This is a genomic window from Sinomonas cellulolyticus (assembly GCF_014656475.1).
GTDB lineage: Bacteria > Actinomycetota > Actinomycetes > Actinomycetales > Micrococcaceae > Sinomonas > Sinomonas cellulolyticus.
Genome location: NZ_BNCM01000016.1, coordinates 1 through 55,925 on the forward strand (window position 1 = coordinate 1; position 55,925 = coordinate 55,925).

53 protein-coding genes and 2 tRNA genes (1 of these 55 running past the window's edge) are annotated in these 55,925 nt (G+C 71.6%); 33 read left to right on the forward strand and 22 right to left on the reverse strand.

Going from position 1 to position 55,925, the window contains the following annotated elements; all coding sequences use genetic code 11:
* Positions 1-97 precede the first annotated feature (97 nt).
* The 4 genes from IE231_RS15990 to IE231_RS16005 all read right to left on the reverse strand — a co-directional run bounded on the left by IE231_RS15990 (position 98) and on the right by IE231_RS16005 (position 3,572).
* Positions 98-772, reverse strand: a complete 675-nt coding sequence (locus tag IE231_RS15990) for a hypothetical protein (protein WP_189694996.1) — start codon at positions 770-772, stop codon at positions 98-100.
* Between the two features lie 31 nt (positions 773-803).
* Complete coding sequence (locus IE231_RS15995) at positions 804-1,982, reverse strand: SLC13 family permease (protein ID WP_189694997.1); 1,179 nt, start codon at positions 1,980-1,982, stop codon at positions 804-806.
* 29 nt (positions 1,983-2,011) lie between these two features.
* Entirely contained in the window at positions 2,012-2,455 is a 444-nt protein-coding gene (locus tag IE231_RS16000; RefSeq protein ID WP_189694998.1) for an SRPBCC family protein, read from the reverse strand.
* A 91-nt stretch (positions 2,456-2,546) separates the two neighbouring features.
* Entirely contained in the window at positions 2,547-3,572 is a 1,026-nt protein-coding gene (locus tag IE231_RS16005; RefSeq protein WP_374189468.1) for a DNA-3-methyladenine glycosylase family protein, read from the reverse strand.
* A 167-nt stretch (positions 3,573-3,739) separates the two neighbouring features.
* Here IE231_RS16005 and IE231_RS16010 point away from each other — a divergent pair, with 167 nt between their 5' ends.
* Positions 3,740-4,138, forward strand: a complete 399-nt coding sequence (locus tag IE231_RS16010; protein WP_189694999.1) for a VOC family protein — start codon at positions 3,740-3,742, stop codon at positions 4,136-4,138.
* Positions 4,139-4,162: 24 nt separating this feature from the next.
* Here the strand turns inward: IE231_RS16010 and IE231_RS16015 are convergent, their stop codons facing one another.
* The 3 genes from IE231_RS16015 to imuA' are packed head-to-tail and all read right to left on the reverse strand — an operon-like array spanning position 4,163 to position 10,022.
* Positions 4,163-7,717 (reverse strand): error-prone DNA polymerase, encoded by a 3,555-nt coding sequence (locus tag IE231_RS16015; RefSeq protein ID WP_189695000.1) that lies wholly within the window; start codon positions 7,715-7,717, stop codon positions 4,163-4,165.
* An 11-nt stretch (positions 7,718-7,728) separates the two neighbouring features.
* Positions 7,729-9,321, reverse strand: coding sequence for a DNA polymerase Y family protein (locus tag IE231_RS16020; RefSeq protein ID WP_189695001.1), 1,593 nt, complete (start codon positions 9,319-9,321; stop codon positions 7,729-7,731).
* Complete coding sequence (imuA', locus tag IE231_RS16025) at positions 9,318-10,022, reverse strand: DnaE2-dependent mutagenesis accessory factor ImuA' (protein WP_189695002.1); 705 nt, start codon at positions 10,020-10,022, stop codon at positions 9,318-9,320. Before imuA' ends, IE231_RS16020 begins: the two co-directional genes overlap by 4 nt.
* 86 nt (positions 10,023-10,108) lie before the next feature.
* Here imuA' and IE231_RS16030 point away from each other — a divergent pair, with 86 nt between their 5' ends.
* Genes IE231_RS16030 through IE231_RS16040 form a run of 3 tightly spaced genes read left to right on the forward strand, consistent with a single transcriptional unit; the run spans position 10,109 to position 13,655 of the window.
* A complete protein-coding gene (locus IE231_RS16030) occupies positions 10,109-11,494 on the forward strand; it encodes a cystathionine beta-synthase (RefSeq protein ID WP_189695003.1) in 1,386 nt (461 codons plus the stop codon).
* Positions 11,495-11,503: 9 nt separating this feature from the next.
* Positions 11,504-12,688 (forward strand): cystathionine gamma-synthase, encoded by a 1,185-nt coding sequence (locus IE231_RS16035; RefSeq protein WP_189695004.1) that lies wholly within the window; start codon positions 11,504-11,506, stop codon positions 12,686-12,688.
* A gap of 25 nt (positions 12,689-12,713) precedes the next feature.
* The gene (locus IE231_RS16040) at positions 12,714-13,655 is read left to right on the forward strand and encodes a cytochrome b/b6 domain-containing protein (protein WP_189695005.1); all 942 of its coding nucleotides are present in this window, start codon (positions 12,714-12,716) and stop codon (positions 13,653-13,655) included.
* Here the strand turns inward: IE231_RS16040 and IE231_RS16045 are convergent.
* On the reverse strand, positions 13,642-14,088 hold the full coding sequence (locus tag IE231_RS16045; protein ID WP_189695006.1) for a Cif family virulence factor: 447 nt from the start codon (positions 14,086-14,088) through the stop codon (positions 13,642-13,644). The genes IE231_RS16040 and IE231_RS16045 overlap by 14 nt on opposite strands.
* Positions 14,089-14,226: 138 nt before the next feature.
* Between IE231_RS16045 and IE231_RS16050 the strand changes: the two genes are divergently transcribed.
* The 8 genes from IE231_RS16050 (at position 14,227) to IE231_RS16085 (ending at position 21,763) form a co-directional block, all read left to right on the forward strand.
* The gene (locus IE231_RS16050; RefSeq protein ID WP_189695007.1) at positions 14,227-15,807 is read left to right on the forward strand and encodes a sensor histidine kinase; all 1,581 of its coding nucleotides are present in this window, start codon (positions 14,227-14,229) and stop codon (positions 15,805-15,807) included.
* Entirely contained in the window at positions 15,804-16,502 is a 699-nt protein-coding gene (locus IE231_RS16055) for a response regulator (protein ID WP_189695008.1), read from the forward strand. The genes IE231_RS16050 and IE231_RS16055 overlap by 4 nt, the downstream gene beginning before the upstream one ends.
* A 50-nt stretch (positions 16,503-16,552) precedes the next feature.
* Positions 16,553-17,212 carry an MOSC domain-containing protein gene (locus tag IE231_RS16060; protein ID WP_189695009.1) on the forward strand — a complete coding sequence of 220 codons (660 nt, stop codon included), beginning with the start codon at positions 16,553-16,555 and terminating at the stop codon, positions 17,210-17,212.
* A gap of 321 nt (positions 17,213-17,533) precedes the next feature.
* Positions 17,534-19,633: a DEAD/DEAH box helicase gene (locus tag IE231_RS16065; RefSeq protein ID WP_229867256.1), complete on the forward strand. Its 2,100-nt coding sequence runs from the start codon at positions 17,534-17,536 to the stop codon at positions 19,631-19,633.
* A 191-nt stretch (positions 19,634-19,824) separates the two neighbouring features.
* Entirely contained in the window at positions 19,825-20,256 is a 432-nt protein-coding gene (locus IE231_RS16070; protein ID WP_189695010.1) for a LysM peptidoglycan-binding domain-containing protein, read from the forward strand.
* Between the two features lie 154 nt (positions 20,257-20,410).
* A tRNA-Thr gene (locus tag IE231_RS16075) sits at positions 20,411-20,482 on the forward strand.
* Positions 20,483-20,486: 4 nt separating this feature from the next.
* Positions 20,487-20,560: transfer RNA gene (locus IE231_RS16080), tRNA-Met, on the forward strand.
* A gap of 120 nt (positions 20,561-20,680) precedes the next feature.
* A complete protein-coding gene (locus IE231_RS16085) occupies positions 20,681-21,763 on the forward strand; it encodes an acyltransferase family protein (protein ID WP_189695011.1) in 1,083 nt (360 codons plus the stop codon).
* Between the two features lie 19 nt (positions 21,764-21,782).
* Here IE231_RS16085 and IE231_RS16090 read toward each other — a convergent pair whose 3' ends face one another.
* Together IE231_RS16090 and IE231_RS16095 are read right to left on the reverse strand one after the other, a co-directional pair.
* On the reverse strand, positions 21,783-22,307 hold the full coding sequence (locus tag IE231_RS16090) for a hypothetical protein (RefSeq protein WP_189695012.1): 525 nt from the start codon (positions 22,305-22,307) through the stop codon (positions 21,783-21,785).
* A 108-nt stretch (positions 22,308-22,415) separates the two neighbouring features.
* Complete coding sequence (locus IE231_RS16095; protein WP_189695013.1) at positions 22,416-23,675, reverse strand: ROK family protein; 1,260 nt, start codon at positions 23,673-23,675, stop codon at positions 22,416-22,418.
* A gap of 95 nt (positions 23,676-23,770) precedes the next feature.
* Here IE231_RS16095 and IE231_RS16100 point away from each other — a divergent pair, with 95 nt between their 5' ends.
* The 5 genes from IE231_RS16100 (at position 23,771) to IE231_RS16120 (ending at position 27,536) form a co-directional block, all read left to right on the forward strand.
* Positions 23,771-25,513 carry a glycoside hydrolase family 13 protein gene (locus IE231_RS16100; RefSeq protein WP_189695014.1) on the forward strand — a complete coding sequence of 581 codons (1,743 nt, stop codon included), beginning with the start codon at positions 23,771-23,773 and terminating at the stop codon, positions 25,511-25,513.
* A gap of 93 nt (positions 25,514-25,606) precedes the next feature.
* The gene (locus IE231_RS16105; RefSeq protein WP_189695015.1) at positions 25,607-26,050 is read left to right on the forward strand and encodes a pyridoxamine 5'-phosphate oxidase family protein; all 444 of its coding nucleotides are present in this window, start codon (positions 25,607-25,609) and stop codon (positions 26,048-26,050) included.
* A gap of 128 nt (positions 26,051-26,178) precedes the next feature.
* Positions 26,179-26,349 (forward strand): hypothetical protein, encoded by a 171-nt coding sequence (locus tag IE231_RS16110; protein ID WP_189695016.1) that lies wholly within the window; start codon positions 26,179-26,181, stop codon positions 26,347-26,349.
* 68 nt (positions 26,350-26,417) lie between these two features.
* Positions 26,418-27,305 (forward strand): HpcH/HpaI aldolase/citrate lyase family protein, encoded by an 888-nt coding sequence (locus tag IE231_RS16115; protein ID WP_189695017.1) that lies wholly within the window; start codon positions 26,418-26,420, stop codon positions 27,303-27,305.
* A gap of 54 nt (positions 27,306-27,359) precedes the next feature.
* Positions 27,360-27,536, forward strand: coding sequence for a hypothetical protein (locus IE231_RS16120; protein ID WP_189695018.1), 177 nt, complete (start codon positions 27,360-27,362; stop codon positions 27,534-27,536).
* A 27-nt stretch (positions 27,537-27,563) separates the two neighbouring features.
* On the opposite strand, the gene IE231_RS16125 is transcribed toward IE231_RS16120, so the two are convergent.
* The 3 genes from IE231_RS16125 to IE231_RS16135 all read right to left on the reverse strand — a co-directional run bounded on the left by IE231_RS16125 (position 27,564) and on the right by IE231_RS16135 (position 30,266).
* Positions 27,564-29,279 (reverse strand): SulP family inorganic anion transporter, encoded by a 1,716-nt coding sequence (locus tag IE231_RS16125; RefSeq protein ID WP_189695019.1) that lies wholly within the window; start codon positions 29,277-29,279, stop codon positions 27,564-27,566.
* Positions 29,280-29,666 (reverse strand): ArsR/SmtB family transcription factor, encoded by a 387-nt coding sequence (locus IE231_RS16130; protein ID WP_189695020.1) that lies wholly within the window; start codon positions 29,664-29,666, stop codon positions 29,280-29,282.
* 90 nt (positions 29,667-29,756) lie between these two features.
* Positions 29,757-30,266 (reverse strand): hypothetical protein, encoded by a 510-nt coding sequence (locus IE231_RS16135; protein WP_189695021.1) that lies wholly within the window; start codon positions 30,264-30,266, stop codon positions 29,757-29,759.
* A gap of 114 nt (positions 30,267-30,380) precedes the next feature.
* On the opposite strand from IE231_RS16135, the gene IE231_RS16140 reads away from it, so the two are divergent.
* The 11 genes from IE231_RS16140 (at position 30,381) to IE231_RS16190 (ending at position 42,211) form a co-directional block, all read left to right on the forward strand.
* On the forward strand, positions 30,381-30,842 hold the full coding sequence (locus tag IE231_RS16140) for an FAS1-like dehydratase domain-containing protein (protein WP_189695022.1): 462 nt from the start codon (positions 30,381-30,383) through the stop codon (positions 30,840-30,842).
* Positions 30,839-31,282 carry a MaoC family dehydratase gene (locus tag IE231_RS16145; protein WP_189695023.1) on the forward strand — a complete coding sequence of 148 codons (444 nt, stop codon included), beginning with the start codon at positions 30,839-30,841 and terminating at the stop codon, positions 31,280-31,282. The genes IE231_RS16140 and IE231_RS16145 overlap by 4 nt, the downstream gene beginning before the upstream one ends.
* Positions 31,283-31,291: 9 nt before the next feature.
* On the forward strand, positions 31,292-32,641 hold the full coding sequence (locus tag IE231_RS16150) for an MFS transporter (RefSeq protein WP_189695024.1): 1,350 nt from the start codon (positions 31,292-31,294) through the stop codon (positions 32,639-32,641).
* Between the two features lie 9 nt (positions 32,642-32,650).
* Positions 32,651-33,715, forward strand: a complete 1,065-nt coding sequence (locus IE231_RS16155; RefSeq protein ID WP_189695025.1) for a UDP-N-acetylmuramate dehydrogenase — start codon at positions 32,651-32,653, stop codon at positions 33,713-33,715.
* Positions 33,712-34,404 carry a TetR/AcrR family transcriptional regulator gene (locus IE231_RS16160; RefSeq protein WP_189695026.1) on the forward strand — a complete coding sequence of 231 codons (693 nt, stop codon included), beginning with the start codon at positions 33,712-33,714 and terminating at the stop codon, positions 34,402-34,404. The genes IE231_RS16155 and IE231_RS16160 overlap by 4 nt, the downstream gene beginning before the upstream one ends.
* A 78-nt stretch (positions 34,405-34,482) precedes the next feature.
* Positions 34,483-35,625 carry a 3-hydroxyacyl-CoA dehydrogenase gene (locus tag IE231_RS16165; protein ID WP_189695027.1) on the forward strand — a complete coding sequence of 381 codons (1,143 nt, stop codon included), beginning with the start codon at positions 34,483-34,485 and terminating at the stop codon, positions 35,623-35,625.
* Between the two features lie 41 nt (positions 35,626-35,666).
* Complete coding sequence (locus IE231_RS16170; protein WP_189695028.1) at positions 35,667-36,848, forward strand: acyl-CoA dehydrogenase family protein; 1,182 nt, start codon at positions 35,667-35,669, stop codon at positions 36,846-36,848.
* Between the two features lie 20 nt (positions 36,849-36,868).
* Positions 36,869-38,542, forward strand: a complete 1,674-nt coding sequence (locus IE231_RS16175; RefSeq protein ID WP_189695029.1) for an AMP-binding protein — start codon at positions 36,869-36,871, stop codon at positions 38,540-38,542.
* A gap of 104 nt (positions 38,543-38,646) precedes the next feature.
* Positions 38,647-39,855, forward strand: coding sequence for an acetyl-CoA C-acetyltransferase (locus IE231_RS16180; protein WP_189695030.1), 1,209 nt, complete (start codon positions 38,647-38,649; stop codon positions 39,853-39,855).
* 64 nt (positions 39,856-39,919) lie between these two features.
* Positions 39,920-41,035: a winged helix DNA-binding domain-containing protein gene (locus tag IE231_RS16185; protein ID WP_189695031.1), complete on the forward strand. Its 1,116-nt coding sequence runs from the start codon at positions 39,920-39,922 to the stop codon at positions 41,033-41,035.
* A 216-nt stretch (positions 41,036-41,251) separates the two neighbouring features.
* Entirely contained in the window at positions 41,252-42,211 is a 960-nt protein-coding gene (locus tag IE231_RS16190) for a hypothetical protein (RefSeq protein WP_189695032.1), read from the forward strand.
* A gap of 44 nt (positions 42,212-42,255) precedes the next feature.
* Here the strand turns inward: IE231_RS16190 and asd are convergent, their stop codons facing one another.
* The 8 genes from asd to IE231_RS16230 form a co-directional block, all read right to left on the reverse strand.
* Positions 42,256-43,383, reverse strand: coding sequence for an aspartate-semialdehyde dehydrogenase (gene asd / locus IE231_RS16195; protein ID WP_189695033.1), 1,128 nt, complete (start codon positions 43,381-43,383; stop codon positions 42,256-42,258).
* A 49-nt stretch (positions 43,384-43,432) separates the two neighbouring features.
* Positions 43,433-44,104 (reverse strand): hypothetical protein, encoded by a 672-nt coding sequence (locus IE231_RS16200; protein WP_189695034.1) that lies wholly within the window; start codon positions 44,102-44,104, stop codon positions 43,433-43,435.
* An 82-nt stretch (positions 44,105-44,186) separates the two neighbouring features.
* Positions 44,187-44,738, reverse strand: a complete 552-nt coding sequence (locus IE231_RS16205; protein ID WP_189695035.1) for a dihydrofolate reductase — start codon at positions 44,736-44,738, stop codon at positions 44,187-44,189.
* Positions 44,735-45,550: a thymidylate synthase gene (locus IE231_RS16210; protein ID WP_189695036.1), complete on the reverse strand. Its 816-nt coding sequence runs from the start codon at positions 45,548-45,550 to the stop codon at positions 44,735-44,737. The genes IE231_RS16205 and IE231_RS16210 overlap by 4 nt, the downstream gene beginning before the upstream one ends.
* Positions 45,551-45,577: 27 nt before the next feature.
* Complete coding sequence (locus IE231_RS16215; protein WP_189695064.1) at positions 45,578-46,555, reverse strand: NUDIX hydrolase; 978 nt, start codon at positions 46,553-46,555, stop codon at positions 45,578-45,580.
* A complete protein-coding gene (locus tag IE231_RS16220) occupies positions 46,552-48,852 on the reverse strand; it encodes an RNA degradosome polyphosphate kinase (protein WP_189695037.1) in 2,301 nt (766 codons plus the stop codon). The genes IE231_RS16215 and IE231_RS16220 overlap by 4 nt, the downstream gene beginning before the upstream one ends.
* A gap of 12 nt (positions 48,853-48,864) precedes the next feature.
* Positions 48,865-49,833 (reverse strand): mycothiol synthase, encoded by a 969-nt coding sequence (gene mshD / locus IE231_RS16225; protein WP_189695038.1) that lies wholly within the window; start codon positions 49,831-49,833, stop codon positions 48,865-48,867.
* 230 nt (positions 49,834-50,063) lie between these two features.
* Positions 50,064-50,759 (reverse strand): winged helix-turn-helix transcriptional regulator, encoded by a 696-nt coding sequence (locus IE231_RS16230; protein WP_189695039.1) that lies wholly within the window; start codon positions 50,757-50,759, stop codon positions 50,064-50,066.
* A gap of 183 nt (positions 50,760-50,942) precedes the next feature.
* Here IE231_RS16230 and IE231_RS16235 point away from each other — a divergent pair, with 183 nt between their 5' ends.
* The 5 genes from IE231_RS16235 to IE231_RS16255 all read left to right on the forward strand — a co-directional run bounded on the left by IE231_RS16235 (position 50,943) and on the right by IE231_RS16255 (position 55,715).
* The gene (locus IE231_RS16235; protein ID WP_189695040.1) at positions 50,943-51,689 is read left to right on the forward strand and encodes a permease; all 747 of its coding nucleotides are present in this window, start codon (positions 50,943-50,945) and stop codon (positions 51,687-51,689) included.
* Positions 51,690-51,906: 217 nt separating this feature from the next.
* Positions 51,907-52,536, forward strand: a complete 630-nt coding sequence (locus IE231_RS16240) for a nitrobindin family protein (RefSeq protein ID WP_189695041.1) — start codon at positions 51,907-51,909, stop codon at positions 52,534-52,536.
* 77 nt (positions 52,537-52,613) lie between these two features.
* Positions 52,614-53,747, forward strand: a complete 1,134-nt coding sequence (gene ygfZ, locus IE231_RS16245; protein WP_189695042.1) for a CAF17-like 4Fe-4S cluster assembly/insertion protein YgfZ — start codon at positions 52,614-52,616, stop codon at positions 53,745-53,747.
* Complete coding sequence (locus tag IE231_RS16250; RefSeq protein WP_189695043.1) at positions 53,747-54,145, forward strand: ankyrin repeat domain-containing protein; 399 nt, start codon at positions 53,747-53,749, stop codon at positions 54,143-54,145. The genes ygfZ and IE231_RS16250 overlap by 1 nt, the downstream gene beginning before the upstream one ends.
* A gap of 127 nt (positions 54,146-54,272) precedes the next feature.
* Entirely contained in the window at positions 54,273-55,715 is a 1,443-nt protein-coding gene (locus tag IE231_RS16255) for an MDR family MFS transporter (protein ID WP_189695065.1), read from the forward strand.
* Positions 55,716-55,731: 16 nt separating this feature from the next.
* Here IE231_RS16255 and IE231_RS16260 read toward each other — a convergent pair whose 3' ends face one another.
* A protein-coding gene (locus tag IE231_RS16260; protein ID WP_189695044.1) for a GNAT family N-acetyltransferase crosses the window boundary here: on the reverse strand, positions 55,732-55,925 show its 3' portion. It continues 517 nt past the right edge of the window; only the last 194 of its 711 coding nucleotides appear in the window; its start codon lies off the right edge, out of view; its stop codon occupies positions 55,732-55,734.

The window sequence follows — 55,925 nt, forward strand, 5'->3', positions numbered from 1 at the left end:
TTCCAGCACCCGACCCCGACCTGACCTGCGGAAACACTCCAGAACCCGATTCACCTGTGCAAGTCGGGAGTTTCCACGCTCCGCTACCGTGGTCCACTCACGGGGCCGGGGGAGGCGGCGGCGGTCCTGGGTGGGCGCCCGGGTGCGGCGGTGGAGGCGGCGGCCCAGGGTGCGGTGGGCCAGGGTGCGGTGGGCCAGGGTGCGGTGGGCCAGGGTGCGGTGGGCCAGGGTGCGGCGGCCCGGGATGCCGCAGGGGTGGGGGCCGATGCGGCTCCGGGTCGATATCCGAGGACTGGCCTTGAGCGTGGGTCGAGACGGGGCGGTCATCGCCGGACCTGACGGCCTCTTGGGCGCCGGTCGATTCCGGCGCAGCCCCGCCAGAAGCTCCTGCTGCCTCGTCGCGCGTGCTCTCCGCCTCGGCTGAGCTGCCCTCGGCCCGCTCGGACCCGCTCTCGCCGGGGAGGCCGAAGTGCTCCCGCACGGCGGTGGCATCGTTCTCGCCGAGGCCCCCTCGGTCCGCGGTGACGGTCGGCGCGGAGCGCACCAGCTCGCCGTCGAACGCCACGCGGACGGCACTGCCGTCGAGGCTCGCGCCGTCGAGCGGAACGAACCGCTGCGCGATCCCGAAGAAGCCAGCCCGGACGGAGACGAACGCCGGGGCGCCGGAGGAGTCGAGCACGAGCTGGTCGATCGAGCCGAGGTCCGTGCCGTCGGCGGCGAGGAGCCGGCCGCCGGACTCGAGGACGTGGTCGAGGTCGTCACGCGAGATCATGGGCTGATCCTGCCATCGTCGGGCCCTCCGGTCACGGGACTGCCGCGAGCAGCGCGGCGGGAACCACGAGCAGCGGCACGAGAACGGCGCCGGCCGCCGCGTAGCCCCACCAGGAGATCCGCACGCCGAGGCGGCGCAGCTGCTCGTGCCAGATCAGCGTGGCCAGGGACGCCCACGGTGTCACGAGCGGTCCTGCATTCACTCCGACGAGCAGCGCTGCGAGCCGGGCCGGAGAGCCGGCAGCCTGCTCGAACGCCAGATACGCGGGCAGGTTGTTCACCGCGTTGGCCCCCGCCGCTCCGGCCGCGGCGACGCGCAGCAGATCCCCCGGCCCCTCGCCCGTGCCCAGCAGCGCTCCGGCGACTTCGCGGGCGCCCAAGTGCTGGAGGGCCTCCATCACAACGAACAGCCCCGACGCGAAGAGGAGCAGCTGCCACGGGACCAGCGCCCACACGAGCACCGCGCGCCGTCGTGCGCTGAAGACGGCCACCAGCACGAGAGCGGCTGCGGCGGCCGGGATCCAGACCGGGACCCCGGAGACCAGGGCCGGCAGCAGCAGGGCGAGCACGGCGGCGCCGGTGCCGAGGAGCACCGGATCGGCCGACGCCGGCGTCCGGCCGTCCGCATGGACGCGCACCACCCGCACGCTGTAGTAGCGCGCGGCGAGCTGCCGCCGGAACAGGACGGCGACCGCCGCGGCCGGTACGAGGGCGCACCAGAGCGCCGGCAGCGCCATGCGGGCCGCGAACGCGGCGGGGGAGATGTCGCCGAGGGCATGGAGCGCGAGGAGGTTGGTGAGGTTCGAGACCGGCAGCAGGAGGGAACCGGTGTTGGCTAGCCACACCGTGGTGAGCGCGAAAGGCAGGGGCGGAAGGGAGCACCGCCGCGCGAGGACCACCACGATGGGCGTCAGGAGGACAGCGGTGGTGTCCAGCGAGAGGAACGCCGTCGCGGCAAGCGAGAGTGCCACGACGAGGAGCCACAGCACCGCTACCCGTCCGCGGCCCCACCGCCGGAACTGGGAGGCGATCCATTCGAAGAGCCCCGCCGCGTTGAGCAGTTCCGTCACCACAGTGATGGCGGCAACGAACGCGAGGATCGGTCCGACGCGGGCCGCGAGCTCTGCGAGCGCAGGCCACGGCAGGAGCCCCGCGGCCACGGCGGCGGCGCCCAGGACAAGCAGCACGGCTCCCGTGACGGCCAGAGGCATGGGGACAGTCTAGGGAACGGCCTCTTGTCTCAGAGTGCGGGGAGGAGTTCCGCGAGCGTGGCGAGATCGGTGCGCACCTGATGGGTGTAGGTCTTCGTCACGATTGCATCGCCCAGTGTGCCGAACGCACCGCCCAGGCCCTCGACCGCGTCGAGGGTGTAGCCGACACGGGTTCCGTCCCCCTCAGGGGCGAGCGCGTAGGTGCTCGTGAAGGGGATCTGGCTCTCGGTGGACCGGATGGTGAGCCTCGTGGGCCGGTCGTATTCGATGACCTCGACTGCCCAGTCGAAGGTGACACCGAGAATCTTGTTCCTGCCGCTGAAGAGGCTCCCGACCCCGATGGGAAGGTCGCCGTCGAGCTCCGCATACGTCACGGCCGCCTGGTACAGGGGCGAGTTGGCCGGGTCGCTGATGAAGTCGAAGACCTTCTCCGGCGGTACGGGAACGAAGACGCTCTCGTGGATCGTAGGCATGGGGCCTCCTCGATGCTTCCGCCGGCGCACGGCCGGCATCGGCAGGATACGCCGCCCCGGGCGCGGCGGAACAGCCTCGGCAGCGTGCGCCTCAGTGGTACCGGTGGTCCTGGATCGTCATCTTGGCGCCGTACCGCGGGGCGCGCACACCGGAGAGCCCGAGGAGCCGGACCACGCGCTGGCGCTGGCCCCGCCAGGGCTCGAGCAGGCGCAGCATCCCGGCGTCGTCCGTCCGCTCGCCCGTGAGCGCGTAGCCCACGAACTTTGCCAGGTGGAAGTCGCCCACCGAGACCGAGTCCGGGTCCGCGTGAGTCCGCTGGGTGACCTCGGCGGCCGTCCACACGCCAATGCCGGGGATGCCCTGGAGCGCCGCTGCCGCCTCCTGCGCGGTCCGGGATGCGAGCCGCTCGATGCCCGACGCCGCGCGCAGGGCACGCATCACCGTCGCCGACCGCTGGGGCCCCACCCCGGCACGGTGCCACTCCCACGAGGGGATCCGCAGCCAGGCCTGAGCGGTCGGGGCGACCATGAGCCCGGCCGGGGCGAGCGTTCCCGACCTCGGCGCAGGTGTCCCGTAGCGGCGCACGAGGTACCGATAGGCGCGGCGCGCCTCAAGCGTGGTGACCTTCTGCTCGAGGATCGTGGGCACGAGCGCCTCCACCATGCGGCCCGTCGCGGGGAGCCGCAGCCCCGGGTGGCGCCGCCGGGTCTCGCGCACCAGGGCAGGGAGCGTGGCGAGGAACCCTTCCTCGTCGAATCCGGACCACGAGTCGGTCAGTCCCAGCATCGAGGGCGCGGACGTCACGGCCGACGCCGCTCCCTCACCCCAGGCCCGCACCCTCACCTCGCCTGGCTGGCCCGCCACAGCCCGGTGCGTGATCAGGAGCGTTGCGGGGCCCTCAGGTGTGGTGAAGGCCGCCCACAGACCCCCCGGGTGGGGCGCGAAGCACGGGTCCCCGTCCCCACGCTGCAGGGGGAAGCAGGTCACGGCCAGTGAATAGTGCGCGGGCGCGTCCCAGGTCCCCTCGGCGTCCGGGCGTGCTATCGCCGGCGTCTCTCCCGCCGGCGTCTCTCCCGCTGGCGGGGCTGCGGTGGGAGGCGGCGGAGCGATGGTCACCGGAACATCGTGCCACGCGGCGCTGACAGTCCAGGGCGAGCGCGCCGACGTATCCGGACTGCGGCACCTGCGCGGGGCAGAGAAGTCCTTCGGCCCTAGGACGCAGGCGTGCGGCTTCCGACAATCGGACTACCGCAGTGATCCACGGCCGGAAGAGGCGAGCGCGCATGGCAGGAAAAGTCGTCCACTTCGAGATTCCCCTCGACGACGTCGAACGGGGGCGCCGGTTCTTCGCCGAAGCCTTCGGATGGGAGATCAACCCGCTGCCGGAGATGGAGTACACGCTCGTGGGCACGACGCCGCTGGACGAGGAGGGCATGCCCATCGAGGCCGGCTCCATCAACGGCGGGATGTTCGCGCGCGGCCCCCAGTCGCCCTCGTCGGCGCCGTTGATCACCATCGACGTCGAGGACATCGACGCCGCGCTGCAGAAGATCGAGTCCCTTGGCGGAGCAACCGTGCTCCCGCGCATGCCCGTGGGCGAGATGGGCTTCACCGCCTACTTCAAGGACACCGAGGGCAACGTCCTGGGGCTCTGGGAAACCCGCAGTCCAGGGGCCGAATGAGCGGCGCAGCTCCCCGGCTGCGCTTCACCGGAAGTCCCGGCTCGAGGTCTTCGCCGTGAGCGGGAGGGCCTCGAGCCGGTCCGCGACCAGGTTCGTCACGCCCTCCGCGGACCGCTCGAGGATGCCCCGGATCACCATGGCCGGGGCGGTCTGGGCCGTACGGCGGTAGCGCTTCCACACCCCGACGCTGCACACCACATTGAGGAGCCCCGTCTCGTCCTCGATGTTCATGAAGGTGATGCCCTGGGCGGTGCCCGGGCGCTGCCGGTGGGTCACGACCCCCGCCACCTCGACGCGGCCTCCCGGCTCGGCCGAGCGCAGCCGGTCGATGCGCAGGACTCCCCGCGCCTCGAGGCGGTCCCGGGCATGGCGCAGCGGGTGGTCATCCGTGGCGATCCCTGTGGCCCACAGGTCGTAGGCCACAGCCTCCTCCTCGGCAAGGGCGGGCAGGAGCGGGGGCTGGACGTACGGCTGGGAGCCGGGCAGCTGGCCCGGCCGCTCGAGGGCGGCAGCGCCGGACTGCCACAGGGCCTCGCGCCGTGTGAGGCCGAGGCAGTCCAGAGCCCCGGCGGAGGCGAGCGCCTCGAGCTGCTCCGCCGTGAGGCCCGTGCGCCGGGACAGCTCGGCGATCTCCCGGAACGCGCCGCCGGCTTCGCGGTCGGCCACGATCCTCTCCGCCAGCTCGTGCCCGATGCCCCGAACGCTCGCCAGGCCGAGCCGCACCGCCCGCGCGGCGTCGCGCCGGTGCGCCGCCGTCTCGTCCGGCGCCTCGGGGTCGAACTGCCCGGCGGGAGGCTGCACTCGTTCCAGGCAGGTGTCGAGTCCGGTCTCCGGCGCCCTCCCCTGAGGTGCGCCCCGCAGCGGCGACCCGTCCGCGTCCGTGGGGGCGCCGCCGTCGTGCGCCTCCTCGAGCCCTTCGAGCGACGCATCCGCCCGGGAGCGGAGGATGTCGGGACGCAGAACGGTGACGCCGTGGCGGCGGGCATCGGCCACGAGGGTCTGGGGCGAGTAGAAGCCCATGGGCTGGGCGCGCAGGAGCGCGGCGAGGAACGCCCCCGGATAATGCAGCTTGAGCCACGAGCTCGCGTACACGAGGACGGCGAAGCTGATCGAGTGGGACTCGGCGAAGCCGAAGTCCGCGAAGGCCGCGATCTGGGTGTAGATCGCCTTCGACTCCTCGGGGGTGAGCCCCTTCGCGGCCATGCCGGCGAACAGCTTCTCCTTGAGGCTGCCGATCTTCTCCACCCCCCGCTTGGAGCCCATGGCCCTCCGGAGCAGGTCGGCGTCCTCGGCCGTGCAGCCTCCGATCGCCATGGCCATCTGCATGAGCTGCTCCTGGAAGAGCGGCACCCCGAGGGTCCGTTCGAGCACCGGCTCGAGGAGGGGGTGGGGGTAGGTGACGGCCTCCTCGCCAGCCCGGCGGCGGATGTACGGGTGCACGGCACCGCCCTGGATCGGGCCCGGCCGGATGAGCGCGATCTCCACCACGAGGTCGTAGAACCGCCGCGGCCGCAGCCGGGGGAGGGTGCTCATCTGCGCGCGGGACTCGACCTGGAACACCCCCACCGAGTCGGCGCGGCACAGCATGTCGTACACCGCAGGCTCCTCCTTGGGGATGTCCTCGATCCGCCACCGCACCCCGAAGTGCTCCTCGACGAGGTCGAAGCAGTACTGGAGGGCAGCGAGCATGCCGAGCCCGAGCAGGTCGAACTTGACCAGGCCCATCCACTCGCAGTCGTCCTTGTCCCACTGGAGCACCGTCCGGTCCTCCATGCGCGCGTGCTCGATCGGCACGACCTCCCCGACGGGGCGCTCCGTGAGCACCATGCCGCCCGAGTGGATGCCGAGGTGCCGCGGATAGCCGAGGAACTGCTCGGCGAGGGCGACGACGCGGGCCGGGATCCCGTCGTCGTCCGCCGCGGCGGAGAGCGCGTCCCAGCGTTCGATCCTCTTGGACCACGCGTCCTGCTGCCCCTGCCCGTAGCCGAGGGCCTTCGCCGCGTCCCGCACCGCGTTCTTGGGCCGGTAGCTGACCACATTGGCCACCTGTGCGGCATTGGTGCGCCCGTACTTGGCGTAGACGTGCTGGATGACCTCCTCGCGGCGGTCCGAGTCGAAGTCGACGTCGATGTCCGGCTCCTCCTCGCGCAGGCTCGAGAGGAACCGCTCGAACGGCAGGCGGTAGGCGATGCTGTCCACAGCCGTGATGCCGAGCAGGTAGCAGACGGCCGAGTTGGCGGCCGAGCCGCGCCCCTGGCACAGGATGCCGCGGCTGCGGGCGAACTGCACGATCTCGTGCACAATGAGGAAGTAGCCCGGGAAGTCCTTCTTCTCGATCACGGCGAGCTCCTTCTCGACGCGCTCGTGGACCTCGTGCAGGGGGACCGGCCCCCGCCAGCCGGGGCCCGGCGTGCCGTAGCGGTCCACGAGGCCGCGCTCCACGAGCCCCCGCAGGTGGGACATGGGCGTGTGCCCCTCGGGGACGTCCTGCTTGGGGAGCCTGGGGCGCGCGGAGCGCAGGGGGAACGCGAGCCGGTCCGCGAGGCGGACGGTGTTCTCGACCGCCTCCGGGTAGCGGGCGAACCTCTCGGCCATCTCCGCGCCGCTGCGCAGATGGGCGCCGTCGCTGGCCGGCAGCCAGCCGTCGAGGTCGTCGAGGCTGCGCCGCGCCCGTACCGCTGCGAGGGCGGTGGCGAGCGGGTGCCGGGACGGCTCGGCGAAGTGGACGGCGTTCGTTGCCACGCACGGCAGCCCGAGGTGCCGGGCGATCTGGGCGAGCGCGTCGTTGTGGCTGCTGTCGAGGGGGTTGCCCTGGTCGAACAGCTCCACGGCAACCCCGTCCGCCCCGAACAGCTCCACGAGCCGTGCCGCCGCGGACTCGGCGGCTCCCGGCCCACCGTCCGCGAGGGCCCGCCGCACCGGCGACTTCCGGCAGCCGGTGAGCACCATGCAGTGGCCTCGGAGCCGCTCCGCGAGGTCCTCGAGGACGTATACGGGGCGTCCCTTCTCCGCACCCGCGGCGAGCTGGGCCGCCGTGATCGCCCCGGCGAGGCGGTGGTAGCCCTCTTCGCCCCGGGCCAGGACGAGGAGGTGCTCGCCCTCCGGATCGGGCACCCCGTTCTGGGGGGAGCCCAGGCCGAGGGAGAGCTCGGCCCCGAACACGGTGGCCAGGCCGTACGCCTCAGCGGCCTCCGCGAGCCGGACCACCCCGTAGAAGCCGTCGTGGTCCGTGATGGCCAGCGCGTGCAGCCCCAGGCGCACGGCCTCTTCCACGAGCTCCTCGGGCGAGGACGCGCCGTCGAGGAAGCTGTAGTGGGAGTGGGCGTGCAGCTCTGCGTACGGCACTGCCGCCGGCTGGGAGACGCCGGGCAGGGGGATGTACGGGCCGCGCTTGCGGGACCAGGCCGGGCTGTCCCCGCCGTCATGCTCGATCGGCGTCCTGCCGGTGTCGGTGCGGCCGGCGCCGCGGGGACCCGGCCTCCGGGGGCCGGAGGACCGCAGCGCCTCTGCCGTGACCTCTTTGCCTTCGAGGATGTCATGCAGCTGCTGCCAGGGGATCGGCGGGTTGTTCCAGCCCAAGGCAACCTCCTTCAGTCATAGCGCGCCTCGGCCCACCAGCCGCCGCCCTCGCCGAGGAGGAGCCATGCCTGGCCCTCACCGTCGAGGATCTGGAAGCGCTCGGCGCGCCGTGACTCTGCCGCGTCCCACCACCTCTCCCGCAGGGGCCACGGACCGGCCCAGCTCCGGACAGCGCGCCGGGCCTGCCGCGGGCCGGCCGTGAACCAGGCGGGGGCCGCTGTCAGCCCCCCACGGGGGTCGATCCCGAGGGGGCGGCCGTCGTCCCCCAGGAGCGTCACCGGCACCGGTTCGGGGAACACGGTGGCCGGCAGCGGCGGCGGCACGGCGCCGGGCCAGGGGCGGGAGGCACGATCGGCCGTCCCTGCAGGAGCCTCCTCGCCCCACGGGACGAGGAGGCAGCGCTCGGCGAGCAGCCTGCCGCCAGCGGCCGTCGCGTGCAGCACGGACCCGTGGCCGAGCATCGTTTGGAGGCGGTGCAGGCCGTGGTCCAGCCTCTCGTCGACGCCGCCGAACAGCGCCTGCGAGCGGCGGCCGATCAGGTCGACCCTCTCGGGGACCAGCCGCACCCGGACCACGGGCGCCGACATCGGCTCGCCTGTGGTCCGCCACTGAGGGCTGCGCCCGTGCCCGCGCTGTGGCTCGCCCCCGGACTGCAGCTGCCACCGGACCCGCTCCACGGCATCGGCCGCGGAGAACTGGTGGGGGTGGCCCCACGAGCGCTCGGACCGGGCGCCGGAATCGTCCGTGATCTGGACCCGCAGCTGCGTGCAGGCCAGGCCCGCGCGCGCCAGGGCGCCGATGAAGTCCTCCGCGACGGGACGCAGCCCGAAGGCGATCTGGTCCACCCGTGCCAGCCCGGGCTCGAACTCGGCCACCCTGTCCAAGGGGGACGGGGGCACCCGTGGTACGACCGCGCGGTGGTCCCGGCCCTGTGCCCTGGCATGGGCCGTGAGGCCGTCCGGGCCGAAGCGGGACCGGACCTCGGCGGCCGGGAGGGACGCGAAATCGCCGAGAGTGCGCAGCCCGAGCCGAGTCAGGAGGGAGGCCAGCCGGGGATCGCCGAGGGCCGCCACGGGAAGCGGGGCGAGGAAGTGCGCGGATCTCCCGGGCTCCACCACCCGCACCGCCGCGAGCTCGCCCGTGCACCGGGCGGCCTCCTCGGCGGCGAACACCGAATCGGCGATCCCGGCACGCGCCTCGAGGCCCAGCCCCGACGCGGCCTCGAGCGCCGCCCCCGCCGCGGCCTCCTCACCCCCGTAGTACGCGGAGGCGCCCCGGGCCCGTATGGCGCACAGGCCGGGACGGAGCACGTCGACGCCCGGGACCGTGGCTTCCAGCGCCCGCACCACCGGCTCGAACTCACGCCCGTCCCGGGCAGGATCCGAGGGGGCCGTGACGAGCTCGGCGCACCGCGCCTGCGCCTCGCGCACCCGCAGCCCGCGGGCCACACCGGCGGACCGGGCCTCGGCAGAGCACACCGCCACGAGGCCCTTGTCGATCACCGCGGCCGGGCTTCCCTCCGGCGCCTCTCCCGCAAGGCGCGCGGCCACGAGGGGCCAGTCCGGGAACCACACCACCAGCGCCCTGGGCACTGCGGGCGTCACGGCGCACTCCCGAGGGCTGCGCGCCGGGCGTCCCGGCGGGAATAGGGCGGCATGGCGCCCGACTCGCCCAAGTCCACCGTGGCGGAGCGGGGGCGGCCGCGCTGGTCCAGCTCGAGGCGGACCACGCGCCGGGTCAGGTGCCCATGGCCGTCGCCCAGCCCCTCCCAGTGCTCCCCGGTGGCACGCACGGTCCCCTCGCTCTGGGGCCACGGGCCCAGGACCAGCAGCACGCCGTCCCGCTCGCGCAGCCGGGCTGCAAGCCGCGACGCCTCACTGGGCCGGGGGGCCTGGGGCGGCCTGACGAGCACGAGGGGAAGGACATCCACCAGGCCGCCGACGGCGGCGGCCCAGTCCTGCCCGGGATCGGGGACCAGGACGAGCCGGGCGAGGTCCACACCGAACCCGGCGGCCGCTTCCGCGCCGAAGCCCGGGACTCCTGCGACCCCGCACCACTGGCCCTCCGAGGAGGGGCCTGCCAGGAGTGCCATCGCCACCGAGAGGGGCGTGAGCAGCGAGTAGGCGGCGCCGCCCTTCAGCCCGGCGGGGAAGAGCGGGGAGAAGCACGGCAGGACCGGATGGGCCGCCTCCCGGTTGCGCCGTCCCTGGAGGGCATGGATCTGCTCCTGCAGCTCCCGCACACGCAGAGGCGTTCCCCGGCCGGGGACCCCCTCCGGTATCTCGGAGCTGAATGCGAGGGACATGCATCTATTATCGAAAATGTGTTCGAATGAGTCAACCGAGGAAACCCCCGGCTCGGGGGTAGCGGCCAGCCGCTACAGTGGTGGGCGTGAAGTACGCCAATTCCGTCGTCGAACTCATCGGGCACACGCCCCTCGTCAAGCTCCAGAAGGTCACTGAGGGCATCAAGGCGACGGTTCTGGCCAAACTCGAATACCTCAACCCCGGAGGGTCCATCAAGGACCGCATTGCCCTGAAGATGATCGAGCAGGCCGAGGCAGACGGCAAGCTCGCGCCCGGCGGGACCATCATCGAGCCCACGAGCGGCAACACCGGGGTCGGCCTGGCACTCGTGGGGCAGCAGAAGGGCTACAAGTGCATCTTCGTGGTCCCGGACAAGGTCGGCGAGGAGAAGCGGGCGGTCCTGCAGGCATACGGCGCCGAAGTCGTCGTGACCCCCACTGCTGTCGCCCCGGACTCGCCCCAGTCCTACTACGGCGTCTCCGACCGCCTCGTGACCGAGATCCCCGGCGCCTACAAGCCTGACCAGTTCTCTAACCCCGGCGCTCCCCTCAGCCACTACGAGACCACCGGCCCCGAGATCTGGGCGGACACCGAGGGCAGGATCACCCACGTGGTGATCGGCGCCGGCACCGGCGGGACCATCACGGGCACCGGCCGGTACCTCAAGGAGGTCAGCCGCGACCGTCCGGAGTCCGAGGGCGGCCAGGTCAAGGTCATCGGCGCTGACCCCGAAGGCTCCATCTACTCCGGCGGAACGGGCCGCCCCTACTTCGTCGAGGGCGTCGGCGAGGACATGTGGCCCGCCAACTACGACACGTCCGTCCCCGACGAGGTGCTCGCCGTCAGCGACGCCGAGTCGTTCGCCATGACGCGGCGGCTCGCGCGCGAGGAGGGCCTCCTCGTCGGCGGGTCCTCCGGCATGGCTGTGGCCGCCGCCCTGCGTGCGGCCAAGGACCTGCCCGAGGAGGCAGTCGTCGTCGTGATCCTGCCCGACTCGGGCCGCGGCTACCTCGCGAAGATCTTCAACGACGAGTGGATGCGCTCCTACGGATTCCTGCCCGGTCAGGGCGAGAAGACGGTGGGGGAGCTGCTCGAGGGCAAGGGCGGCCGGATGCCGGACCTCGTGCACACGCACCCGACCGAGACGGTCCGTGACGTCATCGACATCATGACCGAGTACGGCGTGAGCCACCTGCCCGTCCTCTCTGCTGAGCCGCCCGTCGTCATGGGCGAGGTCCTCGGCGCGGTCGACGAACGCTCGCTGTCCGCGAAGCTCTTCCGGGGCGAGGCCAAGCTCACCGACAAGATCTCCGAGCACATGGGCGCCCGGCTGGCCGTGATCGGCTCGCTCGAGGGCCAAACGGCTCTGCGGGACATCCTCAGCCGCGACGACGCTGTCATGGTCACGTTCGTCGGCGCGCCGGTCGGCATCCTGACCCGCCACGACCTCCTGGCCAACCTCAACAAGTAAGGGAGCACCATGTCCGAGCAGAACGCTGGGTCGCAGAACTCCGGCTTCAACACGCGCGCCGTCCACGCCGGCCAGGAGTTCGAGCCGCGCACCGGCGCCGTCGTGCCCCCGCTGCACTTCTCCTCGACCTACGCCCAGGACGGGATCGGCGGCCTGCGCTCGGGCTACGAGTACGGACGGGGCGGCAACCCGACCCGGGACGCGCTGCAGGAGCAGCTCGCAGCCCTCGAGGGCGGCGCCCACGCCTACTCGTTCGGCTCGGGCCTCGCCGCCGAGGACGCGCTCATCCGCGCGCTGTGCCGACCGGGGGACCGGATCGTGCTCGGCAACGACGCCTACGGCGGCACCTACCGCCTCATCTCGCGGGTGCTCGGTCCCTGGGGCATCGCGAACCAGCCCGTGGACATGGCGGACCTCGACGGCGTCCGGGCCGCGGTCGGGACCGCGGGCACGGACGGCGCAGCGCGGCTCGTCTGGGTCGAGACCCCCTCGAATCCGCTGATGAAGATCACCGACATCGCCGCGCTCGCCGAGGTGGCGCACGACGCCGGGGCCCTCCTCGTCGTCGACAACACCTTCGCGTCGCCCTACCTGCAGAACCCGCTCGCGCTCGGTGCGGACGTGGTGGTGCACTCGACGACCAAGTACATCGGCGGGCATTCCGACGTGGTGGGCGGCGCCGTCGTTCTCAACGACGAGGAGCTGGCCGAGAAGGTCGGGTTCGTGCAGTTCGCGGTGGGCGCCGTGTCGGGCCCCATGGACGCGTTCCTCACCACGCGCGGCCTCAAGACCCTCGGCGTGCGCATGGAGCGCCACTCCGACAACGCGCAGAAGATCGCCGAGTGGCTCGTGGGCCGCCCCGGCGTCGAGAAGGTCCTCTATCCCGGCCTCCCCGACCACCCCGGCCACGAGCTCGCGGCGAAGCAGATGCGCAGGTTCGGCGGGATGATCTCGGTGCAGTTCGCCGGCGGCGAGGCCGCAGCCCGCACGGTGGCCGAGTCCACGCGCCTGTTCACGCTCGCGGAGAGCCTCGGCGGGATCGAATCCCTCATGAACTACCCCTCGGAGATGACCCACGCCTCCGTGAAGGGGACCGAGCTCGCCGTCCCGGTGAACCTCCTGCGCCTATCCGTGGGCATCGAGGACGCCGCCGACCTCATCGCGGACCTCGACGCGGCCATCGCACGGCTCTAGCCCCCCAACATCCCCGGAGGACTCCATGCCCCAGACCTCATCCCCACGGCCGCTCACCAAGGCGCCGTGGTTCCGCCCGGCCGCGGCGGGCGTCGGCGCCGTCGTCCTTCTCGCAGTCATCGTGCTGCTCGCCAAGTGGATGCGCAGCACCGAGGCTGTCTCGAGCTTCATCGCGGCCTATCCCGGGCACGCACCGCTGCCCGACTGGGCCCCCCAGGGCCTGCCGGCGTGGCTGAACGTGCTGCACTTCCTGAACTTCATGTTCCTGACGCTGATCGTCCGCACGGGCCTGCAGGTCCGGTTCGGCACCCGCCCCGAGGGCTTCTGGAAGCGGAACAACAAGGGGCTCATCAAGACCAAGGGCGCGCCCAAGAAGATCACCCTGAACCTGTGGCTGCACCTGACGCTCGACGCGCTGTGGGTCCTCAACGGACTGGTGTTCCTCGTACTGACCTTCGCCACGGGACACTGGACCCGGCTGGTGCCGACCAGCTGGAGCATCTTCCCGAACGCACTCTCGACCGCGATCCAGTACGCGTCCCTCGACTGGCCCCTCGAGAACGGCTGGGTCAACTACAACGCGCTGCAGCAGCTGGCGTACTTCGCGGTCGTGTTCATCGCGGCGCCGCTGGCCATCGTCACGGGCCTGCGCATGTCCGCCGCGTGGCCCACCAATCAGAAGGCGCCGAGGCTCAATAAGGCCTACCCGATGGAGTGGGCACGCGCGCTGCACTTCCCGACGATGGCGTTCTTCGTCCTGTTCGTGCTCGTGCACGTGTTCCTGGTCTTCACCACGGGCGCGCTGCGGAACCTGAACCACATGTACGCCGCGCACGACGGCGAGGACTGGCTCGGATTCATCCTGTTCGCCATCGGTGTCCTCGTGACCGTGGGCCTGTGGTTCCTCGCCAGGCCGCTGTTCCTGAGGCCCATCGCCTCGCTCATGGGCACCGTCACGAGGAACTAGTCGGCAGCTGCTCCCCATGCCGCGTCCACTCGGAGGCGATGAACCAGCGCCCGTTGCGCCTTTCGCAGTCCAGCGACGTGGAGCCGGCCATCGCCAGGGCCGTCCCGTCCGGCGTCGTGCCTTCCACCGTCCACGTGAGCCGCACATGGGCGCGCGCACCGTCCTCGAACGCCTGCCGGACCGTGAAGTCCAGCGGGAGGCCGAGACGGAGTCGGTCCTCGATGCCCGCCTCGGGGGAGAGCGGGAGGGCGTCCTCGCCGAGCCAGACCCGGGCGGAGGGCAGGTAGAGGGCGGCGAGCTGGGCGGAGTCTGTCCGCCGGTAGCCCTCGGTGAAGCGCGCGGAGAGCTCCCCGAGCGTGTCCGCGCCGCGCAGGCCGGAATGGCCTGGTCTGGTCTTCTCGGTGTCCTCGGGGTGGACGGGGATGCCGTTCATGCTGCTGCCTCCTGCAGGACCGCTTCATGATCCCGCCTCTATGAGAGCACGTTCTCGGGTGATGTGAAATGCGTGCGGATGCTCCCGCGGCGGCCAACAGTGGCCGCGCCTGCGGGGCGGGTTTGCCACAATGGCCGCATGAGCCAGCGGACTCCACTCCTTCCGGCGCCGCAGGACCGTCTCCGCCTCACGCAGCTGTGGGTCCTCGACCGCAGGCGCACAGCCGCGGGGCTCGTCCTCGCCGTCCTGCTGCCGGTGCTCGTCCAGCTGCTCCTCGCACCCGTCGTGGTCCCCGACAGGGAGGGGGCGGGCAGCGGGATCGTCATCGCGATCCTCCTGCAGCTCCTGACGGCGGTCCTCGTGGCGCTCGTTGGCGGCCTGTGGCCGGCGGTGATCGCCGCGGTCGCGGCGAGCCTGGCGCTGAACTGGTTTGCCACGGAACCCGTGGGGAGCTTCACGGTGGCGAGCCCGCAGGCCGTCCTCGAGCTCGGCGTCTTCCTCGTCGTGGCCTGCACCGTGGGCCTGGCCACCGGTGCGGCCGCGCGGCGCTACGAGCAGGCGTCCCGCGCCCAGGCCGAGGCCGGCGCCATGGGCGAGCTGGCGCTCGGGATCCTCGGCTCCTCCGGCGGAACCGAGGAGTTCCTGGAGCGCGTGCGCCGGACCCTCGGGCTGCGGGCGGTGACGCTCCTCGCACGCCGGCCCGCGTCGGCCGGTACGCACGACGCCGCTCTGGCCGCCTCGGCGGGGCAGGTGCGCCGCAGCCCTCCGGTCACCGAGGGGGCGCCGGCCGAGTGGGACGTGGTTGCCACCGCCGGCGAGTCGCCGCCGGTCTCGCCCGCCGCCGCGGAGGACTCGGTGGCCCCGGACGGCTACTACATGCTGCTCGCGGCCGGCCACCCGCTGGACCCCGCCCAGCGGCGCACGCTCGCCGCGTTCGGGGTGTACCTCGTGGCCATGCGGGAGCGGACGCAGCTGGCCCGGAGCCGGGAGGCCAACCGCCGGCTCGAGGAGGGGAACTCGATCCGCACGGCGATCCTCCAGGCTGTCTCGCACGATCTCAGGACACCGCTCGCGGGGATCAAGCTGAGCGTGAGCAGCCTGCGGCAGCCCGCCGTCGCGTTCAGCCACGACGAGGAGGCCGAGCTGCTGGCGACCATCGAGGACTACACCGACAGGCTCTCCCACGTGGTGGGCAACCTCCTGGACATGTCCCGCATCTCGGCGGACAACGTGCGCCCGCTCCTGCGTGCGGTCGACTGGCGTGACGTGCTGCCGCGCGGCCTGCCAGACCAGGACCGCGTCGTCGACCGCATCCCCGACGACGCCCCCGCCGTCGCGGCAGACCCCGTGCTCCTCGAACGGGTGATCGCCAATCTCGTGGAGAACGCCCTGCGCTACGCGCCCGCCGGCCCGGTGGAGCTGACGGCGGGCGCCGCCGAGGACGGGGAGGGCCTGCGCCGCGGAGTGCTGCGCGTGGTCGACCACGGAGCAGGCATCCCGCCGGAGGATCTCCTCGCCGTGTTCCGCCCCTTCCAGCGCCTCGGTGACGGCGCGGTGCAGGGCGGCGTGGGGCTCGGCCTCGCCGTGGCCAAGGGCTTCACCGAGGCAATGGGCGGCCGGATCGAGGCGGAGCGGACCCCGGGCGGCGGCCTGACCATGTCGGTGTCCCTGCCACTCGCCGCCTCGGCGCCCAGCAGCAGGGAGGCCGCGGCGCCATGACCCACCAGACCGGATCCACCGCGCCGGCAGTCCTCGTTGTCGAGGACGAGGCCCGGTTCGCACGGGCGCTCCAGATCAATCTGAAGGTGCACGGGTACGAGGCCGTCACGGCACCCTCCGGGGAGGCGGCCCTCGAGGCGGTCGCCGGCCGGCCGGTCGACATCGTGGTCCTCGACCTCGGGCTTCCGGGCATCGACGGCATCGAGGTGATCCGCCGGCTGCGCGCCTGGACCGACGTGCCCATCATCGTCCTCTCAGCCCGGCACGGGTCAGAGGACAAGGTCGAGGCGCTCGACGCCGGCGCAGACGACTACGTGACCAAGCCGTTCGGCCTCGAGGAGCTGCTCGCCCGGCTCCGGGTGGCCACGCGGCGCGGACACCGCGAGGGCGAGGCACCGCGGGTACAGACCGGAGACCTGAGCGTCGACCTGGCCGCCCGCCGCGTGCTCGTCAAGGGAGACGAGGTGCGGCTGACGCCGACCGAGTGGAACATCCTCGCGCTCCTCGTGCGGCGGCCGGGACAGCTCGTGGGCCAGCGCGAGATCCTCACACAGGTCTGGGGGCCCGCCTACGAGAAGGAGACGCAGTACCTGCGGGTCTACCTCGCCCAGCTCAGGCGCAAGCTCGAGGAAGATCCCGCCCATCCCCGGCACCTCCATACCGAGGCGGGCATGGGGTACCGCTTCGATCCCTAGTATTCGGGGGACCAGATGCCTCCGAGGCCGGCAGGTCCTACTCTGGGGGCATGAAGACAGCCCGCGTCGTCGCCGTGTGCCGAGTCCACCAGCTCCTGCCGGACGCCGGAACCGTCGGGGTGACCGGCATCGACAAGCGCCCCGTCGAAGGTCCGCTGCGCGTGCGCCGCCTGGGCGTCCACGGTGACGTGCAGGCGGACCGCGCCAACCACGGCGGCGAGGACAAGGCGGTCTACGCCTACTCCGAGGACGACGCCGCGCTGTGGGCCAGCGAGCTCGGCCGGGACATCCCTGCCGGGTACTTCGGCGAGAACCTGCGGGTCGCCGGGATCACGGCGAGCAATGCGGTGATCGGGGAACGGTGGCGGTTCTCGACGGGCATGGTCCTCGAGGTCACGATGCCGCGGATCCCCTGCGCCACGTTCGCGCGCCGGATGGGGGAGGAAGGCTGGGTGTCCTGGTTCACCCGGGCGGGCCTCTCCGGGGCCTACCTCCGCGTGGTGACGCCCGGCGATGTCGAGGCAGGGACCCACTTCAATGTGGAGCACGTCCCGGACCACGGGGTCCGGGTGGGAGACTGGCTTGCGGACCCGACGCCCCAGAAGGCGGACGCCCTCCTCGATGCCGAGGCGGAGGGGGCCGTGCGGCTCGCCCCCGCCCTGCGTGCCTATGTGGTCAACGCCGCGGCCCGCGCGGTCGACGAGGCCTAGGCTCTGAAAGGGGATGTGCCGAACTTCACCGGCGCCCGAACGCCCGAGGCGACGGGCCGGCGTCGTGCGTCCTGTATGATGGATGCATCCCCCACTTTCCGGATTTTCCCTTTTCCTGCCCAATTCTTGAGGCAGGACTGGTAGCGTGTTGGGGCCCGCGGGGCGGGCAATTGCATAGGGGACTCCGGCTGAAGCAAACGCTGTACGGGTGCGTGTGGTGCCGGACGCAGCGAAGGAAGCCCTGCCTGGGATTGCGATGAGCGCTGGGCTTATTGTCAGTGACCGCGAGCCCTGAAGGCTCTCCAATGCGAGGAATTCCCCTTGTCTGAAATTTCTGAGATCACCCCCGAGACCGTCGAGGCGCCCCAGTTCGTCGAGCCCGAGGCTGCCGCAGCGCAGGCCGCCGAGGACCAGGAAACCCCTGAAACGCACGACGCCGCTCTGGAGGCTTCCGCTGCCGATCCCCAGGACGGGGCCGACGCCGCCCCGGCCGCCGAGGAGGAGGGCGTGAAGTTCGCCGACCTCGGCATCGACGGCCGCGTCCTCGCCGCCCTGGCCGACGTCGGCTACGAGAAGCCGTCCCCCATCCAGGCGGCGACGATCCCGCTCCTGCTCGAGGGCCGCGACGTCGTGGGCCTGGCCCAGACCGGCACGGGCAAGACGGCAGCCTTCGCCGTCCCTGCCCTCTCGCGCCTCGCCGAGCTGCACGACCTCAACGGGCCGTCCCGGGCCACGCAGGCGCTCGTGCTCGCACCGACGCGCGAGCTCGCGCTCCAGGTGGCGGAGGCCTTCACCTCCTACGCGAAGCACCTCGACGAGTTCACCGTGCTCCCCGTCTACGGCGGCTCGGCCTACGGCCCGCAGCTCGCCGGCCTGCGCCGCGGCGCCCAGGTCGTGGTGGGCACCCCCGGCCGCGTGATCGACCACATCGAGAAGGGGTCCCTCGACCTCTCCGAGCTCCAGTACCTCGTCCTCGACGAGGCCGACGAGATGCTCCGCATGGGGTTCGCCGAGGACGTCGAGCGCATCTTTCAGGAGACGCCGGACGGCCGTCAGGTGGCGCTCTTCTCGGCGACCATGCCGTCCCAGATCCGCCGCATGTCGAAGCAGTACCTCAACATGCCCGAAGAGGTCACGGTCAAGTCCCAGACCACGACGGGCAAGAACATCCGCCAGCGGTACGTCCAGGTCATGGGAGCCCACAAGCTCGACGCCCTGACCCGCATCCTCGAGGTCGAGGAGTTCGACGGCGTCATCGCGTTCGTGCGCACCAAGATGGCCACGGAGGATCTCGCCGAGAAGCTCAAGGCCCGTGGCTTCCAGGCCGCGGCCATCAACGGCGACATCGCGCAGGCACAGCGCGAGCGCACCGTCGAGGCGCTGCGCGAGGGCAAGATCGACATCCTCGTCGCCACGGATGTGGCCGCGCGCGGCCTCGACGTGGAGCGCATCAGCCACGTCGTCAACTACGACATCCCGCACGACACCGAGAGCTACGTGCACCGGATCGGCCGTACCGGCCGTGCCGGCCGCAAGGGCGACGCGATCCTGTTCATGACCCCGCGCGAGAAGTACCTCCTGCGCGCGATCGAGAAGGCGACCCGCCAGGCCGTCGAGCCGATGCACCTGCCCACCGCGGAGACCGTCAACTCGCTGCGCATGAGCAAGTTCGCCGATCGGATCACCGAGACCCTCGAGTCCGAGGACGTCGCGATGTTCCGCGACCTCATCTCGTCGTACGAGGACGAGCATCAGGTGCCCGCCGCGGAGATTGCCGCCGCGCTGGCCGTCATGGTCCAGGGCGACACTCCGTTCTTCGTCGAGGAGCTGCCCTCCGCGCCCGCGTTCCAGAAGCGCGAGCGGGGCAAGGACGGCTTCGGGTCCCGTGGACCGTCGCGGTCCCTCACCGAGGGCAACGCGACCTACCGGATCGCTGTGGGGCGCCGCCAGCGCGTCATGCCCGGATCGATCGTGGGTGCCCTCGCCAACGAGGGCGGCTTCAGCTCGAGCCAGATCGGCGGGATCGACATCCGCGCCGACCACTCCCTCGTGGAGCTTCCTGCAGAGCTCAGTGCCGACCAGTGGAAGGCCCTGTCCAGGACGCGGATCGGCGGCGAGCTCATCAAGCTCGAGCTGGACTCGGGCCGGCGCCCGAACCGCGAGCGCGGCGATGACGACCGCTTCGGCGGCCGCTCCTCGGGCAGGGGCGACCGCGGGTTCCGGCGCGACGGGGACCGCGGCTTCGGCGGCCGGACCTCCGACCGGGGCAGCCGTGGCGACCGCGGCTTCCGCCGCGAGGGCGACGCCGGCGGATTCGGCAGCCGCGAGGACCGCGGCGGCCGCGGCTCGTTCGACCGCGCCGGATTCGGCGACCGCAAGCCGCGCCACGGCAAGGACGGCGGCCGCGGCCGCAAGTGGTGACCGAGCGCTAGCCTGAACCTTCCCGAAGCCCGCCCCCGTTCCGCACGGGGGCGGGCTTCGCTGTTCCCTGGGGCGATGGCGAAGCGTGCGCGGGCCATTCTGGTACGGCCCACCGGTGCGGGGGTACTGTGCGGAAGTCAGCCGCTCCCGCCGAGCTCCGGCAGGGGTCCGCCCACATGAAAGGTCTCCCCATGGGTTTTCTGGATGACATCAAGAAGAACGTCGAGAACGCGGTCGAGGGTGTGAAGGAGAACGTCCAGGACGCCCTGCACCACCGTCAGCACCAGGACGACACCACGGCTCAGGCGGCTTCCGCTCCGGCTCCCGCCGCTGAGCTCACCCCCGCCGAGACGGCCACGATGGACGCTCCCACTCCGGCTCCGGTTGCCGAGGGGCCCACCGAGGAGGTTCCCACCGCGCAGGCCGCCGCCGAGGCCCCGGGCGCAGCCCCCGCCGCTCAGACGGCCGAGGCACCCCGCGAGATCGTCGTCGAGTCCGGCGACACCCTCTCCGGGATCGCCGCCCAGTTCGGGGTGGACCGCGACGCCCTGATTGCCGCGAACGCGGAGACCCTGCCGAACCCCGATGCGATCTACCCGGGCCAGATCCTGCGCCTGCCGTAGCGAACCACAGGCAGCCGCGGGACGGCCGCCAGCTCCGCGCGGCGCCCTCCCATGCGCCATCGGGGGAGGGCGCCGTCGCTGCGCTGCGGCGCCCGGGGGACCGGCCGCGCGATTTGGTGAGGTCCGGGGCCTTCCGGTAAAGTATCTGTCTGTTGCCCCCCTAGCTCAGTGGTAGAGCGCCATCTTGGTAAGATGGAGGTCACGGGATCGATTCCCGTGGGGGGCTCTCTGGCGGTGTAGCTCAGCTGGTTAGAGCGCACGACTCATAATCGTGAGGTCCCGGGATCGAGTCCCGGCACCGCTACGGCGAGGACCCCTGGGAAACCGGGGGTCCTTTTCGTGTGCGCTCTGCCGGGGTATCCGTTCCTCAGAGGCGTCTCAAGGACGGTCCGCTACACTCTCGCGGACCCGACGAGAGGAAACGATGACGGTCACAGGGACAGCGGTCACAGGAACAGGACGGACTCAGGCGCCGGCCCGGCCCCGCGCGCAGGGGCTGGGCTACGTCCCGGCGCTCGATGGCATTCGTGCACTCGCCATCACCCTCGTGGTGGCCTACCACGCTGTGATGCCCCTCCACTTCGGCGGCGCGGGCGGCGTGGACGTGTTCTTCGCCCTCTCCGGGTTCCTCATCACGACCCTGCTGCTCCAGGAGCACGAGGCACGGGGGCGGATCTCGCTGCGTCGGTTCTACCTCCGCCGCGCGGTGCGCCTGTACCCCGCGCTGGTGATCATGCTCGCCGTCGTGTTCGTCCCCGTGGCGGTCCTCATGGGCCTCGGCAACGCGGCGTGGGGCTCGGTGATGGCCCTGTTCTACCTCATGCCGCTCGGTGCCGAGGCCGGCGAGGATCTCCTCTCCGCCTATGCGCACACCTGGACCCTCGGGATCGAGGAGTGGTTCTACTTCCTCTGGCCGATTGCGCTCGTCCTGCTCCTGCACGGCGCCCGCGTGATCGGGCGCCGCCGGAAGTGGGGCACCTTCGCCGTCGCCGGCACGGCGGCCGTCGCCCTCGCGGTATCCGCCCTTGCCGTGGAGGCCAGCTCGGGGCATATGTCCTTCATCCTGCGCGCCTTCGGCCTCATGGCCGGCTGCGCGCTGGCGCTCGCGCTGCACCGGTCGGAGACCGCCGCGCGCCCGTGGCACGGCCTGGCGGGCCTGGCCCTGATCGCGTTCTCCGTGGTGCGTTCGTCCTTCTTCCCGCTCTCCACGCTCGACACCCTCGCGGCTGCCGCGGGGACGCTCCTGGTCATCTTCGCCATCCTGCGCGGGCCGGACGGCGCCCTCCGCCGGGTCCTCTCCTGGCGGCCCTTCACGTACGTCGGGCAGATCAGCTACGAGATCTACCTCTGGCACTATCCCGTCCTGTGCGTGGCCGGCGTGATCGCGCACACCGACTTCGTCGGCGTGGGCTGGGCGGCGGTGCCGCTCGGCTTCGGCCTCGCGGCGGCGGCGCACGCGGCGGCCAAGCCGCTCATGCGGTGGCTGCGGGCCAAGCTGCCCGCGTGACCGGGCAGCCCGGCGCGGGTCAGGAGCAGGTCGCGTTCATCGAGTCGAACGAGACGACAGGGTTGGCCGGATCGACGGCATTGAAGGCCACGTGTGCCACGGCGTGGCCGGTCTCGTAGTGTGTCACGCCGTCAGGGCCCACCGCGGAGAGCCGGAACGACGCCGTGAACGTCTGGTTCCAGTTCTGCTCATTCACGTTGAAGTTGCCCCAGACCGTCACCCGGCCCGAGAAGAGGAGGCCGCTCGAGGGCTGGAGGAAGCTTCCCGTCCCTTCGGTGGTGAAGGTGCCCCACACCTCGTCACCGGCAGGGAAGAAGGTCTCGTGCATGACGGAGTTGCCCGTGATGGTGGGAGCGATGGTGTCACCGGTGCAGAAGTCGGTGTCGCCGTACTCGGTCCAGGATCCGTGCTGGTGTTCGGTCATGGTGACCGTGTGGCCGGTGTCAGCCGAGGCGGGCACTGCGGCAGCGCCGAGGGCGCCGATCGCGAGCCCTCCGGCGGCGAGGACGGCCAGAAGGCGGCGGTGTGCTGTTGGATTGGTCATTGCTGTTCTCCGTGGTGTACGGGAACGAGGGGTGCGCAGGTTCCGTGGTGGTGATTGAGACCACTGTCGAAGGTAGTGGAGCGCCCACATAAAATCAAGACGTTGGATTTATTCGCCTGGGAGCTCAAGGTCCAGCGCATGCTCGGCGACGTCGTCCAGGGCTCGACGCACCGCCCCGAGCGCCACGGCGTCACCGCCGAGGGAGGAGACCTCGAGGCGTGGGGGAGTGTCGGTCAGGGCCGGGAGCGCGACCCGGATGCCGGGCAGGAGCGCCGACGCCGCCCCGGCGACCGCGCCGCCGAGCACCACGAGCTCAGGGTTGAACACCGTGGCGAGGACGGCCACGGCCCGAGCCACGTGTCCCGTGAGGCGCGCCAGCACGCGCAGGGCGGCCGGGTCGCCGTCGTGCGCTGCGGCGAAGACCGCCTCCGCGGTCACCTCCTCCGGTGCGAGTCCTGCGAGACCCGAGGCCGCCGCCTCTTCGGCCCCCCAGAGCCGTGCCAGCTGCCCGATTCCGTGCGGGCCCGGGGAGCCCTCCACGAGGCGCAGGAAGGAGAGCTCGCCGGCGCCTCCGTGCCGGCCGCGCAGCAGCCGCCCGGACTCCAGCAGCCCTGCTCCGAGGCGCTCCCCGGCGAGCACGACGGCGACGTCGTCCACGCCGCGCGCCGCACCGCGCCACTGCTCGGCGAGGGCGGCGAGATTGGCGTCGTTCTCGAGGAACACGGGCCATCCATGGCGCTGGGCCAGGCCGGCGGCGAGGTCCACGTCAAACTGCTGCCAGAAGTCCCGCGGCATCGCGATCTGCCCGTCGCGGTCCACGGGCGCGGCCACGCCTGCGCCGATCGCCAGAACCCTCTCCGGGGAGGTGCCGGCAGCGGCAAGGGCGTCGAGCGCCGTCGCGCTCACGATCCGCACGCGCTCGCTCGCGGATGCCGCGGCCGGGAAGGCGCCGGTGGCGGTGGCCAGCGGGGTGCCGAGCAGGTCGGCGACGAGCGCCGTCGTCTTGGCGGCCCCCATGTCGACGCCGACGACGACGCCGGCCTCCGCCCGGAAGGCGAACGCCCGTGGCGGTCGGCCCCTGGACTGGGCGCCGGCTGGAGCCTCCGCCTCCACCGCCCACCCGCGGCGCACGAGGTCCTCGCAGACGGCGATCACGGTGGCGCGGGTGAGTCCCGTCGAGTCGACCAGGGCCCCGGCGGTGAGCGCACCCCGCCGGAGGGCGGAGTCCGGCGCGGCCTCGCCGCCCGGCAGCGGCCGGCCATGGGCCGCCAGCGCTGCGGCATGGCCCGCTTCCTGGAGGCGGCGCAGGACGGTGTCGGCGTTCGCGAGCCGGACGACGTGCGGCCCGGCGGCGGGTCCTGAACGCATCCCCTTGACCTCCCCGTCTCGTGGGACGAATAATGGTGGGCGGCTTTGATTTAGAGTCTAAATATAATCTTGGCCCGGTCCCCCCGCCACACCGCATGCATCATGTCCAGCGACGCCCACGAACAGGAGCCCCGGTGCCCCCCACCGCCCAGCCCGACCGCACGAATCCCTCCGCCGACTGGTGGCGCCAGGCCGCCGTCTACCAGATCTACCCCCGCAGCTTCGCGGACTCCAACGGCGACGGCATCGGCGACCTCCGAGGCATCACGTCGCGCGTGCCCTACCTCGCGGCGCTGGGGGTCGACGCCGTGTGGCTCAGCCCGTTCTACCCGTCCGCGCTCGCGGATGGCGGGTACGACGTCGACGACTACCGCGACGTCGATCCGCGCCTCGGCACACTGGACGACTTCGACGAGATGGCGGCGGCGCTGCACGCGGCCGGGATCAAGGTGATCGTGGACATCGTCCCGAACCACACCTCCGACCGCCACGAGTGGTTCCGGGAGGCACTCGCCTCCGCTCCCGGCTCCGCGGCCCGCGACCGCTACATCTTCCGTGACGGCCGGGGCGAGCATGGCGAGCTGCCCCCCAACGGCTGGACCTCGATCTTCGGCGGCGGCGCGTGGGAGCGGGTCACGGAGAATGACGGCACCCCCGGCCAGTGGTACTTCCACCTCTTCGCCAAGGAGCAGCCCGACCTCAACTGGGACAACCCCGAGGTGCACGAGGACTTCCTGCGCACCCTGCGCTTCTGGTCGGACCGGGGCGTGGACGGATTCCGGGTCGACGTCGCGCACGGGCTCAAGAAGGACATGGAGGGGATCCACGACGACCTCGCCACCATCCACCGCGCCGACCTCTTCGACTCCGGCGAGCACCCCCTCTGGGACCGTGACGAGGTCCACTCCGTCTACGCCGAATGGCGCAAGGTCCTCAACGAATACAACCCACCCCGCACGGCGGTGGCCGAGGCATGGGTCCACGCAGACCGTCGGGCCAAGTACGCCTCGCCCGAGGGACTCGGCCAGGCCTTCAACTTCGATCTCCTCCAAGCGGACTTCGACGCCGGCCAGTTCCGCGACGTGATCACGAAGAACCTCGCCGAGGCTGCGGCCACCGGCGCTTCCTCGACGTGGGTCCTGTCCAACCACGACGTGGTGCGGCACGCGACGCGGTACGGCCTTCCGAAGGGTTCGGGCCGGGGCATCGCGGGCGCCGACGGGAAGGACTGGCTGCTCGACGGCGGGGACCCTGCGGAGGTCGACGCGGCGCTCGGGCTCCGCCGCGCCCAGGCCGCGACGGCGCTGATGCTTGCCCTGCCCGGGTCTGCGTACCTGTACCAGGGCGAGGAGCTCGGACTGCAGGAAGTGGGCCGCATCCCGGAGACCGAGCGCCAGGATCCCACGTTCTTCCGCAACCGCGGAGTGGAGGTTGGTCGCGACGGCTGCCGCGTACCGCTGCCGTGGAAGGCCTCTCCGGCGGAAGGCTCGTCCTTCGGCTTCGGCTCCGACGGGTCCCACCTGCCGCAGCCCGCCTGGTTCAAGGACTACGCCGTGGACGCCGAGGAGGCCGACTCCGACTCGACGCTTGCCTTCTATCGGCGCGCCCTCGCGCGCCGGCGCGAGCTCGAGGGCCCCGAGCGTCTCGAGTGGGTCGGGGCGGCCGACGACGATGTGCTGCACTTCGCGCGGCCGACGGCGCAGGGATCCTGGCACGTGGTGACCAACTTCGGAGACGCCCCCGCTCCGTTGCCGGAGGGTGAGATCCTGCTCGCCACGGCAGAGGTCGAAGGCGGCAAGCTCCCCGCCAACGCGACCGCCTGGGTCCGGGTGGGGTAGCAGCCGACGCCGCGCGTCACGGGCGCGGGGACGACTTCCGCGCCGCCCGAGGCCCGGATACCGTGGGGTGAGACCACGTCAGGGAGGGCAGCGATGTCTGAGGCCAATGCAAGCTTCCTCTACGGGCAGGGAGCCCGCCACGAGGACTACGAGCTGGATGCCGAGCAGTGCTGGTCGCTGCTCGGCGCCTCGGGCGTCGGCAGGTTCGCCTTCCTGCACGAGGGACGGATCTCGGTCTTCCCGGTGGGCTACCTCGTCTTCCGGGGGTCGGTGTACTTCCGGACCTCCCCCGGGGGAACTGTCTCCCACAGCCTCCCGCAGGAGGGCGTCGCGCTCCAGATCGACGCGACGCAGCCGGCCCAGAAGTCGGGCTGGTCCGTCATGGTGAGCGGCCGGGCGGAAGCCGTGGTGGACACCGACGAGATCACGGCACTGTTCGGCCAGATGGCAGACGAGCCGTGGGCGGGAGGCGTGCGGGACCTGTTCGTGCGCGTTGTCCCCGCGGAGCTCACGGGGCGCAGGGTGTTCCTCGCCTAGTTCCCGGACGCAGCACCCCGCAATTAATAAAATCGCTTGACATAAAAATCGATGCGCTCTGAACTGGATCCATCGGGGTTGGCTGGGGAGCCCACTTCTTCGACGGAAAGTCAGTCAGGGAGAGTGTCATGCCCGAGAAGGTCAAGGGGTCCGTTGCCGCGCCAGTGAGCGGGTCGGCGCCAACGGAGGTCGGTCCCATCGCGGCCAAGGCCAGCGCCGCGCCCGGCCTGCCGGCCGGGATCCGATGGTGGGAGGCCTGCGGCGGATGGAGCGTGCGGTACTGGCTGGGAAACGTCTGATAGCCCTGGCGGGAACGGGCGCTGGCGCCGATGTGCGTCGGCACCCTGCGCGGCGATACCGTTGACCCATGACGTCAACAGCCTCCGCCGATTCGACCCGTCCGGTCACCGCTGCGCGACCTGCGCCGGCCCGGACGATCAGCCCCGAGATCGCCCGTTCGTGGCTTCTGGTCAACGCCATGAAGACGGAGCTGTTCGACGAGTCGTCAGCCTCGCGCGCCGACGCCGTCATCCTCGACATCGAGGATGCCGTGGATCCCTCGCACAAGGACGATGCGCGCGAGAACGTCTCGCGCTGGCTTGCCGACGGCGGCCGTGCCTGGGTCCGCGTCAACGACGCCACGAGCCCGTTCTGGGCCGACGACCTGGCGGGGCTGCGCGGCAATCCGGGACTGCTCGGCGTCGTGCTCGCCAAGACTGAGTCCGCCGACCAGGTGACCGAGAGCTTCCACCGGATGGACGGCAAGACCCCGGTGATCCCGCTCGTCGAGTCGGCCGTAGGCATCGAGGAGGCCAACCACATCGCGAAGGCCCAGGGCGCGTTCCGCCTCGCCTTCGGCTCTGGCGACTTCCGACGCGACACCGGCATGGCCGCGACCCCCGAGGCGATGGCCTACCCGCGGGCCAAGCTCGTCGTCGCCTCGCGCGTGGGCAACCTCCCCGGCCCCATCGACGGACCGACGGTCGGAACCAACCACCCCATCCTGCGCGAGCAGAGTGCGATCACGGTGATGATGGGCATGACCGGCAAGCTGTGCCTCGCGATCGACCAGACGACCGTCATCAACGAGGTCATCTCCCCGACGCCGAGCGACGTTGCGTGGGCCTCGGACTTCATGGAGGACTTCGAAGCGAACGGGCGCGTCATCCGGGACGGCTCCGACCTTCCGCGTCTGGGGCGTGCCGAGAAGATCATGAAGCTCGCCAACGCCTTCGGCGTCCGGCCGGCGCTCTAGGCCGCTGTGCCGAACGACTACTGGGAGGCTTCCTCTCCCCTGTACAGGAAGACCGTGTTCACCGGCATGGCCTTCCTCGGCATCGGGATCGTGCTGAGCATCGTCGGCAACTTCGGCCACATCATGTGGCTCACCTACGCGTCGATCGCCGTCATCGGGATCGGTCTCATGGCCCACCTCGTGGGGCTCGGCATCCGCGTCCGCGACGCGAAGCGCCGCGCCCGCCAGTGACGGCGCCCGTCGAGCAGGGCGCGCCGGTCAGAGGGGCCGGGCGTGCGCCCGCTGCACATGGCTGCGCGCGTGCTCGACGGCGTCTGCGAGGGAGTCGAAGAGATGCCGATGGTGGCGCAGCTCGGCGATGACGCCCACCCGCCGGACGAGTTCGAGATGCTGCTCCTGCACCCCCTTGAGCAGAACCGTGATTCCCCGGGCCTCGAGCGTCCGCACCGCCTCGACGAGCGCCTGCGTCCCCGTCGCGTCGAGATAGCGCAGCTGCGAGAGCCTGAGGATGACCACGTCCACGCCGGCTGAGGACTGGGAGGTCATCTCCTCCACGATGCGCTCGGCTGCACCGAAGAACATGAGCCCGTCGAGGCGGAAGACGGCGATGTGCTCGTCGCCCTCGTGGGCGGGGCCGGGGATCGGCTCGCGCCGGACCCCTCCGAGCTTCGCGAACTGGCGCAGCGTGAGCAGTGCCGCGGCGACGAGGCCGATCTGGATCGCCACAATAAGGTCGAAGGAGACGGTGATGACGGCGGTGAGGACGAAGGCGAGTGCGTCCTGCCTGGTCGAGCCGAGGATGCGCCGGGCCGTCCGCACCGACACCATGCGCGCCGCGGTGACCATGAGCACCCCCGCGAGCGCGGCGAGCGGGATCTCCGCGACGAGCGGCGCGGCGAGGTAGACGACGCCGAGCAGCACGAGCGCGTGCACGACTGCCGCGAGCCGTGAGCGGCCCCCGGAGCGGACGTTGACCGCGGTCCTGGCGATGGCCCCCGTGGCGGGCATTCCGCCGAACAGGCCGGCCGCGACGGAGGCAAGGCCTTGGCCTACAAGCTCCCGGTCCGGGTTGTAGGGACCCGTGGTGCGGCCGTCCGGACCGTTGAGCCCGGACGCGACGCGGGCGGAGAGCAGCGATTCGATGGCGGCGAGCGCGGCGATCGCGAGGGCGGGGCCGCCGAGCGCGGGCAGGTCCGAGAGCCCCAGGGCGGGGAGCGAAGGCGCGGGCAGCGACATGGGCAGTTCGCCGATCCGCTCGACGTCGAGCCCGAGGAGGCCCACGGCGAGGGCTGCGGCGATGATCGCGATGAGGCTCGCCGGGAGTGCGCGGTGGATCTTCGGCACCAGGAGTGTCACCGCCGCAACGAGCGCGACGACGCCGATGCTCGCCGCCGCGCGGGGCCACGGCGCCGAGCCGACCGCCTCAGCCGCGGCCACCGCGGTATTGAGCCCCGCTGGCACGTGAGAGGACACCGCAGCCGGGACCTGCTGCAGGAAGATGATGACGCCGATCCCCAGCGTGAACCCCTCGACGACCGGCCAGGGGATGTAGGCCACAGCCCGACCGAGCCGGGACGCGCCGAGCAGGACGACGATGGCCCCGGCCAGGACGGACAGCAGGGCGACCGCACCGACGCCGTGGCTGGCGACGATGGGGGCGAGGACCACGACCATGGCACCGGTGGGGCCCGAGACCTGCACGTGCGAGCCCCCGAACACCGCTGCGACGAACCCGGCGACGATCGCCGTGACGAGTCCGGCCTCGGCGCCCACTCCGGAGCTGACGCCGAAGGCGAGGGCGAGGGGAAGGGCGACAATTCCCACGGTGACGCCGGCGAGGAGGTCGCCCCGCCAGGTCCGCCCCAGGGAGGCGTAGTCGGAGCGATGGGGGAGGAGGGCTGCGGTGGTGCGGAGGAGGCGGGACGCGGTGGCGCGCGGGGTGAGTCCCCCGCGCGGTGAGCCGACGGCGCCCACTCAGGCCGCGCCGTCGTGCGTCGTGGCGGTGCCGAACCCGGGCAGCGCTGACGCCGCCTCGAGCTGCTGGCGTGCGTCCGCGAGAGTGTCCAGGAGGAAGGTGCGCGCGATCGCGAGGAGCTCGGCGATCTTCGGGTGGGCCAGGGAGTAGGTGACGCTGTTGGCGGTGCGCACACTCGTGACGACGCCGTGGCGTCGCAGCGTCGCGAGGTGCTGCGAGAGGTGGGAGGCCTCGAGCCCCGTGCCCTCAAGGAGGGTGCTCACCGGGCAGGACTGGCCGGGCGAGTCGGCGAGGATCTCGAGGATGCGGACGCGCGCCGGATGCGCGAGGCCCTTGAACAGGTTCGCCTTGATCTCGTAGAGCGGGGCCTCGCGGTCGCTGAACATGGTGCCTCCGGGAACGCGCTGCCGCGCGAATGATGAATTGATGAATTCATCATATCTTCAATCCATGGGGCGGGGAAGGGCTGCACCCCCTCATCTGTGGGGCGCCATGAAGACGACCGTCAGGAGGGTGAAGCCGGCAAGTGCCATCCCGAGGACCACCGCGGCGAAGTAGAGGCCCCGCTCCGCCTCGGGCCAGATTCCCAGCGCCACCGCAGCGAGCGAGGCGATGAGTCCCGCGCCGAGGGGTCCTCCCACGCCGACGTAGACGGCCCGCAGCCTTCGGAGCGACCGGGATGAGAGCCTTGCGAACGACTTCGACTCGGGAGAGGAGATGTCCATCAGCCACAGCGCGATGAGGGCGGCGAGTGCGAACAGGGCGCACGTGAGCCACAGGACGTGTCCCGTGAACCCCAATTGGGAGAGGGCCACCGGGGCGAGGCAGGAGATCAGGATCCAGACCCCCACCCAGGTGACGAAGCGCAGCGACGAGATGATCACGGCATCTCCGGGATCCGTGCTGCGCACACTGATGAGCGCGCCGAACCCCACGAAGATGCCGGCGATCTCCGCAACCGCCAGCAGCAGTCCGGTATCGGGCATCGCGCACCTCCGGTCGCTGGGCCTGTTCCGCACGGTACGCGCAGCCCGCGAGGTCGACCAGACTTGGCGATGCTGGCCGCGAGAAGCATCCGGCCCACCCGATAGGCTTTCACCATGGCCATCAACCCCGACCTCGCCGGTCGCGTCTACCCGCCCGCCGAGGCGTACGACGTGGGCCGGGAGAAGATCCGTGAGTTCGCCCGCGCCGTCAAGGCCGAGCATCCCGCCCACTACGACGTCGAGGCCGCGCGGGCTCTCGGCCACGCGGACCTCGTCGCGCCGCCCACGTTCGCGATCATCGTGGCCCAGCGCGCGGACGCCCAGCTCATCGCTGACCCCGAGTCGGGCATCGACTTCTCCCGCGTGGTGCACGCCGAGCAGCGCTTCACGCACCATCGGCCGATCGTCGCCGGGGACCGCCTGGTTGCCGAGCTCCACGTGGACACCGTCCGCGCAATGGGCGGCGGAGCGATGATCACCACGCGCGCCGAGATCACCGCCGCCGGCGAGGGAAGCGACGGCGGCAAGGTGGCGACGACCGTGTCGTCGATCCTGGTGAGGGGAGAGGGCCAGTGAGCCGGAAGCCGGCATTCGAAAGCCTCGAGAAGGGCGCCGAGATCGGCCGCCGCGAGGTCGCCGTCACGAGGGCCGACCTCGTCAAGTACGCAGGGGCCTCCGGGGACTTCAACCCGATCCACTGGAACAACGACTTCGCCACCGCCGTGGAGCTGCCCGGCGTGATCGCCCACGGCATGTTCACCATGGGCTCTGCCGTCCAGCTCGTGACCGACTGGGCCGGCGACCCCGGTGCCGTGGTGGACTACCAGACGCGCTTCACGAAGCCCGTCCCCGTGGCGGACACGACGGGCACGGACGAGCCCGGAGCCATCCTCGAGGTGGTCGGGACCGTCGGTGCCCTCGACGCCGACGCGCGGACGGCTCGCATCGACCTCACCGTCACGAACGACGGCCAGCGCGTGCTGACCAAGGCGCAGGCCGTCGTCCGGCTGGGCTGAGCGGGCCCGATGGCGCGCGTGCCCGCCGCGGCGCAGGCCGCAGCGGTCCCACAGCAGGTGCGGCGGTGGCACCTCGCCGTCGTCGCCGCTTACGCGGCGAGCGGCCTCGCCTTCTCAAGCTGGGTCTCGCGCGTCCCGGCCCTCAGGACCGACCTGGACCTCACGCCCGGCGGCGTGGGCCTGCTGCTGCTGTGCATGACGCTGGCCTCCTTCGCGTCCGTCTCGGCCTCGGGCCTCATCGTCATCCGGCTCGGATCCGCCCGCACCATCCAGACCGGATCGGTGCTGGTCGGGGCCGGCCTCGTGCTCCTGGGGCTCGGTGCGAGCGTGGCCCGGGCTCCCGTGGTCGCCGCGGCGGGCTTCGCGGTGATCGGGCTTGGGACGGCGAGCTGGAACACCGCCTCGAACGTCGAGGGCGCCGCCGTGGAACGTGCGCTGAAGCGCTTCATCATGCCGAGGCTCCACGGCTCGTTCAGTATCGGCACCGTGGCCGGCGCGGTCCTCGGCGCGTGGGCCGCCGCGGCCTCCGTGCCGCTCGCGTGGCACCTCGGGATCGCCGGGGTCGTGGTGGCCGGCGCGGTGGTCACCGCCGGCACGTTCCTGCGGGCTGACATCGCGCGGCGCGACCGGGAGGCGGGCAGGTCTCTTGGAAGCGCCCAGACGCACGACGGCGAGCGGGGCACCGCCGGCGAGCGGGCGCCGTCGTCCGTGCTCGCCACAGCAGAAGGCGAGCCGGGGACGGTTGGCGCGCGAGGAGCGGTGGCCCCGGGCGGCCGGGCCCAGGTGGCGGCGGCATGGCGCGATCGCCGCACGGTCCTGCTCGGCGTCATGGTGCTGGGACTTGCGCTCGCCGAGGGTGCCGCGGGGGACTGGGTCGCGCTCGCACTCGCAGACGGCTACGGGGTCTCCCAGGCCACGGGCGCGGCCGGGTACAGCGTGTTCGTGTGCGCCATGGCCGCTGGCCGCTTCCTCGGCACCCCCGTGCTCAACCGCCACGGGCGGGTCACCGCCTTGCGGGCGTGCGGGGTCCTCGCGCTCGTGGGGCTCGCGACGTTCGTGCTCGCGCCGGCGCTGTGGCTCGCGTTCGCGGGCCTCGTCGTGTGGGGCCTCGGCGCGTCGCTCGGATTCCCGGTGGGCATGTCCGCAGCCGCGGACGACCCGGTGCATGCGGCCGCCAGGGTCTCGGTCGTCTCGACCATCGGCTACGGCGCGTTCCTCTGCGGGCCGCCGCTGCTGGGCTTCGTCGCCGAGTTCACGGGCGTGCGGTACTCGCTTCTGACCGTGCTGCTGTTCGTCGTGGTCTCGGTGGTGCTGGCCGGGCAGGCGGCGCGCAGGGCGGGCATCCCGGCCACCGCCTAAGCTGGACGGGTGAGCCAGACCCTCCTGTCGTCCCTGACCACCTCCGCCGTGGGCGGCCCCGCAGCCCGGTTCGAGGTGGCGCGCACCGAGGCCGAGATCATCGACGCCGTGCGCACCGCGGACGCCGCGGGCGAACCGCTGCTCATCATCTCCGGCGGGTCGAACCTCATCGTCTCCGACGACGGCTACCCCGGCACGGTCCTGAAGATCGCGTCGGAGGGCCTCGAGGTCAACTCTGCCGACTCGTGCGGTGGCGTCTCGGTCCAGGTCCAGGCCGGCCACCCGTGGGATGCCCTCGTCGAGCACGCGGTCCATCATGCCTGGAGCGGAGTCGAGGCCCTCTCGGGCATCCCGGGCTCGGCGGGTGCCACCCCCGTCCAGAACGTGGGCGCCTACGGGCAGGACGTGTCCCAGACCATCTGGCAGGTCCGCACCTGGGACCGCGAGGCCGGAGCGGTGCGGACGTTCGTGCCGTCCGAGCTGACGTTCGGCTACCGCGACTCGATCCTCAAGCGGACCACGGTGGACGGCTCCCCGCGGTATGTGGTACTCACGGTGGAGTTCCAGCTGGCCCTCGGCCGCATGGGCGCTCCCGTCCGGTATGCGGAGCTGGCCAGGGCGCTCGGTGTCGAGCAGGGCCAGCGTGCCTACGCGACGGACGTGCGCCGCGAGGTGCTGCGCCTGCGCGCGTCCAAGGGCATGGTGCTCGATCCGGCGGACCGGGACACCTATTCGACGGGCTCATTCTTCACCAACCCCGTGCTCACCGAGGCCGAGGCAGCCGCGCTGCCCGAGGGTGCGCCGCGCTACCCGGCGGGGGAGGGGCTCGTGAAGACCTCCGCTGCGTGGCTGATCGACCACGCGGGCTTCCCCAAGGGATACGGCCTCGCCCCGGACAGCGTCTCGGGAGGCCGCGCATCCCTCTCCACCAAGCACACTCTCGCCCTGACCAACCGCGGCGACGCGAGCGCCAAGGACCTCCTGGCCCTGGCCCGCGAGGTGCGGGACGGTGTGCGTGCGCGGTTCGGGATCGAGCTGCACAACGAGCCGCTCCTCATCGGGCTCGAACTGTGACCGACGCTGCCGAGCAGGACGCTGCCCGCCGTCTCGCCGTCGCCGCAACCGCCGTGCGCCTCTACGCCGAGCACGGGTACGAGGCGACGAGCGCCGACCAGATCGCGGCCGCCGCTGGCCTGTCCAGGAGCACCTTCTTCCGCCAGTTCCGCTCGAAGGAGGACGTGGTCTTCGCCGACCACGACACTCTGCTCGAACAGGCGCAGGCCTTCCTCGCCGAGCCCCACGACGACCCGTGGGAGGCCGTGTGCCGGGCCGCCGGCCTCGTCTTCGGGCACTTCGCCTCGCTCGGGGAACTCGCACACCTGCGCTACCAAGTGGTCAACCGCGTTCCGAGCCTGCGCGACAAGGAGCTCGTGACGACCTTCCGCTATGAACGGCTCTTCCAGCGGTACCTGCGGCAGGCGGTGCCCGGGCTGCCTGCCCTGGACGCGGTGCGCTTCGCCTCGACCGTCATCGCCACCCACAACTACTGCCTCCGCGGACTGATGCGCGGGGAGGACGGCTTCGACGCCGCCCGCCTCACGGCGGAGCTCGACGCCGTGCGGCGCCTGTACGGCGTGGGACCGGGTCCCCGTGCGGGCGCGGCCGACCGGCGCGACGACCTCGTCGTGGCGGTCTTCCCGCGCTCCGCGGACCCGGCCGGCGTGGCACAGAAGGTCAGGGAAGCGCTCGAGGGCCGTCCCTGAGGACCCGCCATAGGCTGGGCGCCAGCTGAAACTCCGTTTCACTTGACGTGAGACTCAGTTTCACGCTTACATGGGCATGTGTCCCACACCACGCTTGCCTCCCCGACGCCCGCCGCTCCCGCCACGCCCGCGCCCGTCCGTTCGGTCGGCGTCATCGGAGCCGGCCTCATGGCCAGCCAGCTGGCCATGCTCTTCGCCCAGCAGCTCCGCGTGCCGGTGACCATGAGCGACCTCTCGGCAGAGCGGGTCGAGGCTGCCCTCGCCGGCATCCGGTCCCGCCTCGAGCGGGCCGAGTCCAGGGGCCGTCTGGCGCAGGGGGAGGCGGACGAGATCGCCGCGCTCGTGACCGGCACCACGGACCCGGCGGACTTCGCCGGCTGCGACGCCGTCATCGAGGCCGTCTTCGAGGAGCTCGCCGTCAAGCGCCAGGTCTTCGCGGCGGCCGAGGCCCACATCGCGCCGGACGCGCTCCTGCTGACCAACACCTCCTCGCTCTCGGTCCTGGCCATGGCGGAGGGCCTCGCGCACCCGGAGCGTGTGGTCGGCTTCCACTTCTTCAACCCCGTCGCGGTCCTGCCCCTCCTCGAGCTCGTGCGCACCCCGGTCGCGTCCGACAAGGCCATGTCCCGAGCCATGGAGCTCGCGGCCGCGCTCGGCAAGACGGCGGTCCAGGTCGCCGATGCCCCGGGCTTCGTGGTGAACCGGCTCCTCACGCGGCTCTTCGCTGAGGTCCTGGCCGAGATCGAGGCAACCGCCGAGGCGGGAGGCGACCCGATCGCCGTCGACCGCGCGCTCGGCGCGTGGAACCTGCCGATGACCCCGCTGACCCTCATCGACTACATCGGCACCGCGGTGCAGCAGCACATCTGTGCCACGATGCATGCCGCGTACCCCGACCGGTTCCCCCTCTCGCCGTGGCTCGCTGCCGCCGCGGACGCCGGGGTGAAGCGCCTGCTCGCGGCCGACGGCGGCCTCGCGCCCGACGCGGCAGACCTCCTGACGCGTTCGGTCGCCGCTCTTACGCCGCCCGGTGCCGCCCAGGGTGAGCCCGTAGACCAGCGCCGGGTCCTCGAGCGCGTCCGCGCCGCCCTCGCGGAAGAGGCCGGCATCATGCTCTCCGAGGGGGTCGTGGCATCGGATGAGGACATCGACCGCTGCATGGTGCTCGGCGCCAACTACCCCGCCGGTGGCCTCACCCCCCTCCTCGAACCCCAGTCCTGACTCCCTGACCGATCACCGCTCATCGCCTCCGAAGGATCCCCATGCCTGACTACGACGTCTCCGCCGCCCTCGACACGGACTACTACTCAGTCTTCGCCGACCTCCCCGCCGAGGACCGGGCCCACTGGGAGCGTGCCCGAAGCTTCAGCGACGAGGCCCTGCCCCAGATGAACGAGTACTGGGACCGCGCGGAGTACCCGCTCCACCTGGTCAAGCGGATGGGGGAGCTGAACCTGCTCGCGGACGGCATCGAGGTGCCGGGCCTCGAACCGATGAGCCCCCTCGCGGCAGGCCTGGTGAACATGGAGATCTCCCGCGGCGACGGCTCCCTCGGCACGGTCGTGGCCGTCCAGGGCGGCCTGGCCCTGCGCTCGATCGCCTTCCACGGCTCGGCGGAGCAGAAGGAGCGGTGGCTCGGGCCGCTCGCCCGCGGCGAGGAGCTCGGCTCGTTCGCCCTGACCGAGCCGGACCACGGCTCAGACTCGGTCTCCCTCGAGACGACTGCCCGCCTGGTCGGGGACGAGTGGGTCCTCGACGGCGAGAAGAAGTGGATCGGCAACGGCGCCTCCGGCGGCGTGACGGTGGTGTGGGCCCGCGACGAGGAGGGCAATGTGCGCGGCTTCCTGGTCGAGCAGGACGCCCCCGGCTATGAGGCCGAGGTGATCGAGGGCAAGGGATCCCTCCGCGCCATCCACCAGGCCCGCATCCGCCTCGAGGGCGTCCGGATTCCCCAGGCCAACGTCCTCCCCGGGGCCAAGACGTTCAAGGACACCTCGAAGGTGCTCGTGGCCACCCGCCTCGGCGTCGCGTGGTCGGCGCTCGGCCACGCCACCGCGGCGTACGAGGCGGCCGTGAACTACGCCGGCCAGCGGGTCCAGTTCGGCAAGCCCCTCGCGAAGTTCCAGCTCGTCCAGGACCGCCTCGCCCAGATGCTCGCCGAGCTCACGAGCATGCAGCTGCACTGCGTCCATCTCGCCCGGCTCGACGCCGAGGGCAGGATGCAACCCACCCAGGCGTCCATGGCCAAGTACCACAACACCCGCAAGGCCCGGGCCATCGCGTCAACGGCCCGGGACCTGCTCGGCGGCAACGGCATCCTCCTCGAGAACCACGTGGTGCGGCACATGATGGACATCGAGTCGATCCACACCTACGAGGGCACCGAGAGCGTGCAGGCCCTCCTGATCGGCCGCGACGTGACCGGCATGAGCGCCTTCGCCTGAGGCGAGGAGGAGAGACCCCGATGCAGGCCAACTACTCAGCACTCACCCCGCTGCGGTTCCTCGAGCGCTCGGCCGCCGTCTTCCCCGACCGGACGGCGATCGAGCACGGTTCCCGCAGCTACACCTACGCCGAGTTCGCTGCGGAGGCCCAGCGTCTCGCCAAGGCGCTCAGGGCACGCATCGCCCCCGGTGACCGCGTGGCCTTCCTGGCCCCCAATGTCCCGGAGCTGCTGATCGCGCATTTCGCCGTACCCCTCGCGGGCGGCGTGCTCGTAGCGCTCAACACCCGCCTCGCGGCCCACGAGGTGAAGTACATCCTCGAGCACTCCGAGGCTGCGCTCCTGTTCGCGGACGCGGAGCTGCTCGCCACGGTCGACGGCGTCGCGGAGCTCGGCGGTCCGGCCGCCGAGGTGCCGGTCGTCGTCATTCGCGATGCCGAGGCCGGCGCGGCTACCGGCGCCGCGGCGGCCACCGCGCCGGCGGCCACCGCGCCGGCGACCGGCGCGCCCGGGGATGCGGCCGGCGTCGTGCGCGAGCTGTACGCCGACCTCCTCACGGGCGCCCCCGAGGGGCCTGACCTGCCGTGGAGCGTGGACGACGAGAAGTCGCCCATCACGCTCAACTACACCTCCGGAACCACGGGCAAGCCCAAGGGCGTGCTCTACTCGCACCGCGGCGCCTACCTCAACGCGCTCGGCGAGGCACACCACCAGGGCTTCGACGGGGCGACCCGCTACCTGTGGACGCTGCCGATGTTCCACTGCAACGGCTGGTGCACGCCCTGGGCGGTCACGGCGGCGGCAGGCACCCACGTATGCCTCCGCGCCGTGCGGCCCGGGCCCGTGTGGGCCGCGCTCGACGACGGCGTGACCCACCTCTGCGGAGCCCCCACCGTATGCTCGATCATCGCGGATGCCGACGAGGCGCACGTCCTCGTCTCACCGCTCAGGATCACGACGGCGGGAGCACCGCCGTCGCCCACCATCATCCGCCGCCTCTCCGACCTCGGAGTGCAGGTGGTGCACGTGTACGGACTGACCGAGGTCTACGGGCCCTACACGATCTGCGAGTACCAGACGGCGTGGGACGGGCTCCCCGCCGACGAGCGCGCCGCGAAGCTGTCCCGTCAGGGCGTGGGCATGGTCCAGGCCGAGACCGCCAGGGTCGTGGAGGTCGGGGCGGTCGACGGGCTGAAGGATGTCCCGGCGGACGGCGAGACCCTCGGCGAGATCGTCCTGCGCGGCAACAACGTGATGCTCGGCTACTACAAGGATCCGGAGGCGACCGAGCGGGCGTTCGCCGGCGGCTGGTTCCACACGGGAGACCTCGGCGTTATGCACCCGGACGGGTACATCCAGCTCAAGGACCGGGCCAAGGACATTGTGATCTCCGGCGGCGAGAACATCTCGACGATCGAGGTGGAGCAGGCCATCGTCTCGCACCCCGAGGTCCTCGACGTGGCCGTGATCGGGATGCCGGACGCGCGCTGGGGCGAACGGCCCGTGGCCTTCGTGGTCCGCGCGAGCGCGTCACAGCTCACCGCGGAGACCCTGTCCGGCCATGTCCGCGGCCTGCTGGCCGGGTTCAAGGTCCCGCGCGAGATCCACTTCACCGACGAGCTGCCCAAGACCTCCACGGGCAAGACACTCAAGCACGAGCTGCGCGCCCTTGCGGCAGCGGAAGGAGCCCGATGACCGAGACCCAGAATGCCAGCACAGGTGGCCGCCCCGATGGCCAGGGACATGACCCCTCAACGCAGGCACATGCCCCCACAACGCAGGGACATGACCCCACAACGATGAGGGGTCACGTCCCTGCGCGGAATGCCCCTGACGACGTCGTCATCGTCGGAGCCGCACGCACACCCCAGGGCAAGCTCCTCGGGCAGCTCTCCGCGCTGTCCGCGGTCGAGCTGGGCGGCGCGGCCATCGCCGGGGCACTCGGACGCGCGGGCGTCCCGGCCGAGGACGTGGACGCGGTCATCATGGGCCACGTCCTCCAGGGCGGCGCCGGCCAGAACCCGGCGCGGCAGTCGGCGGTTGCGGCGGGCATCCCGCTCACGGCCCCGGCCATCACCGTCAACAAGGTCTGCCTCTCGGGCCTCTCCGCCGTCATCGAAGCGGCGCGGATGCTGCGGCTCGGCGAGGCGGCCGTCGTCGTGGCAGGGGGCCAGGAATCCATGAGCCAGGCGCCGAGGCTCCTGGGCGGCACCCGCACCGGCTCGGCGTACGGGCCGATGGAGCTCGTGGACTCGACGGCCCACGACGGCCTCACGGACGCGTTCGACCACGAGGCCATGGGGCTCGCGACCGACAGGGCCAACGCCGCTCTCGGCCTCACACGCGAGACCGCCGACGCTGTCGCAGCAGCCTCGCACGTGCGGGCCGGCACCGCCCAGGCTGCAGGGGTCTGGGCCGAGGAGATCATTCCGGTGAAGGTCCCCCAGCGCAAGGGCGCGGTGCTCGAGGTGTCCGAGGACGAGGGCATCCGGCCCGACTCGACCCCGGAGACGCTCGCGAAGCTGCGGCCGGCCTTCTCGGCGGACGGGACGGTGACCGCGGGCAATGCATCGCCCATCTCGGACGGCGCCTCCGCGGTGGTACTGACGACCCGCGCGGAAGCCGAGCGGCGCGGCTTGGAGGCGCTCGCCGTCGTGCGGGCGCACGGCCAGATCGCCGGGCCGGACACGAGCCTGCCCGACAAGCCCGCGCAGGCCATCGGCGCGGCGCTGGCACGCGAGGGCTGGGCCGCCGGCGAGCTCGACATCGTGGAGATCAACGAGGCGTTCGCCACCGTCGCGGCGCACTCGGCAGATCTCCTCGGCGTGCCCATGGACCGCGTCAACGTCAACGGCGGGGCCATCGCGATCGGGCACCCGATCGGTGCCTCGGGTGCCCGGGTGGTCGTCACAGCGGTGCACGAGCTCCTGAGGCGCGGCTCCGGCCGGGCGGCCGTGGCGCTCTGCGGCGGCGGCGGACAGGGCGACGCACTGCTCCTCGAGCGCTGACTCCTCCCGGTGTTGGGTACGGATGCGGACGGCATCTGTCCCCTTGCCGCGCGATGATGGCCTCATGGAACCCTCTGGCACGCCCGTGAGCACGACGACGCTCGCGCGCCTCAGGCTCGCCGCGCAGGCCCTGCTTCCGGCCGCCTCAGTGGGGTCTGCACTCGGGCCCGCGGCGGACCCGGCGGCGGCTGTCCGCCGCATGACGGCACTCCAGAGCCAGGACCTCCAATCGGGTCTCCTCGCGGTCGGGCTCCGCACTGAGGGCGGCACAGCGTCGGCGGTCACGGCCGCACTGGCGGCCGGCGCCGTCGTGCGCACGTGGACCATGCGCGGCACGCTGTTCACGGTCGCGGCCGAGGACGCGCGGACGTTCGTGGAGCTCGCGTCCGAGAGGGTGATGCGCTCCGCTGCAGCCCGTCATCGCGGTCTCGGGATCGGGGAGGAGGACGTGGCATCCGCGCGGAAGGCCGCGGAGGACCGGCTGGCCGGCGGCGCGGGCATGACGCGCGCGGAGCTCTTCGAGGCGTTCGAGGCCGCCGGACAGCCCACCCGCGCCCAGCGGGGCATCCACCTCCTCTCGATCCTGAGCCACCGGCTCGTGCTCGTGCAGGGGCCGCTGCGGGGGCGCCAGCAGGAGTTCCGGCTCGCCGACGAGTGGCTCCCAGCCCGCTCAGGGCTTGGCGGCGATGACGCCCTCGAGCACCTCGCCGGGCGGTACATCGCCTCCCACGGCCCGGTGGACGAGAGGGACTTCGCATGGTGGATCGGCCAGCCGCTCGGCCGGGTGCGTGGACCGTTCGGGGCGGCGGCGAGTCAGGCGGCGCGAGTCTCATGGCAGGGACGCGCCCTGTGGTGCGTTCCCGAGCTCGCCGCGCTCGCGGACTCGCGGGCCGGGGCACGGGCAGTCGTGGCGGTCCCGGGTTTCGACGAACTCGCGATCGGATACCCGGACCGCTCCGTGTCTGTTCCACCGGCGTACCTGCAGCGGCTCATCCCGGGGAGCAACGGCGTCTTCAAAGCGATGGTCACCCTCGGCGGCCGAGCGGTGGGGACATGGACCAAGGGCGGCAGGCCTCCGGCGCCGCGCGTGGAGCCGGAACTGTTCGAGGAACTCTCCGCGTCCGCTTCCGCTGGCGTGGCCCGCGCCTGCAGGCGGATCGAGGCCTACTGGACCGGGTAGTCGGACCACGGCGGCCTCCGCACTGACCGCACTATCGGCCCTGGACCGCACTATCGGCCCAGGGCCGCATGAACGGTGCGGCCCGGCACCGATCTTGCGGCCCAGGGCCGACCAGACTGCCGCATCGGTCCGCGAGGTCACGGGGCAGCGACCCGGGTTATCCACAGTCGTCCCCGGCGCAGCCGCTCGACCCCTCGGTTGCGACAGACTACGCGTATGCATCCCTCAGCACTTCGAGCCCTGGTCGAGGACCGCTGGCCCGCGTCCCCCGTGGCAACAACGGACACGCTCGCCTCCGCGGGCATCACCGACCGCGTCCTGACCGAGGCTGTCCGGGCCCGTTGTGTGCACCGCATTCGGCGGGGCGCCTACGTGCTCGCCACCGTGTGGAACGCTGCGAAGCCATGGGAGAAGGACATGTACCGCATCGACGCCCATGCTGCTGCCCGGGCGATGCCGGCGACGTACAGCCATATGACGGCAGCTCGGCTCCTGGGATGTTCAGTGTGGGACGCCGGCGATCGGATCCACGTCACGGTGCCGTATGCGTCGTCGGCCCGGAGCCACGGGCCGGACGTGGTGGCTCACCGCCAGCCAGTCGGCAGCGAAGACCTCGTGCAGGTCCTCCGCAGGGGGCGGACGCTCCGCCTCACGTCGATCAACCGAACAGTCGCCGATTGTGCGCGAGTGCTCGATGTCGAACGAGCGGCGGTCATCGGGGACCACGCACTGCGGCGCGGGGCTTCCGTCCGAGGGATCGCCGCAGCTGCGGAGCGTTCCGGGATGGTGCGAGGGTCCCGCAGGGTGGAGCGCCTGCTCGGGGTACTTGATGCCCGCTCCGAGTCACCTGGAGAGACTCGCACCCGGCTCGCGTTGGCCGCCTCGGACCTGCCTCCGCCACAGCTCCAGTTCGAGGTCATGACTGAGGAAGGCCTGTACAGGGCGGATTTCGCGTGGCCCGAACTCAGGGTCATTCTCGAGTTCGACGGCGAGAGCAAGTACTTTGCCTACCGGCCCACCGCGGAGGTCCTCCTCGCCGAGCGCAGGCGGGAGAACGCGCTTGTCGCGGAGGGCTGGATGATCGTCCGGGTCCGGTGGGCCGACCTCAGCACCCCGGGCCTGATCGCGGCGAAGGTCCTCTCCGCCTTCGCGCGAGCTGCGAAGCTCGCCGGCTGATGGCCCTCGGCCATACGATTCTGGCGCCCGGGCAGCGGGAGTCCTCAGAGGGTCCCGACGGCGATCTTGAGCATGCGGCGCAGCGGCTCGGCCGCACCCCACAGGAGCTGGTCGCCCACGGTGAAGGCGGAGATGTACTCGGGGCCCATCTCGAGCTTGCGGATGCGGCCCACGGGGATGTCGAGGGTGCCGGACGCGGCCACGGGGGTCAGCTGGTCCATCGAGGCCTGCTTCTCGTTGGGCACCACATGGGCCCACTCGTTGTCGGCGTCGATGAGCTTCTCGATCTCGGCCACGGAGAGGTCCTCGCGCAGCTTGAGCGTGAGCGCCTGGGAGTGGGAGCGCATGGCGCCGATGCGCACGCACAGCCCGTCCATGATCACCGGCTCGAGGGCGGCGCCCGCGGCGGTTCCGAGGATCTTGTTCGTCTCGACTCCGGCCTTCCACTCCTCCTTGGACTGGCCGTTGCCGAGGTCGGCGTCGATCCACGGGATGAGGGAACCGGCAAGCGGCACACCGAACTGCGTGGCGTCCACGCCTCCGCGCTGCGCCGCGAGGACCTTCCGGTCGATCTCGAGGATGGCCGACGCCGGGTCGGACAGTTCCGCCGCAACGGCGCCGTTGAGTGTGCCGAACTGGGTGAGGAGCTCGCGCATGTGGCGGGCGCCCCCGCCCGAGGCGGCCTGGTACGTCATGGAGGTGCCCCACTCGACGAGGTTGTTGCGGAACAGGCCGCCGAGGCCCATGAGCATGCACGAGACGGTGCAGTTGCCGCCGATGAAGTCCTTCACGCCGGAGGCGAGGCCCTCGTCGATGACCTGCCGGTTGACGGGGTCGAGGACGATGATCGAGTCGTCGTCCATGCGCAGGGTCGAGGCCGCGTCGATCCAGAGGCCATCCCACCCTGCCGCACGCAGCTGCGGGTGGACCTGCTTGGTGTAGTCGCCGCCCTGGGCGGTGACGATGATCGGAAGCTTCTTGAGGGCCTCGATGTCGTACGCGTCCTGGAGGGCCGGGGCGCCCTCGGCGAACGACGGGGCAGCGCCGCCCGCGTTGGACGTCGAGAAGAAGACGGGGTCGAGAGAGGCGAAGTCGCCCTCATCCTGCATGCGCTCCATGAGGACGGAGCCCACCATCCCACGCCAGCCGACGAAGCCTACCGAAGAAGTCATGCCCTCTATTCTACGGGGGCGGCGGGAGGCCTCGTCTGTGGCTTCCGTCTCAGGGCATCTGGTCGCCGCGGACGGCCCGGAGGGTCACGACCAGCGCGTGGTCGTCGGCCGGCACGTCGGCGACCTCGTCGGTCCCCGGCACGACCTGCCCGAGCAGCCACCCGCCGTCGTGCGCGGCACGTATGCGCAGCGCCACGCCCTGTCCTTCGATGTGCCGTTCCACGAGCACCTGCCCCTCGGGATGCTCGGCGAGGTGCCCGCGCACGAGGTGGAAGGTGGCCTCAGCCGGGGGGATGTCGGCGGGCTGGGGGAGGACCCACCAGGTGCCGTAGGCGCGCGGCCGGGCGAGGACCGCGACCTCGGGCGCCTCGAGCAGGACGATGCGGTCAGTCCATGCGTCGGATTGGAGGGTGAGCAGCATCCGCCGCTGAGCACCTCCGAGGGCGACGGCGATGCCCGCCACGGCCCCTTCCACGCTCAGCTCCCCGTGGGCATCCACATGGGCGAAGCTGCGCGCCACAAGGGAGGAGACGCCCGCGGAGACCATCTCGGGAACGGCCGCGTACCGGTCCACGCCGAGCAGCTCGGCCGTTGCCGGGGCCGACTCGCCCCCGTGGAACGCCAGCAGCGCGAGGACCTCCGCGAAGCCGAGGCCGATCTGCTCGGCCGCGGGCGAGCCGGCGGTGTTGGGAGAGGGGCTGGGGGTTGCTGCGGTGGCCATGGGACCAGCTAACTACATTCCCGGCGCCGCACGCCGACGTCCGCGCCGGGCGCTCTTCCCGCGGGGACGGAAGCCGCGGGCTCTACTCCTGCGCCGTGGCAGCCCGGCGGAACCAGGCGATGCGGTACGGGACGCCCGTGCGGGAGGAGAGCCAGCCGCCGTCGTCCGGCTGGACGGACGCGAGCCGCCAGTCCGCGCCGAGGTGGGGTGCGAACGTGTCCCCGTCGACGTCGAGGTCCAGGAGGGTGACCGCCGCGATGTCCGCGAGGGGCAGGACCTCCTCGAACACCGTGCCGCCGCCGATCACCCACACGCGTTCGGCGCCCGGCGCCTGTGCGGCTGCCGCGAGCGCGTCGGGCAGGGAGTGCACGACGACGGCGCCGCTCGCCTCCCAGCCCTGCTGGCGCGTGATCACGATGTTGGTCCGGTGGGAGAACGGCCGGAACCGTTCGGGGATCGAGTCCCAGGTGCGCCGGCCCATGACCACCGGATGCCCGCTCGTGGTCGCGGCGAAGTGCTTCATGTCCTCGGGCACATGCCACGGCATGGAGCCGTCCTTGCCGATGACCCCGCCCTGCTCCGTCTGGGCCCAGATGAGTCCGATCTCGCGGGCAGCCGTGCCGTTCGCGGTCATACGGCGATCGGCGCCTTGATCGTGGGGTGGTGCTGGTAGCCGAGGACCTCGAAGTCCTCGTACCGGTAGTCGAAGATGCTCTCCGGCGTCCGGCCGATGACCAGCCGGGGCGCCGGGTAGGGCGCGCGGGAGAGCTGCTCGCGGACCTGCTCGAGGTGGTTGTCGTAGATGTGGCAGTCACCGCCGGTCCACACGAACTCGCCCGCCGCGAGCCCGAGCTGCTGGGCGACCATGTGCGTCAGGAGCGCGTAGGAGGCGATGTTGAACGGCACGCCGAGGAACATGTCCGCGCTGCGCTGGTAGAGCTGGCAGGAGAGCCTCGCGGCTCCGTCCTCGACCGGCTCGACGTAGAACTGGAACAGCGCGTGGCAGGGCGGAAGCGCCATCTTTGAGATCTCGGAGACGTTCCATGCCGAGACCAGGTGCCGGCGCGAGTCCGGGTTGGCCCGCAGCGACTCCATGACTGCCGCGATCTGGTCGATGTGGCCCCCGTCCGGTGTGGGCCACGAGCGCCACTGGACGCCATAGACGGGGCCGAGCTCGCCGGCGTCGTCCGCCCACTCGTCCCAGATGCTGACCCCCTGCTCCTGCAGCCAGCGCACGTTCGAGTCGCCGCGCAGGAACCACAGGAGTTCGAGCGCGACCGACTTGAAGTGCACGCGCTTGGTCGTGATGAGCGGGAAGCCCTCGGCGAGGTCGAACCGTACCTGGCGGCCGAAGACGCTGCGGGTGCCCGTGCCGGTCCGATCGCCCTTGTGGACGCCGTGCTCGAGGACATCGCGGAGGAGGTCCTCGTAGGGGGTGGGGATCATGGAGCCTGCCTAGTCATTAGTCGCTGGTCAGTCATCGAAGGGCTTCACCTGCTCGAGGGCCACGACGCGCGCCCGGCCCTCGACCGGCACGTGGAACACGATGAGCTCCCCGGGGGCCAGGTACGGGTCCGAGGACGGCAGCTGGTCCGCCAGTCCGGGCGCGAGGAACGTGCGGAACTCGTCGAGGATGATCGGCAGGACGGGTCGGTGCGTGCACAGCACCGCTGGCTGCCGCTTGTCGAAGAGACGCACGACGACGGCCGCGGCCTTGCGCGGCTTCCTCGCCGCGCGGTGCTCGGTCAGGTCATCGACCAGCCGGATCTTCACCTTTTCCCGCGACGCCCGCACGTAGGGCAGCACGGTGTCCAGGCAGCGGCGCCACGGGCTCGTCACGACCCGCCGGGGCTTCCACACCGTCAGGAGCCGGCCGACCGCCTGCGCCTGGCGGACCCCGCTCGCGGCCAGGGTTCTGTCTCCCTCGGCCTTGGTCCAGGAACTGCGCGGCTTGGCCTTGGCGTGACGCAGCAGGATGAGGGGCCTCGTGGCGAGGGTGCCCTTCCGGTGTGCCTCTGCGAGCGCCTTGAGGGGGAGAACGTCCGTCTGGTTGCTCAGCAGGAGCTCGGCCTCCTCCGGGCCGCACCAGTGGACCTGGTCCACCTCGCGGCCGTCTGGCCTGAGGTTGGCGGAGCGTTCGAGCTGCAGTGCCCAGTAGTGGACGGCCTTGAGGCCGGCCGAGACGCGGTAGTGCGTTGTCGGCAGGGGGATCCCGAGGCGGGCGTCTACCCCGATCTCCTCGCGGACCTCGCGGGCGGCGCACTCGGGGAGGGTCTCCCCGTCGTCGAGCTTGCCCTTGGGCCACGACCAGTCGTCGTACCTGGGGCGGTGGATGAGGAGGACCTGCAGCTCCTCGCCGGCGCTGCGCCACGGGATGGCTCCCGCGGCGCTGACGGCGACGGGCTCGTCGAAGTGCTCGGTCTGGTCCTCGACCGGTGCGTCCGCCATCAGCGCAGGGTAGCGGCCCGCTGCCGGGTCCGGGAGGCGAGGAGCCATGACTGCACATCCTCGAGCGGACGGCCGTTCTCGTCGAGATGGTGGCGCGTCCAGTTCCCATCGGGGCCGAGGTGCCACGAGGAGGTGGTCGGGGCGATGTACCGGTCCATGAGGGCGACGAGATCCGTGATGTCCTCGCGGTTGCGCAGCTGCACGAGGGCCTCGACGCGGCGGTCGAGGTTGCGGTGCATCATGTCTGCCGAGCCGATGTAGATCACCGGGTTGCCGCCGTTGGCGAAGGCGAACACCCGGGAGTGCTCGAGGAAGCGGCCCAGGATGGAGCGGACGGTGATGTTCTCGCTCAGGCCGGGCACCCCCGGCCTGAGGGCGCAGATGCCGCGCACGATCACGTCCACTCGCACTCCGGCCTGGGAGGCGCGGTACAGCGAGTCGATGATCGCCTCGTCCACCATGGAGTTGACCTTGATGACCACACGGGCGCGGAGGCCCGCCTTCGCGTTGCGGATCTCGGTCTCGATCCGGTCGATGAGGCCCGAGCGCACCGAGCGCGGCGCCACGAGGAGGCGCTTGAAGGTGGATTTCGGCGCGTAGCCCGAGAGCTGGTTGAAGAGCTTCGAGAGGTCGTCGCCCACCTGCTCGTCGCACGTGAGCAGGCCGAGGTCCTCGTAGTACCGCGCGGTCCGGGGGTGGTAGTTGCCGGTGCCGATGTGGCAGTAGCGGCGCAGCCCGTCGTTCTCCTGGCGCACCACGAGGGAGAGCTTGCAGTGCGTCTTGAGGCCCACGATCCCATACACCACGTGCACGCCGGCCTGCTCGAGCTTGCGCGCCCACGAGATGTTGGCCTGCTCGTCGAAGCGGGCCTTGATCTCCACGAGCGCGAGGACCTGCTTGCCGGCCTCGGCCGCGTCGATGAGCGCGTCCACAATGGGCGAGTCGCCCGAGGTGCGGTAGAGGGTCTGCTTGATGGCCTGGACCTTCGGGTCTGCTGCGGCCTGCTCGAGGAAGGCCTGCACCGAGGTCGAGAACGAGTCGTACGGGTGGTGCAGGAGGATGTCGCGGCGGCGCATCGCCGCGAAGACGTTCGCCGCCTTGGCCGTCTCTGACTCGTTGAGGAAGCGCGAGGTGTGCGCGAGCTGCTTGGGGTAGTGCAGCTCGGGCCGGTCGATCCCCGCGATCACGGACAGGCCGCGCAGGTCCAACGGTGCCGGCAGTGAATACACCTCCGGCTCGTCCACCCCGAGCTCCCGGACGAGGAGCGCGAGGACGTTGGGGCTGATGTCCGTGGTGACCTCGAGGCGCACGGGCGGGCCGAACCGCCGCCGCAGGAGCTCCTTCTCGAGCGCCTGGAGGAGGTTCTCGGCGTCGTCCTCCTCGACCTCGAGGTCCTCGTTGCGCGTGACCCTGAAGGTGTGGTGCTCGAGCACCTCCATGCCGGGGAAGAGCTGGTCGAGGTGCACCGCGATGAGGTCCTCGAGCGGGATGAACCTGGCCCCGCGGCGGGCTCCCGCCCTCGGGCCGTCCACGGAGATGAGCCGGGGAAGCTGGTCCGGCACCTTGAGCCTGGCGAACAGCTCCTTCTCGCTCACCGGATTCCGCACGATCACGGCGAGGTTCAGGGACAGGCCCGAGATGTAGGGGAACGGGTGGGCCGGATCGACCGCGAGCGGGGTCAGGATCGGGAAGACCTGCTCCCGGAACATCGTGCTCAGTTGCTCGTGCTCGCCCTCGCCGAGGTCCTCCCACGAGACGAGCCGGATGCCCGCCTCTTCGAGGGCGGGCCGGATCTGCTCCGCGAAGACGCGGGTGTGGCGCTCCTGCAGGACGTGGGCTGCCTCGGAGATCTGGTCCAGGACCTCGTGCGGGCTCAGCCCTGCAGGGGAGGGGACGGCGAGGCCGGTGGCGATGCGCCGCTTGAGCCCGGCGACCCGGACCATGAAGAACTCGTCCAGGTTCGAGGCGAAGATCGAGAGGAAGCTGACCCGCTCGAGCAGGAACAGGTCCGGGTCCTCCGCGAGCTCGAGGACCCGCTGGTTGAACGCGAGCCAGCTCAGCTCGCGGTCGAGGAAGCGGTCCGGGCCGTATTCGCCCTCCGGCTCGGCATTCGGCTCCGTCTCCGGGATGTAGAAGCGGTCTTCGGTGGCCCTCGCGGCGGGAACCTCGGAGGAGCCGAAGACGGGAGCGGTCCGAGCGGGCCGGAGGCTGGGAGGCGAGCCCGCGCCGTCGTGCGTGCCGGCCGCCGCGAGGTGCGGCGCGGGCGCGGGAGTGCTCTGGTCCCGAGCGGCTTCAGTCATGGTCCAACCCTACTAGGAGGCGGTGTAGAGGACGTCCCTGTCCCACAGGGTGAAGCCGAGCCTGCGGTACATCGCCACGGCGGGCAGGTTGTCCGCGTCGGTGTACAGCATCACGGTGCCCAAGCCGAGCGAATGGAGGTAGTCGATGCCGTGCAGGGTGAGGGCGCGCCCGAGCCCGTTGCCCTGGGCCTCCGGGACCACGCCGACCACGTACACCTCGCCCAGCGCGCGGTGTTCGCCGTGCGCGGGGTGCACCTTGGTCCAGTGGAAGCCGAGGATGCGGTCGTCCTCGTCCACGGCGAGGAAGAATCCCGCCGGGTCGAACCAGTCCTCGGCCATGCGCGCCTCGAGGTCGCTGCGGCGCAGCTGGCCCTGCTCCGGGTGGTGGGCGAACGCCGCGTGGTTCGCGGCGAGCCACGCGTCCTCGTCGCGGCCGGGCTCGAACGTCCGGATGGACACCCCCTCGGGCAGCGCCGGCGAGTCGGCGTGCGGCCGGTGAACGAGCACCATCTTCCACAGTTCGCGCTCGGGCACGAACCCGTAGTCGAGCGCGAGCTCGGCCGCGGCTTCGTGGTTGCCGTGCGACCAGGCCCGCAGTCCCTTGAGGCCCGCACTGCCGCGGAGCTCGCGGATCGCCTCGACGAGGCGGACGCCGACCCCCTGATTGCGGTAGTTCGGATGCACGGCCAGCTCGGCCACCCCGGTGCCGTCGGGGGAGAAGGAGATCGCTGCCACCCCTGCGAGGTCTTCCGGCACTGAGGAGCCGGAGGTGTCGTCCAGTGCATGCACCGCCACGGTGAGGATCTCCTCGTTATGGGTCTCGGGCGAACGCATGAGCACGGTGGTCTGCTCTGAGAGCGAGGGATTCCCGTCCGATTCCTCGGCTGCCTCGAGCAGTTCCCGCACCTCCGCCCACAGGGCCTGCGGGACGCGTCCCTCGACGACGGTGACTGGCCAATCCTGCGGGTATGCGCTGGTCATGGGGACAGGCTAGCGAACAGGGCCTGAAGTGGCAGGTGTTGGCTCCGGTTTGCCTGCATCCTCCCTGCCGGGGTAGAGTCGCACTCTGCCGCCGGGGTATCGGCGGGCAGGGGGGATCCGCCAGTGGGGCGGCCTTGATACGTTCGACCCGTATGTCCTCCACAGAACCGGCGGGGCCGGCATCGTCGTGACGATGCCGGCCCCGCCGTCGTCCTGCCGTCCCCGCTGCCTCAGGCCTCGCTGAGCTCGTCCTCCGCGAGCCGTGTCAGCGTCAGCCGGTAGCCCACGTTGCGCACTGTTCCGATGAGCCCCTCGTGGTCGGTCCCCAGCTTCGCCCGGAGCCGTCGGACGTGGACGTCCACGGTGCGCGTGCCCCCGTAGTAGTCGTAGCCCCACACCTCGGTCAGCAGCTGCTGCCGGGTGAACACCCGCCCCGGATGCTGCGCGAGGTACTTCAGGAGCTCGAACTCCTTGAACGTCAGGTTCAGGGCCTCGCCATTGACCTTCGCCGTGTAGCTGGACTCGTCGATCACCACACCGGCCGCGCGGATCTCCGTCTCCGGCTCCTCCACGGTCGCCGCACGCGAGACGGCGAGACGGATCCTCGCCTCGACCTCGGCTGGCCCTGCGGAGTCGAGGATGATGTCGTCGACGCTCCAGGCGGACGAGACGGCGGCCATGCCCCCCTCCGTGAGGATCAGGATGAGCGGCGCGTTCAGGCCCGTGGCACGCAGCAGCTGGGTCAGGGAGCGGGAGCCGACCAGGTCCTTGCGGGCGTCGACGAAGACGACGTCCGAGGGGTCGGCGTCGAGCAGGGCAGTGGGCTCCGCCGGCAGGACGTGGATGCGGTGGTTGAGGAGCTCGAGCGCGGGGAGGATGTCGGCTGACGCGCCCGCGGCGTTCGTCAGGAGCAGGATGTGCGACATGGTTCCTCCGTCAGGATCTGTCTGCACGGCGTCGGGCAGTGGTGCCTATGACGGTCGATTATAGAACGAGCCGCGCTCCGCACCCCGGGCATGCGTCACATTCGCGTGCGTCGTGAGGCAGGATGGCAGGGTGAGCAACACTGACCACGGAACCCGGCCGCGCCCTCTGCACAGGACGGCGACGTGAAGGCGACCGCCCGTTCGGTCGCCGGTGGAGCGGTGGCCATCGCCGGTGTTGCGGTCGCCACCGCGTCCAGCCTGGGCGGCCCGATCGCGCAGACCCTGGGCACCTCTGTCGTGGCCGTCGCCGTGGGCTTCGGCTGGCCGCACTTCCTCGGCATCCCCGCCAAGAAGACCAATGGCGCCGTCATCTCGCTCGCGGGCATCGCCTCGGCGGCCTCGGCGGCGTTCGCCCGCGGCCCCGAGTACCTCGTCTGGACCCCCCTTGCGATCGCCGTCGGCGTCATGGCCGTCGTGATCGTCCAGCTGATCCGCGGTACGGGGCAGAGCCACCGCCTCGAATCCGCATTCGGCGCGAGCGCCGGCGTCCTCCTGTGCTGCCTGGGGGCAGGGTGGACGGCGACGGCGCGGCTCACCGGCGCGGGGTCGATGCTCCTCGTCGCGGCCATCAGCACAGTGGTCGCCGTCCTGATCGGCATGATCCGCTGGCCCGACACCATCGTGGCACCGCTCGCCATCGTGTTCGCTGGGCTCGCCGCGCCCCTCGCGGGTCTCGTCCTCGCCGACATCAAGCTTCTCCCGGCCACCCTCGCCGGCGTGGTGATCGGGGCGGTGCTCGCGGCCTTCCGCGCGCTCAACAGCACGCGTCGCGACCGGATCGCCACGGCAGGCTTCGTGGCCCTCGGCCTGGCGCCGGCCTTTGCCGTCGGAACGGTCGCCTACCTGCTGGACCGCATGCTCGTGGTGTGACGAAGTCGTGGTCGGGCGGCCGTGCGTCACACGCTACGATGGGCCGTATGAGCGTTGCAGCATTCGAGATCTTCTTCCTTGTCCTCCTTGCCGTCACGTCCGTTGCCATGGCATGGTTCGCCGGCCTCGTGATCTGGAAGCTGTACAAGGGCCAGCGCTGACCCTGCCGGGTGACCCTGCAGGGCCTCGCACCATCCCGCCTTCCTAGGAGCCGCTCGTGCCTATGGAGATTCCCACCGGCCTGACCCCCGAGCTCGTCCCACTGTCGTGGCTGATCGGGGAATGGGAAGGCCACGGCCGCCTCGGGGCCGGCGAAGGCGACGACCCCCACTTCATCCAGCACGTCGTCTTCGCGAACGACGGATTCCCGTACCTCAAGTACAGCGCGGAGAGCTGGCTGGCGGACGAGGACGGGAAGCGCATCCGGCCCCTCTCCGCGGAGACGGGCTACTGGCAGATCGACCGGCCGCTCCAGGATGCGGACGGGGGACCGGGCATGATGCCGCCGGACATCGTGCCGGCTTTCACCTCCGCCGAGGAGGTTGAGTCCCTGCGCAATGCACAGGACGGTTTCGACATCACGGTGACCATCGTCCACCCCGGCAGCATCGCCGAGCTGTACTACGGGCAGATCAAGGGCCCCCAGATCCAGCTGAGCACCGACGCCGTGCTCAGGGGCGCCCACGCGCGGGACTACAAGGCCGCGACCCGGATCTTCGGGCTCGTCAACTCGGACCTCTTCTGGCGCTGGGACGTGGCCTGCGGCGGTGAACCGCTCGCCCCCCACGCCTCCGCCATCCTCAAGCGGGTCGCCCCGGCGCAGACCGGTCCTGCCCCCGCCGAGTGACGTACCACGCGTCCGGCGCGGTCCCGCCGGGGAGCGGACCCGGGAGTGAAATGGCCCCGCCGAGCGTTGCACCGAATATGACTCACGCCTCGCCCCTCCTCGCGCGCCCCGGCGCCGTCGCTGCACACGGTCCCGACGAGGGCGTCGCCGCCCACTACGGAGACCCCGTGCGGGAGCAGCGGGACCTCGCAGCGGGGCGTGCCGCCGTCGACCTCTCCTTCCGCGGCGTCGTGACCGTCGCCGGCCCCGACCGCCTCTCGTGGCTCACCACCCTCTCCTCCCAGCAGGTCACCCGCCTGGTCCCGGGGGAGTCGAGCGAACTGCTGCTGCTGAGCCTGCAGGGCCGCATCGAGTTCGACGCCCGCATCATCGACGACGGCCAGAAGGCGTGGCTCCTTGTTGAGCGCGGCGAGGCGCAGGGACTCGCCGCGTGGCTCACGTCCATGAAGTTCATGCTCCGGGTCGAGGTCGCCGACGAATCCGACACCTGGGGCGTCATCGGGTCAACCCGCCGCCTCGACGTCCTCGACGCGTTCGGCCCCCAGGGTGCCCCGCTCGTCTGGGTCGACCCGTGGCCGCACGTGGCTCCCGGCGGCTACAGCTATGCGGCGGTCGACGACGCGAACCACCCCGGGCTCGAGCGGCCGTGGTTCGAGCACGTCGTCGAACGCGAACGCCTCGCCGAGGCGGCGGCGGCACTCGAGGGCGACGGCGTGGGGCTGGCCGGCGCGATGGCCTCCGAGGCCCTCCGGATCGCCGCATGGCGACCGCGGTGGGGCGTCGAGACGGATGAGCGCACCATTCCGCACGAGCTGGACCTTCTGCGCACGGCCGTGCACCTGTCCAAGGGCTGCTACAAGGGCCAGGAGACCGTTGCCCGCGTCCACAACCTCGGGCACCCGCCGCGGCGCCTGACGCTCCTGCAGCTCGACGGCTCGACGCACACGCTTCCGGCCCCCGGGAGCCCCGTCGTCGCGCGGGACGGATCCACCTCGGCGAAGCCGCTCGGCCGGGTGACCTCGGCGGCCCTGCACTACGAGATGGGGCCGATCGCCCTCGCCGTGCTCAAGCGCTCCGTGGCTCCCGACGCCGACCTCGTCGTCCTCGGCGAGGCGGACGGCGAGGAGTACGCCGCGGCCCAGGAACTCATTGTTGCCCCGGAGGCCGGCCAGGTCGTCGGGCGTCCCACCGGACTGCTCAGGAGAAACTGATGACCGAGAACCCGATCCCCGACGATGTGATCGCCCTCGCGGGCCGGCTGTTCGACGCCGCCCGGGCCGGTGACGAGCCCGTGCTGCGCTCCTACCTCGAGGCTGGCGCCCCCGCGACGCTCACCAACGAGTCGGGCGACACGCTCCTGATGCTTGCCGCCTACCACGGCCATGCCGGCACCGTGCGGCTGCTCGGCCAGCACGGGGCGGACGTCGAGGCCGCCAACGACCGGGGCCAGACCCCGCTCGCCGGGGCGGTGTTCAAGGGATACGACGAGGTCGTTGACGCGCTGCTGGCCCTGGGCGCGGACCCGGACGCCGGCTCGCCCACCGCCCGCCAGACCGCCCACATGTTCGGACGGACGGAGATCGTGCACAGGTTCGGCACCGCCGGCTAGCGAGATGCTCGCCACAGGCGAACGGATCCGGGCAGCCGCTGTCAGCAACAGGTGAGACCCTAGACCGGTGGACAACAACATCGAGCGGCCCTGGGCCGCCCTGTGGGCGCTCGTCATCGGCTTCTTCATGATCCTCATCGACACGACCATCGTGTCCGTGGCGAACCCCGCGATCATGCGGGCGCTCGGGGCGGACATCAACTCGGTCATCTGGGTCACGAGCGCCTACCTGCTCGCCTACGCTGTGCCCCTCCTCATCACCGGCAGGCTCGGGGACAGGTTCGGGCCCAAGCGGATGTACCTGTTCGGACTCGTCGTCTTCACGCTCTCGTCCCTGTGGTGCGGACTGTCGGGCACCATCGCGTCCCTCATTGCCGCGCGCGTCGTCCAAGGGCTCGGCGCCGCGTTCATGACCCCGCAGACCATGGCGGTCATCACCCGCATCTTCCCGCCGGAGCGCCGCGGCGCCGCGATGAGCATCTGGGGCTCCACGGCCGGGGTGGCCATGCTCGTCGGCCCGATCCTCGGCGGGCTTCTCGTTGACGGCTTCGGCTGGGAGTGGGTGTTCTACATCAACGTGCCGATCGGCGTCGCCGGCTTCGTCCTCGCCGCCCGGCTCGTGCCCAAGCTGCCCACGCACTCGCACCGCTTCGACTGGCTCGGCGTCGCGCTGAGCGCCGCGGGCATGTTCCTGCTCGTGTTCGGCATCCAGGAGGGCCAGACCTACTCCTGGGGCACGATCTCCGGGCCGATCACGGTGTGGGGCCTGATCATCGCGGGCGTCGTGGTCATGGTGCTCTTCGTCGTGTGGCAGCGGTTCAACCGCGCCGAGCCGCTCGTGCCCCTGGGCCTCTTCCGCGACCGTAACTTCTCCCTCGCCAACGCGGGAATCTCCGTGGTGGGTCTCGTCGTCACGTCCTTCGGCCTGCCGGTCATCTTCTACTACCAGCTCGTGCGGGGCATGACCCCGACCGAGTCCGCGCTCATGAGCATCCCCCTCGCCGTCTTCTCGGGCGTGCTCGCGCCGTTCGCCGGGAAGCTCGTGGACCGCGGGCACGGGAAGATCATGAACATCGGCGGGATGCTCGTGTTCGCCGCGGGCCTCGTGCTCTATGCGGTGCTCATGACGCCGGACATGCCGATCTGGCTCCTGCTCATCCCGAGCGCGGTGATCGGCATCGCGAACGCCGGCATCTGGGGACCGCTTGCGACCCTTGCCACGCGCAGCCTGCCGCCGCAGCTCGCGGGGGCGGGCTCGGGCATCTACAACACGACCCGCCAGGTCGGCGCCGTGCTCGGCTCGGCGGCCATCGCGGCCCTCATGGAGGCCCGCCTGGCGGCCGACCTCCCGTCCGGCGGCCCCGCTGCTCCGGCGGGCGAACTCGCCTCGGGACACCTGCCGCAGTTCCTGCAGGCGGGCTTTGCGTCCGCGATGGCCCAGTCCGTGCTCCTGCCCGCGGCCTTCACTGTGCTGGGGCTCGCCATCGCCTTCTTCTTCGTCAAGGTGCCCGCCGACATGCCGCGCGAGGCCGCCCCGGCGCCCGGCAAGGTGCCGGAGTCGCAGCGCTGACCCCTGCACCCCGGCGTCAGGGCCGGGGCAGCTGCACGGATGCGATATGGCCCTGTGCCTGGATCCCGAGGGAATCGGCGAGCCGGAGGGCGGCGGTGGCGTGGGACGGCACTGCGATCTGGACGATGAGGCCCTCAGCCAGGGCCTCATGGGCCGCGATCGAGGCCGCCAGCCGGCCGAGGCCCCTGCGCCGCAGCGGCGGCGCCACGA

Bases quoted from the DNA above. Each gene is read 5' to 3' on its own strand.
- IE231_RS15990 (WP_189694996.1), bottom strand. From the start codon at position 772: ATGATCTCGCGTGACGACCTCGACCACGTCCTCGAGTCCGGCGGCCGG.
- IE231_RS15995 (WP_189694997.1), bottom strand. From the start codon at position 1,982: ATGCCTCTGGCCGTCACGGGAGCCGTGCTGCTTGTCCTGGGCGCCGCC.
- IE231_RS16000 (WP_189694998.1), bottom strand. From the start codon at position 2,455: ATGCCTACGATCCACGAGAGCGTCTTCGTTCCCGTACCGCCGGAGAAG.
- IE231_RS16010 (WP_189694999.1), top strand. From the start codon at position 3,740: ATGGCAGGAAAAGTCGTCCACTTCGAGATTCCCCTCGACGACGTCGAA.
- imuA' (WP_189695002.1), bottom strand. From the start codon at position 10,022: ATGTCCCTCGCATTCAGCTCCGAGATACCGGAGGGGGTCCCCGGCCGG.
- IE231_RS16035 (WP_189695004.1), top strand. From the start codon at position 11,504: ATGTCCGAGCAGAACGCTGGGTCGCAGAACTCCGGCTTCAACACGCGC.
- IE231_RS16040 (WP_189695005.1), top strand. From the start codon at position 12,714: ATGCCCCAGACCTCATCCCCACGGCCGCTCACCAAGGCGCCGTGGTTC.
- IE231_RS16045 (WP_189695006.1), bottom strand. From the start codon at position 14,088: ATGAACGGCATCCCCGTCCACCCCGAGGACACCGAGAAGACCAGACCA.
- IE231_RS16050 (WP_189695007.1), top strand. From the start codon at position 14,227: ATGAGCCAGCGGACTCCACTCCTTCCGGCGCCGCAGGACCGTCTCCGC.
- IE231_RS16055 (WP_189695008.1), top strand. From the start codon at position 15,804: ATGACCCACCAGACCGGATCCACCGCGCCGGCAGTCCTCGTTGTCGAG.
- IE231_RS16060 (WP_189695009.1), top strand. From the start codon at position 16,553: ATGAAGACAGCCCGCGTCGTCGCCGTGTGCCGAGTCCACCAGCTCCTG.
- IE231_RS16070 (WP_189695010.1), top strand. From the start codon at position 19,825: ATGGGTTTTCTGGATGACATCAAGAAGAACGTCGAGAACGCGGTCGAG.
- IE231_RS16085 (WP_189695011.1), top strand. From the start codon at position 20,681: ATGACGGTCACAGGGACAGCGGTCACAGGAACAGGACGGACTCAGGCG.
- IE231_RS16090 (WP_189695012.1), bottom strand. From the start codon at position 22,307: ATGACCAATCCAACAGCACACCGCCGCCTTCTGGCCGTCCTCGCCGCC.
- IE231_RS16095 (WP_189695013.1), bottom strand. From the start codon at position 23,675: ATGCGTTCAGGACCCGCCGCCGGGCCGCACGTCGTCCGGCTCGCGAAC.
- IE231_RS16100 (WP_189695014.1), top strand. From the start codon at position 23,771: ATGCATCATGTCCAGCGACGCCCACGAACAGGAGCCCCGGTGCCCCCC.
- IE231_RS16105 (WP_189695015.1), top strand. From the start codon at position 25,607: ATGTCTGAGGCCAATGCAAGCTTCCTCTACGGGCAGGGAGCCCGCCAC.
- IE231_RS16110 (WP_189695016.1), top strand. From the start codon at position 26,179: ATGCCCGAGAAGGTCAAGGGGTCCGTTGCCGCGCCAGTGAGCGGGTCG.
- IE231_RS16115 (WP_189695017.1), top strand. From the start codon at position 26,418: ATGACGTCAACAGCCTCCGCCGATTCGACCCGTCCGGTCACCGCTGCG.
- IE231_RS16130 (WP_189695020.1), bottom strand. From the start codon at position 29,666: ATGTTCAGCGACCGCGAGGCCCCGCTCTACGAGATCAAGGCGAACCTG.
- IE231_RS16135 (WP_189695021.1), bottom strand. From the start codon at position 30,266: ATGCCCGATACCGGACTGCTGCTGGCGGTTGCGGAGATCGCCGGCATC.
- IE231_RS16140 (WP_189695022.1), top strand. From the start codon at position 30,381: ATGGCCATCAACCCCGACCTCGCCGGTCGCGTCTACCCGCCCGCCGAG.
- IE231_RS16150 (WP_189695024.1), top strand. From the start codon at position 31,292: ATGGCGCGCGTGCCCGCCGCGGCGCAGGCCGCAGCGGTCCCACAGCAG.
- IE231_RS16170 (WP_189695028.1), top strand. From the start codon at position 35,667: ATGCCTGACTACGACGTCTCCGCCGCCCTCGACACGGACTACTACTCA.
- IE231_RS16175 (WP_189695029.1), top strand. From the start codon at position 36,869: ATGCAGGCCAACTACTCAGCACTCACCCCGCTGCGGTTCCTCGAGCGC.
- IE231_RS16180 (WP_189695030.1), top strand. From the start codon at position 38,647: ATGAGGGGTCACGTCCCTGCGCGGAATGCCCCTGACGACGTCGTCATC.
- IE231_RS16185 (WP_189695031.1), top strand. From the start codon at position 39,920: ATGGAACCCTCTGGCACGCCCGTGAGCACGACGACGCTCGCGCGCCTC.
- IE231_RS16190 (WP_189695032.1), top strand. From the start codon at position 41,252: ATGCATCCCTCAGCACTTCGAGCCCTGGTCGAGGACCGCTGGCCCGCG.
- asd (WP_189695033.1), bottom strand. From the start codon at position 43,383: ATGACTTCTTCGGTAGGCTTCGTCGGCTGGCGTGGGATGGTGGGCTCC.
- IE231_RS16200 (WP_189695034.1), bottom strand. From the start codon at position 44,104: ATGGCCACCGCAGCAACCCCCAGCCCCTCTCCCAACACCGCCGGCTCG.
- IE231_RS16205 (WP_189695035.1), bottom strand. From the start codon at position 44,738: ATGACCGCGAACGGCACGGCTGCCCGCGAGATCGGACTCATCTGGGCC.
- IE231_RS16210 (WP_189695036.1), bottom strand. From the start codon at position 45,550: ATGATCCCCACCCCCTACGAGGACCTCCTCCGCGATGTCCTCGAGCAC.
- IE231_RS16220 (WP_189695037.1), bottom strand. From the start codon at position 48,852: ATGACTGAAGCCGCTCGGGACCAGAGCACTCCCGCGCCCGCGCCGCAC.
- mshD (WP_189695038.1), bottom strand. From the start codon at position 49,833: ATGACCAGCGCATACCCGCAGGATTGGCCAGTCACCGTCGTCGAGGGA.
- IE231_RS16230 (WP_189695039.1), bottom strand. From the start codon at position 50,759: ATGTCGCACATCCTGCTCCTGACGAACGCCGCGGGCGCGTCAGCCGAC.
- ygfZ (WP_189695042.1), top strand. From the start codon at position 52,614: ATGACTCACGCCTCGCCCCTCCTCGCGCGCCCCGGCGCCGTCGCTGCA.
- IE231_RS16250 (WP_189695043.1), top strand. From the start codon at position 53,747: ATGACCGAGAACCCGATCCCCGACGATGTGATCGCCCTCGCGGGCCGG.
- IE231_RS16255 (WP_189695065.1), top strand. From the start codon at position 54,273: ATGATCCTCATCGACACGACCATCGTGTCCGTGGCGAACCCCGCGATC.